This is a genomic window from Pseudomonas sp. FW507-12TSA (assembly GCF_058781435.1).
Genome location: NZ_JBYSWT010000024.1, coordinates 55,764 through 111,191 on the forward strand (window position 1 = coordinate 55,764; position 55,428 = coordinate 111,191).

General features: G+C 63.4%; 55 protein-coding genes and 1 pseudogene (2 of these 56 running past the window's edge). 26 read left to right on the forward strand and 30 right to left on the reverse strand.

Translation table 11 applies throughout. The features are described 5' to 3' along the window. Positions 1 to 553, forward strand: partial view of a patatin-like phospholipase family protein gene (locus AC3WK8_RS21555; RefSeq protein ID WP_085596820.1) — the 3' end only. The gene continues 620 nt to the left of window position 1, outside the view; 553 of the gene's 1,173 nt are visible here — the last part of the coding sequence; its start codon lies off the left edge, out of view; it ends in the stop codon at positions 551 to 553. Positions 554 to 572: 19 nt separating this feature from the next. On the opposite strand, the gene AC3WK8_RS21560 is transcribed toward AC3WK8_RS21555, so the two are convergent. The 8 genes from AC3WK8_RS21560 to puuE form a co-directional block, all read right to left on the reverse strand. Further along, positions 573 to 1,427 carry a pirin family protein gene (locus tag AC3WK8_RS21560; protein WP_103325812.1) on the reverse strand — a complete coding sequence of 285 codons (855 nt, stop codon included), beginning with the start codon at positions 1,425 to 1,427 and terminating at the stop codon, positions 573 to 575. Positions 1,428 to 1,575: 148 nt separating this feature from the next. Next, positions 1,576 to 2,361, reverse strand: coding sequence for an outer membrane protein OmpK (locus AC3WK8_RS21565; RefSeq protein ID WP_085596818.1), 786 nt, complete (start codon positions 2,359 to 2,361; stop codon positions 1,576 to 1,578). Further along, positions 2,358 to 2,849: a hypothetical protein gene (locus tag AC3WK8_RS21570; RefSeq protein WP_143494583.1), complete on the reverse strand. Its 492-nt coding sequence runs from the start codon at positions 2,847 to 2,849 to the stop codon at positions 2,358 to 2,360. Before AC3WK8_RS21570 ends, AC3WK8_RS21565 begins: the two co-directional genes overlap by 4 nt. Positions 2,850 to 2,975: 126 nt before the next feature. Beyond that, a complete protein-coding gene (locus tag AC3WK8_RS21575; protein WP_085596817.1) occupies positions 2,976 to 4,334 on the reverse strand; it encodes a nucleobase:cation symporter-2 family protein in 1,359 nt (452 codons plus the stop codon). Between the two features lie 172 nt (positions 4,335 to 4,506). Beyond that, positions 4,507 to 5,814 (reverse strand): urate hydroxylase PuuD, encoded by a 1,308-nt coding sequence (locus AC3WK8_RS21580; RefSeq protein ID WP_085596816.1) that lies wholly within the window; start codon positions 5,812 to 5,814, stop codon positions 4,507 to 4,509. A gap of 51 nt (positions 5,815 to 5,865) precedes the next feature. After that, positions 5,866 to 6,369, reverse strand: coding sequence for an ureidoglycolate lyase (locus tag AC3WK8_RS21585; RefSeq protein ID WP_022640170.1), 504 nt, complete (start codon positions 6,367 to 6,369; stop codon positions 5,866 to 5,868). 295 nt (positions 6,370 to 6,664) lie between these two features. Beyond that, positions 6,665 to 7,180, reverse strand: coding sequence for a 2-oxo-4-hydroxy-4-carboxy-5-ureidoimidazoline decarboxylase (uraD, locus tag AC3WK8_RS21590; protein WP_022640169.1), 516 nt, complete (start codon positions 7,178 to 7,180; stop codon positions 6,665 to 6,667). Continuing rightward, positions 7,177 to 8,103, reverse strand: a complete 927-nt coding sequence (gene puuE / locus AC3WK8_RS21595; protein ID WP_085596814.1) for an allantoinase PuuE — start codon at positions 8,101 to 8,103, stop codon at positions 7,177 to 7,179. The genes uraD and puuE overlap by 4 nt, the downstream gene beginning before the upstream one ends. Before the next feature lie 425 nt (positions 8,104 to 8,528). Between puuE and uraH the strand changes: the two genes are divergently transcribed. Further along, the gene (gene uraH, locus AC3WK8_RS21600; RefSeq protein WP_031320284.1) at positions 8,529 to 8,882 is read left to right on the forward strand and encodes a hydroxyisourate hydrolase; all 354 of its coding nucleotides are present in this window, start codon (positions 8,529 to 8,531) and stop codon (positions 8,880 to 8,882) included. Positions 8,883 to 9,045: 163 nt separating this feature from the next. Here uraH and AC3WK8_RS21605 read toward each other — a convergent pair whose 3' ends face one another. Both AC3WK8_RS21605 and AC3WK8_RS21610 read right to left on the reverse strand, forming a co-directional pair. Then, positions 9,046 to 10,395 (reverse strand): NCS2 family permease, encoded by a 1,350-nt coding sequence (locus AC3WK8_RS21605; RefSeq protein ID WP_022640166.1) that lies wholly within the window; start codon positions 10,393 to 10,395, stop codon positions 9,046 to 9,048. 283 nt (positions 10,396 to 10,678) lie between these two features. Continuing rightward, on the reverse strand, positions 10,679 to 11,122 hold the full coding sequence (locus tag AC3WK8_RS21610; RefSeq protein ID WP_103325813.1) for a MarR family winged helix-turn-helix transcriptional regulator: 444 nt from the start codon (positions 11,120 to 11,122) through the stop codon (positions 10,679 to 10,681). 210 nt (positions 11,123 to 11,332) lie between these two features. On the opposite strand from AC3WK8_RS21610, the pseudogene AC3WK8_RS21615 reads away from it, so the two are divergent. After that, positions 11,333 to 11,716 (forward strand): annotated as a pseudogene (locus tag AC3WK8_RS21615) (aminotransferase class I/II-fold pyridoxal phosphate-dependent enzyme); the annotation flags it as partial. Positions 11,717 to 11,725: 9 nt separating this feature from the next. Beyond that, complete coding sequence (locus tag AC3WK8_RS21620; RefSeq protein WP_103325814.1) at positions 11,726 to 12,328, forward strand: glutathione S-transferase family protein; 603 nt, start codon at positions 11,726 to 11,728, stop codon at positions 12,326 to 12,328. Positions 12,329 to 12,374: 46 nt separating this feature from the next. Here the strand turns inward: AC3WK8_RS21620 and AC3WK8_RS21625 are convergent, their stop codons facing one another. The 5 genes from AC3WK8_RS21625 to AC3WK8_RS21645 form a co-directional block, all read right to left on the reverse strand. After that, positions 12,375 to 12,746, reverse strand: a complete 372-nt coding sequence (locus tag AC3WK8_RS21625) for a glutathione S-transferase N-terminal domain-containing protein (RefSeq protein ID WP_085596812.1) — start codon at positions 12,744 to 12,746, stop codon at positions 12,375 to 12,377. Positions 12,747 to 12,848: 102 nt separating this feature from the next. Continuing rightward, positions 12,849 to 13,394, reverse strand: a complete 546-nt coding sequence (gene folE / locus AC3WK8_RS21630; protein WP_011062625.1) for a GTP cyclohydrolase I FolE — start codon at positions 13,392 to 13,394, stop codon at positions 12,849 to 12,851. 77 nt (positions 13,395 to 13,471) lie between these two features. Further along, complete coding sequence (locus AC3WK8_RS21635) at positions 13,472 to 14,029, reverse strand: Smr/MutS family protein (RefSeq protein WP_022640161.1); 558 nt, start codon at positions 14,027 to 14,029, stop codon at positions 13,472 to 13,474. Between the two features lie 76 nt (positions 14,030 to 14,105). After that, complete coding sequence (locus AC3WK8_RS21640; RefSeq protein ID WP_053133259.1) at positions 14,106 to 14,426, reverse strand: hypothetical protein; 321 nt, start codon at positions 14,424 to 14,426, stop codon at positions 14,106 to 14,108. Between the two features lie 130 nt (positions 14,427 to 14,556). Further along, a complete protein-coding gene (locus tag AC3WK8_RS21645; RefSeq protein ID WP_031320281.1) occupies positions 14,557 to 15,147 on the reverse strand; it encodes a cysteine hydrolase family protein in 591 nt (196 codons plus the stop codon). A 240-nt stretch (positions 15,148 to 15,387) separates the two neighbouring features. Between AC3WK8_RS21645 and prmB the strand changes: the two genes are divergently transcribed. Beyond that, a complete protein-coding gene (gene prmB, locus AC3WK8_RS21650; protein WP_103325815.1) occupies positions 15,388 to 16,296 on the forward strand; it encodes a 50S ribosomal protein L3 N(5)-glutamine methyltransferase in 909 nt (302 codons plus the stop codon). A 51-nt stretch (positions 16,297 to 16,347) separates the two neighbouring features. Here the strand turns inward: prmB and AC3WK8_RS21655 are convergent, their stop codons facing one another. Together AC3WK8_RS21655 and AC3WK8_RS21660 are read right to left on the reverse strand one after the other, a co-directional pair. Next, positions 16,348 to 17,139, reverse strand: a complete 792-nt coding sequence (locus AC3WK8_RS21655; RefSeq protein WP_103325816.1) for a hypothetical protein — start codon at positions 17,137 to 17,139, stop codon at positions 16,348 to 16,350. A 98-nt stretch (positions 17,140 to 17,237) separates the two neighbouring features. Continuing rightward, complete coding sequence (locus AC3WK8_RS21660; protein ID WP_085596809.1) at positions 17,238 to 18,191, reverse strand: alpha/beta hydrolase; 954 nt, start codon at positions 18,189 to 18,191, stop codon at positions 17,238 to 17,240. Between the two features lie 191 nt (positions 18,192 to 18,382). Between AC3WK8_RS21660 and aroC the strand changes: the two genes are divergently transcribed. From aroC to AC3WK8_RS21675, 3 genes are all read left to right on the forward strand, one after another. Next, positions 18,383 to 19,474 (forward strand): chorismate synthase, encoded by a 1,092-nt coding sequence (gene aroC, locus AC3WK8_RS21665; RefSeq protein ID WP_022640155.1) that lies wholly within the window; start codon positions 18,383 to 18,385, stop codon positions 19,472 to 19,474. Positions 19,475 to 19,502: 28 nt separating this feature from the next. Next, complete coding sequence (locus AC3WK8_RS21670; protein ID WP_177409119.1) at positions 19,503 to 20,657, forward strand: MFS transporter; 1,155 nt, start codon at positions 19,503 to 19,505, stop codon at positions 20,655 to 20,657. 112 nt (positions 20,658 to 20,769) lie between these two features. Beyond that, positions 20,770 to 21,309: an acireductone dioxygenase gene (locus AC3WK8_RS21675; protein ID WP_103325817.1), complete on the forward strand. Its 540-nt coding sequence runs from the start codon at positions 20,770 to 20,772 to the stop codon at positions 21,307 to 21,309. 69 nt (positions 21,310 to 21,378) lie between these two features. On the opposite strand, the gene AC3WK8_RS21680 is transcribed toward AC3WK8_RS21675, so the two are convergent. Continuing rightward, positions 21,379 to 21,657: a DUF3509 domain-containing protein gene (locus AC3WK8_RS21680; RefSeq protein WP_022640152.1), complete on the reverse strand. Its 279-nt coding sequence runs from the start codon at positions 21,655 to 21,657 to the stop codon at positions 21,379 to 21,381. Positions 21,658 to 21,749: 92 nt separating this feature from the next. Continuing rightward, a complete protein-coding gene (locus AC3WK8_RS21685) occupies positions 21,750 to 22,058 on the reverse strand; it encodes a hypothetical protein (protein ID WP_143494577.1) in 309 nt (102 codons plus the stop codon). A 275-nt stretch (positions 22,059 to 22,333) separates the two neighbouring features. Between AC3WK8_RS21685 and AC3WK8_RS21690 the strand changes: the two genes are divergently transcribed. The 5 genes from AC3WK8_RS21690 (at position 22,334) to AC3WK8_RS21710 (ending at position 28,111) form a co-directional block, all read left to right on the forward strand. Then, on the forward strand, positions 22,334 to 24,172 hold the full coding sequence (locus AC3WK8_RS21690) for a long-chain-acyl-CoA synthetase (RefSeq protein ID WP_103325818.1): 1,839 nt from the start codon (positions 22,334 to 22,336) through the stop codon (positions 24,170 to 24,172). A 97-nt stretch (positions 24,173 to 24,269) separates the two neighbouring features. Next, positions 24,270 to 24,788 carry an ankyrin repeat domain-containing protein gene (locus AC3WK8_RS21695; protein ID WP_022640150.1) on the forward strand — a complete coding sequence of 173 codons (519 nt, stop codon included), beginning with the start codon at positions 24,270 to 24,272 and terminating at the stop codon, positions 24,786 to 24,788. A 107-nt stretch (positions 24,789 to 24,895) separates the two neighbouring features. Next, positions 24,896 to 25,426, forward strand: a complete 531-nt coding sequence (locus AC3WK8_RS21700) for a hypothetical protein (RefSeq protein ID WP_022640149.1) — start codon at positions 24,896 to 24,898, stop codon at positions 25,424 to 25,426. Positions 25,427 to 25,511: 85 nt separating this feature from the next. Next, positions 25,512 to 25,703 carry a PLDc N-terminal domain-containing protein gene (locus AC3WK8_RS21705; protein WP_011062611.1) on the forward strand — a complete coding sequence of 64 codons (192 nt, stop codon included), beginning with the start codon at positions 25,512 to 25,514 and terminating at the stop codon, positions 25,701 to 25,703. Between the two features lie 314 nt (positions 25,704 to 26,017). Then, positions 26,018 to 28,111, forward strand: a complete 2,094-nt coding sequence (locus AC3WK8_RS21710) for an LTA synthase family protein (RefSeq protein ID WP_103325820.1) — start codon at positions 26,018 to 26,020, stop codon at positions 28,109 to 28,111. 118 nt (positions 28,112 to 28,229) lie between these two features. Here the strand turns inward: AC3WK8_RS21710 and AC3WK8_RS21715 are convergent, their stop codons facing one another. After that, a complete protein-coding gene (locus AC3WK8_RS21715) occupies positions 28,230 to 28,388 on the reverse strand; it encodes a DUF3309 family protein (RefSeq protein WP_172681654.1) in 159 nt (52 codons plus the stop codon). A gap of 253 nt (positions 28,389 to 28,641) precedes the next feature. Between AC3WK8_RS21715 and AC3WK8_RS21720 the strand changes: the two genes are divergently transcribed. Both AC3WK8_RS21720 and AC3WK8_RS21725 read left to right on the forward strand, forming a co-directional pair. Continuing rightward, on the forward strand, positions 28,642 to 29,457 hold the full coding sequence (locus tag AC3WK8_RS21720) for an SDR family oxidoreductase (protein WP_085596803.1): 816 nt from the start codon (positions 28,642 to 28,644) through the stop codon (positions 29,455 to 29,457). A gap of 64 nt (positions 29,458 to 29,521) precedes the next feature. Further along, positions 29,522 to 29,854 (forward strand): YnfA family protein, encoded by a 333-nt coding sequence (locus tag AC3WK8_RS21725; RefSeq protein ID WP_053133239.1) that lies wholly within the window; start codon positions 29,522 to 29,524, stop codon positions 29,852 to 29,854. A 32-nt stretch (positions 29,855 to 29,886) separates the two neighbouring features. Here AC3WK8_RS21725 and AC3WK8_RS21730 read toward each other — a convergent pair whose 3' ends face one another. The 4 genes from AC3WK8_RS21730 to AC3WK8_RS21745 form a co-directional block, all read right to left on the reverse strand. After that, positions 29,887 to 30,114: a YheU family protein gene (locus AC3WK8_RS21730; RefSeq protein ID WP_022640145.1), complete on the reverse strand. Its 228-nt coding sequence runs from the start codon at positions 30,112 to 30,114 to the stop codon at positions 29,887 to 29,889. A gap of 85 nt (positions 30,115 to 30,199) precedes the next feature. Further along, positions 30,200 to 31,384 (reverse strand): osmoprotectant NAGGN system M42 family peptidase, encoded by a 1,185-nt coding sequence (locus AC3WK8_RS21735; protein WP_022640144.1) that lies wholly within the window; start codon positions 31,382 to 31,384, stop codon positions 30,200 to 30,202. A gap of 81 nt (positions 31,385 to 31,465) precedes the next feature. Then, positions 31,466 to 33,211, reverse strand: a complete 1,746-nt coding sequence (gene ngg / locus AC3WK8_RS21740) for an N-acetylglutaminylglutamine synthetase (protein WP_085596802.1) — start codon at positions 33,209 to 33,211, stop codon at positions 31,466 to 31,468. 3 nt (positions 33,212 to 33,214) lie between these two features. Then, complete coding sequence (locus AC3WK8_RS21745) at positions 33,215 to 34,987, reverse strand: N-acetylglutaminylglutamine amidotransferase (RefSeq protein ID WP_103325821.1); 1,773 nt, start codon at positions 34,985 to 34,987, stop codon at positions 33,215 to 33,217. A 484-nt stretch (positions 34,988 to 35,471) separates the two neighbouring features. On the opposite strand from AC3WK8_RS21745, the gene AC3WK8_RS21750 reads away from it, so the two are divergent. Further along, positions 35,472 to 36,569 carry an acyltransferase family protein gene (locus tag AC3WK8_RS21750; RefSeq protein WP_103325822.1) on the forward strand — a complete coding sequence of 366 codons (1,098 nt, stop codon included), beginning with the start codon at positions 35,472 to 35,474 and terminating at the stop codon, positions 36,567 to 36,569. Positions 36,570 to 36,613: 44 nt separating this feature from the next. Here the strand turns inward: AC3WK8_RS21750 and mnmC are convergent, their stop codons facing one another. Continuing rightward, entirely contained in the window at positions 36,614 to 38,590 is a 1,977-nt protein-coding gene (gene mnmC / locus AC3WK8_RS21755) for a bifunctional tRNA (5-methylaminomethyl-2-thiouridine)(34)-methyltransferase MnmC2/FAD-dependent 5-carboxymethylaminomethyl-2-thiouridine(34) oxidoreductase MnmC1 (RefSeq protein WP_103325823.1), read from the reverse strand. A gap of 147 nt (positions 38,591 to 38,737) precedes the next feature. Between mnmC and pap the strand changes: the two genes are divergently transcribed. From pap to AC3WK8_RS21770, 3 genes are all read left to right on the forward strand, one after another. Beyond that, positions 38,738 to 40,252, forward strand: a complete 1,515-nt coding sequence (pap, locus tag AC3WK8_RS21760) for a polyphosphate:AMP phosphotransferase (protein ID WP_085596798.1) — start codon at positions 38,738 to 38,740, stop codon at positions 40,250 to 40,252. A 99-nt stretch (positions 40,253 to 40,351) separates the two neighbouring features. Beyond that, a complete protein-coding gene (locus AC3WK8_RS21765) occupies positions 40,352 to 41,536 on the forward strand; it encodes a thiolase family protein (RefSeq protein WP_085596797.1) in 1,185 nt (394 codons plus the stop codon). A gap of 155 nt (positions 41,537 to 41,691) precedes the next feature. Beyond that, complete coding sequence (locus AC3WK8_RS21770) at positions 41,692 to 42,651, forward strand: DMT family transporter (RefSeq protein WP_103325824.1); 960 nt, start codon at positions 41,692 to 41,694, stop codon at positions 42,649 to 42,651. A gap of 43 nt (positions 42,652 to 42,694) precedes the next feature. Here AC3WK8_RS21770 and AC3WK8_RS21775 read toward each other — a convergent pair whose 3' ends face one another. Further along, complete coding sequence (locus tag AC3WK8_RS21775; RefSeq protein ID WP_085596796.1) at positions 42,695 to 44,089, reverse strand: class II fumarate hydratase; 1,395 nt, start codon at positions 44,087 to 44,089, stop codon at positions 42,695 to 42,697. A gap of 182 nt (positions 44,090 to 44,271) precedes the next feature. Here AC3WK8_RS21775 and AC3WK8_RS21780 point away from each other — a divergent pair, with 182 nt between their 5' ends. From AC3WK8_RS21780 to AC3WK8_RS21810, 7 genes are all read left to right on the forward strand, one after another. Next, positions 44,272 to 44,787 (forward strand): DUF2059 domain-containing protein, encoded by a 516-nt coding sequence (locus AC3WK8_RS21780; protein WP_085596795.1) that lies wholly within the window; start codon positions 44,272 to 44,274, stop codon positions 44,785 to 44,787. A 12-nt stretch (positions 44,788 to 44,799) separates the two neighbouring features. Continuing rightward, positions 44,800 to 45,096 carry a BolA family protein gene (locus tag AC3WK8_RS21785; RefSeq protein ID WP_085596794.1) on the forward strand — a complete coding sequence of 99 codons (297 nt, stop codon included), beginning with the start codon at positions 44,800 to 44,802 and terminating at the stop codon, positions 45,094 to 45,096. Positions 45,097 to 45,279: 183 nt separating this feature from the next. Next, positions 45,280 to 46,221 (forward strand): oxygen-dependent tRNA uridine(34) hydroxylase TrhO, encoded by a 942-nt coding sequence (trhO, locus tag AC3WK8_RS21790; RefSeq protein WP_053133227.1) that lies wholly within the window; start codon positions 45,280 to 45,282, stop codon positions 46,219 to 46,221. 36 nt (positions 46,222 to 46,257) lie between these two features. Further along, positions 46,258 to 46,860, forward strand: a complete 603-nt coding sequence (locus AC3WK8_RS21795) for a DsbA family protein (RefSeq protein WP_178088044.1) — start codon at positions 46,258 to 46,260, stop codon at positions 46,858 to 46,860. Then, entirely contained in the window at positions 46,853 to 48,679 is a 1,827-nt protein-coding gene (locus tag AC3WK8_RS21800) for an ABC transporter ATP-binding protein (protein WP_103325826.1), read from the forward strand. The genes AC3WK8_RS21795 and AC3WK8_RS21800 overlap by 8 nt, the downstream gene beginning before the upstream one ends. Before the next feature lie 201 nt (positions 48,680 to 48,880). Then, positions 48,881 to 51,340, forward strand: a complete 2,460-nt coding sequence (locus AC3WK8_RS21805; RefSeq protein WP_085596792.1) for an EAL domain-containing protein — start codon at positions 48,881 to 48,883, stop codon at positions 51,338 to 51,340. Positions 51,341 to 51,417: 77 nt separating this feature from the next. Then, the gene (locus tag AC3WK8_RS21810; RefSeq protein WP_152898903.1) at positions 51,418 to 52,170 is read left to right on the forward strand and encodes an iron-containing redox enzyme family protein; all 753 of its coding nucleotides are present in this window, start codon (positions 51,418 to 51,420) and stop codon (positions 52,168 to 52,170) included. A 59-nt stretch (positions 52,171 to 52,229) separates the two neighbouring features. Here AC3WK8_RS21810 and AC3WK8_RS21815 read toward each other — a convergent pair whose 3' ends face one another. From AC3WK8_RS21815 to ubiG, 4 genes are all read right to left on the reverse strand, one after another. After that, positions 52,230 to 53,156 carry a GGDEF domain-containing protein gene (locus tag AC3WK8_RS21815; RefSeq protein ID WP_103325827.1) on the reverse strand — a complete coding sequence of 309 codons (927 nt, stop codon included), beginning with the start codon at positions 53,154 to 53,156 and terminating at the stop codon, positions 52,230 to 52,232. Between the two features lie 371 nt (positions 53,157 to 53,527). After that, on the reverse strand, positions 53,528 to 54,268 hold the full coding sequence (locus AC3WK8_RS21820; RefSeq protein ID WP_022640128.1) for a YciK family oxidoreductase: 741 nt from the start codon (positions 54,266 to 54,268) through the stop codon (positions 53,528 to 53,530). A gap of 56 nt (positions 54,269 to 54,324) precedes the next feature. Then, entirely contained in the window at positions 54,325 to 54,996 is a 672-nt protein-coding gene (gene mupP, locus AC3WK8_RS21825; RefSeq protein WP_053133216.1) for an N-acetylmuramic acid 6-phosphate phosphatase MupP, read from the reverse strand. Between the two features lie 3 nt (positions 54,997 to 54,999). Then, on the reverse strand, positions 55,000 to 55,428 hold the 3' portion of the coding sequence (gene ubiG, locus AC3WK8_RS21830) for a bifunctional 2-polyprenyl-6-hydroxyphenol methylase/3-demethylubiquinol 3-O-methyltransferase UbiG (RefSeq protein ID WP_103325828.1). It continues 270 nt past the right edge of the window; the window shows 429 of its 699 coding nt (coding positions 271–699); its start codon lies beyond the right edge, outside the window; it ends in the stop codon at positions 55,000 to 55,002.

Consider the following 55,428-nt stretch of genomic DNA (forward strand, 5'->3'; position numbering starts at 1 on the left):
CGGCGATGGTGCGGTGCGCCAGTCGGCGCCCATCAGCCCGGCCCTGCACCTGGGCGCCAGCCGGGTACTGGTGGTCGGGGTCAGCGGCAACCCTCGGAGCAACGACCCGCAGAGTCTCGTGGAGCGTACCTACACCGGCCAGGAGCCGACCCTGGCGCAGATCGGCGGCCACATGCTCAACAGCACCTTCATCGACAGCCTGGAAAGCGACATCGAACTGCTCGAGCGGCTCAATCACTTCACCCGACTGGTACCGGGCGGCGCCAGCGAAAGTGGCTTGGGCATCGCCCCGGTGGAGGTGCTGGTGATCGCCCCCAGCCAGCCGATCGACGAGATCGCCGCGCGTCACCGCCACGAATTGCCGGCGGCCTTGCGCCTGTTCCTGCGCGGGCCGGGGGCGACCCGTACCAGTGGTGCCGGGGTGCTGAGCTACCTGCTGTTCGAGGCAGCCTACTGCAGCGAGTTGATCGAGCTGGGCCGCAGCGACGCCCTGGCCAAGGCTGGGGAGCTGGTGCGTTTCCTCGGTTTGCGCAAGGCCCTGGCCCCGGCCTGAAACCCCTGGCCTGCGAGCCTCAGTCGGTCAGGCGGTCATCGCGAAAATCCCGCAGGGCCTGCTCGATCTCCTCCCGGCTATTCATCACGAAAGGGCCGTACTGCACCACCGGTTCTCCCAGGGGCTTGCCGGCGATCAGCAGCACCCGGGCGCCCGCCCGGCTGTCCAGGCGCAGCTCACCTTCGTCGGCCAGGCGTACCAGGCGGCTGCTGGCGATGCTCTGCGGGTGCCCCGGCAACTCGATCGAACCTTCATAGACGTACAGCAACACTCTGTGTCCCGCCGGCAGTCGTGGACTGACCGAGGCTCCGGCCGGCAGGTGCAGGTCGAAGTAATGCGGTTCGGTATGGGGGCGCTCCACTGCTCCGGCCTGCTGGCTGTGACCATCGTCGAAGCGTCCGGCGATCACCACCGCCTCGACCCCACCAGCCGTGGTCAGCCGCGGGATGTCCTGGGGCTGGATATCACGATAGGCGGCCGGATCGAGCTTGTGCCGGCCCGGCAGATTCAGCCACAACTGGAAGCCGCGCATCACGCCTTGTTCCTGTTCCGGCATCTCGCTGTGGATGATGCCCTTGGCAGCGGTCATCCACTGCACGCCGCCGCTTTGCAGCAGGCCGACGTTGCCCAGGTGGTCTTCATGGCGCATGCGGCCTTCGAGCATGTAGGTCACGGTCTCGAAGCCACGGTGCGGGTGGGGCGGGAAGCCGGCGATGTAGTCGTCGGGGTTTTGTGAACCGAATTCGTCGAGCATCAGGAACGGATCGAAGCGTTCGACGCCATGGCCACCGAAGACCCGGGTCAGTTTCACTCCGGCACCGTCGGATGCGGGCTGGCCGCTATGGACGCTGAGTACCTTGCGCAGTTGGGTCATGGAGCAACTCCTGGTCGATAAGTGGAATGAGCGGGATGTTATGCCTGTCTCATCGATCGATGGTTGCGAAATGTGCGCTGGTTTTATCGAATTGGTCGATATTTTGCGTGCTGCCTCCAGCCATCGGAGGCAGCACCCGGCATGCCGCTTAGAAGTGGTACTTGACCAGCAGGCTGGCGGTGTCCTGGTTGGTCTCGAAGGCGCGAGAGTCCTGGACGCCGTACTTGTTCTTCCAGTAGTCGTACTCGAAACCGACGTACAGCTGCTTGGCGCCCCAGTTCAATGCCTTGCCCAGGTCGTACTTGACCTGTGGATTGAAGTGCAGGTTGGCGTGGTAGGTGCCCTTGGAATTGCGGTCGTTGTCCACGACCCAGTCCATGTAGCCGTCGATCAGGATGTCCGAGCGGCCCACGGGAATGGTGTAGGACCACACCGGGGTGATCTGCCAGACGTTGTCGCCCGGGCGGCTGCCTTCGGTGTGGCGCTGGTAGAAGTTGAGCTGGAAGTAGTCGAAGCCGGGTACCGCCAGGTCGAAACCGGGACCTACCAGGTAGGACTCGTTGTCGCCTTCGCCGAATTCATAGGTGAAGGCCAGGAGCACATCCTTGATCGGGCCGAATTCCAGCTTCTGGTCGAAGATCTTGCCGAACGAAAGACGCGGGGTGAACTCGCCGTAGTAGGTGTTCGGGCCGACGTTGCCGTCTTTCTTGCCGTTATAGAAGATGCGGTCGAGGAAGAAGAAGTTGTCCCCGTACTTCCAGGCGTCGGCGTGCTCGAAGGTCACGGTCTGCTGGATCTGCGGGTTGATCTTGAAGTCCTTGCCGTACAGGTAGGTCAGGCTGTTGTTCTGCCATTGCAGCAGGTCCCCGGCCATGGCCTGGCTCCCGGCCAGCAGGCCGGCGGCCAGCATCAGGCGTGTGCTCACAGGTTTCATTCGGTTGCTCCCAAAGTAGGTGTTTCAATGTTTTTTTTGATCTGGCGCTCTGGTGTGGCGCCTTTTTTCTTTGCTTCGAACACTGTCCGATCGCTCAGCTCGGCCGCTTTTAACGGCTGCTGTGGCAAGGCCGAAAAAAGCGAAAGAACCATCGCCCGGCTGTAGCGATACAGTCGGCAGAGGGTTCTTGTGCTTTGATTCCTGCGCCTTGATACCTGCCTGGGCCGGGATAAGTTGGCTTTCAGGTCAGGTTTTTCGTCCGGGCTTTTTTTTACCTCGGAGTTGCGCGGCCGCGGAGAATACTGGCTCCCACGGCGGCGCTCAAGTACGGCACAGCGCTGTACTTGCAGCCACGCTGGGGCAGGCCGGGCGCCAGGTCTGGCCACCGGCTCGCAAGGATGGGGAATGGCAGGGCCATGACCGTTGGCGGCCTGGCTGCGTGGCGCCCGGGGAATGGGGGCCACTGGGTAACTGCGGGCAGTCTGCATGGTGGTGCTCCCTGGTTGTTCTTGTTATCAAGGCGCAGCGGTGCAGGCAGCGCTGGGCCCAGGGTGGGCCGTGGCTGCGGTATCGGTTCAGGGCATGCTCGGGCGCCAACCTGGCGCCCGGGTCGTTCAATGCTGGTGGACTTGCCGGTGGCTGTCGGTGACTCGTTCGGCACCGCCAAGGATGTTGAACAGCAGGTTCAGCAGCAGGGCGCTCAAGGTGGCCATGGCGATGCCGCTGTGGGTGATGGGGCTCATCCACAGCGGCAGGTGGGCGAAGAACTCCGGGCGTACCACCGGGATCAGGCCCATGCCGATGCTCACCGCCACCAGCAACTGGTTGCGCCGGTCGGCGATGTCGGCCTCCTGGAGGATCTTGATCCCGGTGGCCGCCACCATGCCGAACATGGCGATGGCCGCGCCACCCAGGACCGCCGGGGGAATCGATGCCACCAGGAAGGCCGCCTTGGGCAGCAGGCTGAGGACGATCAGCAAGCCGCCGGCGACCATGGTCACCGAACGGCAGCGAACCCCGGTCATCTGTACCAGGCCGATGTTCTGGGCGAACGAGGAATGGGTGAAGGTATTGAGGAAGCCGGCGAAGAACGAGGCCCCGGCGTCACACAACAGGCCACGGCGCAGCATGCGCGGCGTGACTTCCTGGCCGGTGATCTTGCCCAGGGCCAGGAACATGCCGGTGGACTCGACGAAGATGATCACCACCACCAGGCACATGGAGAGGATGGGGGCCAGGTTGAATTGCGGCATGCCGAAGTGCAGGGGCGTCACCACCTGTAGCCAGGGCGCCTGGGCCAGGCCGCTGAGGTCGACCATGCCGATCAAGCCGCAAAGCAGGTAGCCCAGGCCCATGCCGATCAGCACGGAAATGTTCACCCAGAACCCACGCATGAAGCGGTGGATCAGCAGGATGGTGCCCAGCACCAACCCGGCGACGATGAGGTAGATGGGGGAGCCGAATTGTGCCGAGGTCCCGCCGCCACCGGCCCAGTTCACCGCCACGGGGAACAGCGACAAGCCGATCGAGGTGATCACCGTGCCGGTGACCAGGGGTGGGAAGAAACGCACCACCTTGGACATGAAGGGCGCGATCAGCATGCCGAAGAACCCGGCGGCGATGGTGGCGCCGAAGATGCCCTGCAGGCCGATGCCGGGCATGCCGGCCATGGCCACCATGCTGCCCACGGCGGCGAAACTGGCGCCCATCATCACCGGCATGCGAATGCCCATGGGGCCGATGCCGAAGGACTGGACGATGGTGGCGATGCCGGCCACCAGCAGGTCGGCGTTGATCAGGAAGGCGATTTCTTCACGACTCAGGCCAGCGGCCTGTCCGATGATCAGCGGTACCGCGATCGCGCCGCCATACATCAGCAGGACGTGCTGCAAGCCGACCAGGATCAGTTGCAGGAAAGGCAAGCGCTGAATGGCTGGCGCATCGGGGACGCACTGTTCGGATGAATCGGACATGCAACACCTCGGATCTTTTTTATTCTTGTGATTTAGCCACCGCGCCATTGGCGTAGTGGTATGCAGCAACAGGCAAATCATGATCGGCCGATGGCGAGCCAGCCCGCCCCTACAGAAGCACCGATCCTGTAGACGCGAGCTGCTCGCCGCTGGGCCTGGCGCCAGGCGCTGATCAGTTGGTCTGGGCCCCCTGGGCGATCCAGGCGCCGATCAGTTCACGTTCCTGCTGGGTCATCTGGGTGATGTTGCCCAGGGGCATGATCTGGCTGGCGACGGCCTGGGCCTGGATGCGTGCCGCCTGCAAGCGGATCTGCTCGGGGGTATCGAACATCACCCCGGCTGGCGCGGCGCTGAACAACGGGCTGGTGGGCTTGGCCGAGTGACAGACTGCGCAACGTTCCTGGATCACGTTGTGGACCTTCTCGAAGCTCGGCCCGGTATTGGCGGCCTGGGCCGGAGCGCTGGCGGCCGGAGCTGGCGCCGAGGCTTGGGTGGCTGGCTTGGCACCCCCGCCCAGGGCGGTTTCCGGCAATGGCTGGTACTCGATCTTGGCGGGGGCCTTGGCCACTTCCGGGGTGCCGGGAGTGCCGGCCGGGCCGGTGACGTAGGCCAGGCAGATCATGCCCAGCGCCGCGACCGGCAGGGTCCAGGCGAACTTGTGGCTGTCATGGCGAGTGTTGAAGTAGTGGCGAACCAGCACCGCCGCCACCGCGATACCGGCCAGGATCAACCAGTTGTACTGGCTGCCGTAGGTGCTCGGGAAGTGGTTGCTGATCATGATGAACAGCACTGGCAGGGTGAAGTAGTTGTTGTGCCGCGAACGCAGCAAGCCCTTGGCCGGCAGTACCGGATCCGGCGTCTGGTTGGCCTCGATGGCCGCTACCAGCTGGCGCTGGGCCGGCATGATGATGCGGAACACGTTACCCACCATGATGGTGCCGATGATCGCCCCGGTATGCAGGTAGGCACCGCGACCGCTGAACACCTGGCTGAAGCCGAAGCAGGCGGCGATGATCAGCACGAACAGCACCAGGCCCAGCAGGGCCGGTTGCTTGCCCAGCGGCGAATCGCACAGGAAGTCGTAGATGAACCAGCCGGCGACCAGCGAACCGACGCCGATGGCGATGCCCTCGCCACCGCTCAGGGTGCTGCCGGGGGCCAGCAGGTACAGGGTCGGGTTCCAGTAGAACACCAGGCACAGCAGGGCGATCCCCGACATCCAGGTGAAATAGGCTTCCCATTTGAACCAGTGCAGGTTCTCCGGCATCGAGGGTGGTGCCAGCTTGTACTTCTCCAGGTGGTAGATACCGCCACCATGGATCGCCCAGAGATCGCCGGACAGGCCGTTCCTGGGGTTGACGCGATTGAGGTTGTTCTCCAGCCAGACGAAGTAGAACGATGCGCCGATCCAGGCCACACCGGTGATCATGTGTATCCAGCGCACGCTCAGGTTGAGCCATTCCAACAGATGTGCTTCCACAGTCTTTACCTCATGCCCGTCACCCTTGTTGTCGGGGGATCAGGCCTTCTCTTATTGGTGGGGGGCGAGGATCAAACGCTCATCCTCTTTGAAGAAATGCTCATCGCAGTTGTTGCCAGAACCACTGCGATCGACCACCAGGAAGTCATCCCGCTTTTCGATCGTCAGCACCGGGTGGTGCCAGACGCCGCGATGGTAGTTGATGCCCTGCCTGCCATTACTGACAAAGGCGCGGACGAGACCTGATACAGGTGCATCGCCAAGTGGCGCGACCACGATCAGAAAGGGGTTGCCGAGCAGCGGGATGAAAGCCTGGCTGCCCAGCGGATGACGTTCCAGCATGCGGATGGTGAGCGGCATCTCCAGCGCGTCGGCGCGGAAGATGCTGATGATCGCCCGGTCCTCCGGCTGGGCGGTCTCGACCGTCGCCAGGCGGTGGAAGCGCATGGTCGAACCGTTGTTGATCATGAAGTGGTCGCTGCCGTCGGTTTCGATCACGTCTCCGAAAGGGGCGAAGGCTTCTTTGCTCAGGGGCTCAATGGTCAATGTGCGCATGCTGTTCTTCTTGAATTCTCTATGGGTTGCTGTTGGCCATGTCCGGCGCTGCTCACCGAGCGGTTTCAGCCTGCATCCCTGGCGGATGCCCAGGGCTGTTCGCGGCTCGTGTCCGGGAATCGGTGCGGCTGGATGCGAAGGTGCGGGCCCCGAGGTTCGGCGAGGCTCCGGACAGCCGGGCATGCACCCTTGCGGGTGGCGGGCTGCGGGCAGGATATGGCGTGGTTGTTCATTGTTCTTGTCAGCCTTTATCGGTGGTTTTGCCGCGGCAGGCCGGGCCTGCCTCGACCACTGGCTACAGCGTCTGCAAGCGGAACAGGGCGATCTTGTTGATTTCCGCCAGGGCGCACTTGAACTCGGTGTCCACCGAGTTGTGGATGCGGGTTTCGAAGGCGGCGAGGATCTGGTGCCGGTTGCTGCCCTTCACCGCCATGATGAAGGGAAACTGGAACTTAGCCTTGTAGGCATCGTTCAGTTCGGTGAAGCGCTGGAACTCCTCGGCGGTGCACTGATGGATGCCGGCGCCGGCCTGCTCGTTGGTGCTGGCCGCGGTCAGTTCACCCTGGATCGCGGCCTTGCCGGCGAGGTCCGGGTGGGCGTTGATCAGCGCCAGTTGGCGGGCGTGGTCGGCGCTGAGGAGGATGTCGCTCATGCGCTGGTGCAGCCCCTCGATCTGGTCGATGGAGGCGTCCAGGCCCAGGTCATGGGCCTTTTCGGCCACCCATGGGGAATGCTCGTAGATGTCGGCGAAGGCCTCGATGAAGCCTGTGCGGTCCAGGGTCGAGGGCTTGAGGGTCTGGAATGCGGTCATTTCGCCGCTCCCTGGCAAGGGTGGACCTGCTGCCAGTGACGGGCGATATCCACCCGCCGGGTGAACCACACCTGTTCGTGGCCCTTGACGTACTCGATGAAGCGCTTGAGGGCGGCCAGGCGTGCCGGACGTCCAACCAGGCGACAGTGCAGGCCGATGGAGAGCATCTTCGGTGCCTCTGCACCCTCGGCATACAAGACGTCGAAGGCGTCCTTGAGGTAGTGGAAGAAGTCATCGCCCTTGTTGAAACCCTGCACCTGGGTGAAGCGCATATCGTTGGTGTCCAGGGTGTAGGGGATCACCAGGTGCGGCTTGCCGGTGGGGTTGTTGGGTTCCCAGTAGGGCAGGTCGTCGTCGTAGGTGTCGCTGTCGTAGAGGAAGCCGCCTTCCTCCATCACCAGGCGCCGGGTGTTCGGGCCGGTGCGCCCGGTGTACCAGCCCAGGGGGCGTTCGCCGGTGATCTCGGTGAGGATGCGGATCGCTTCGAGCATGTGCTCGCGTTCCTGGGCCTCATCCATGTACTGGTAGTCGATCCAGCGGTAGCCGTGGCTGCAGATCTCGTGGCCGGCCTCGACCATGGCGCGGATCACGTCCGGATGGCGCTGGGCGGCCATGGCCACGGCGAAGATGGTCAGCGGGATATCGAATTCCTTGAACAGCTTGAGGATCCGCCAGACGCCGGCACGGCTGCCATATTCGTACAGCGATTCCATGCTCATGTTGCGCTCGCCCTGCAGGGGCTGGGCGGCGACCATTTCCGAGAGGAAGGCTTCGGACTCCTTGTCGCCATGAAGGATGTTGCGCTCACCGCCTTCTTCGTAATTGAGCACGAAGGACAGGGCGACGCGGGCATTGCCTGGCCAGTGAGGGTGAGGAGGGTTGGAGCCGTAACCGATCAGGTCGCGAGGGTAGTCAGCGCTCACTGCAGTCTTCCTTATTGTTCGTGGTAACTGTGGCGTGGCGGGACCTGAAACCGGGAAGAGCCAGGTGAGCGTCACTGCGATGGCTTGATTGTATACAAGTTTATAATCGGTTTGTAAGCCCGTTTTTTTGCAAATTTACCCTTTTGTTGCTGCACAATCTCCCTGCAAGAAATCTGCCCAAGTGGTCAGCTTATGAATCGCAAGTCGCCAGGCGGCGTGCTTTTGGTCTTGATCGGCGGTCGACCGACAGTAGCTCTGGAGTGGACGATGAGTGCAATTATTATTGTGTACAATTTTAGATAAAAGTGTCTTAATCGTGGCCTCGCCATGCTCGTTGCCCAGCCGCCGATCATGGCCGCCCTTTCTTTCACTGACTCCGGGAGGCGCGAGGCCTGAAGCTCGATCGCAACAGGCACGCAGAATCAATGGGACGTTTGACTACACACGTTTTGGATGCCGCACACGGCTGCCCTGGCAGCGCCATCAAGATCGAGCTGTATCGGGTCGAAGGGGCGCAGTTGGAACCGGTCGCCACCGCCGTCACCAACAGCGACGGGCGCTGCGACGCACCGCTGCTGCAAGGCGATGAGTACCGCAGCGGCGTCTACCAGTTGCACTTCCACGCCGGCGATTACTACCGCGCCCGCGGTGTGCAGTTGCCGGAGCCGGCATTCCTCGATGTGGTGGTGCTGCGTTTCGGCATCAGCGCCGAGCAGGATCACTACCACGTGCCGCTGCTGATTTCGCCCTACAGCTATTCGACCTATCGAGGAAGCTAGGACTTTCCCCCAAGAATCCTGCGCAAATAGCTTTCTTTGGTCCTTGCCCGCCCCACACTGCGGGCTTTTTTTTGCCCGCGACCAGGGCGGGCCGGTGTGTTGCCGGGGCGCCCATGAAAAAGCCCCATCCGACTGGACGGGGCTTGGCGACAAGGGCCGAGAACTACAGGAACACGAACTTGGCGATGAAGATCGCACACAGCACGTACAGACTGATGGAGATTTCCTTGTGCCTGCCGGTACCGGCCTTGAGCACCACGTAGGTGATGAAACCCAGGGCGATCCCGTCGGCGACGGAAAAGGTCAGGGGCATCATGATCGCCGTGACGATCGCCGGAATGCTGTCAGTGGCTTCTTCCCAGTCGATATGGGCCATGCCGCCCATCATCAGCATCGCCACGTAAATCAGCGCGCCAGCGGTGGCGTAGGCGGGGATCATCCCGGCCAGCGGGGCGAAGAACATCGCCGCCACGAACAGCACGCCCACGGTGATGGCGGTCAGGCCGGTACGGCCACCGGCGGCCACGCCTGCGGCGCTTTCCACATAGCTGGTGACCGGTGGCACACCGACCACCGCGCCGAACACGCTGGAGGCGCTGTCGGCCTTGAGCGCCCGGGACAGGTTCTCGATCCGTCCGTCAGGGTTCACCAGGCCGGCGCGCTGGGCCACGCCCATCAGGGTGCCGGCGGTATCGAACATGTGCACGAACAGGAACGCCAGGACCACGCTGATCATGCTGACGTTGAACACCCCGGCGACATCCATGGCCATCCAGGTCGGCGCCAGGCTTGGCGGCGGGGAGAGGATGCCGTTGTAGTGCACCAGGCCCAGGCCCCAGCCGGCCAGGGTCACGGCGATGATGCTGATCAGGATCGCGCCGAACACCCGGCGATAGCTGAGCACGGCGATCATCAGGAAGCACACCGCAGCCAGCAGCGGCCCCGGCTCGCGCAGGGAGCCGAGCTTGATCAGGGTCGCCGGGCTGTCGACGATGATCCCGGAGGTCTTGAGGCCGATCAGGCCGAGGAACAGCCCGACCCCGGCGCCCATGGCGAAGCGCAGGCTGGCCGGAATGCTGTTGAGCAGCCATTCGCGGACCCGCGACAGGGTCAGGATCATGAACAGCACGCCGGAGACGAAGACCGCGCCGAGGGCGGTTTCCCACTGGTAACCCATGGTGCCGACCACGGTGTAGGTGAAGAAGGCGTTGAGCCCCATGCCCGGTGCCAGGCCCACTGGCCAGTTGGCGTACAGGCCCATCAACAGGCAGCCCAGGGCCGCGGAGATGCAGGTGGCGACGAAGGCGGCGCCGTGGTCGATACCGGCGTCGGCCATGATGTTCGGGTTGACGAAGATGATGTAGGCCATGGTGATGAAGGTCGTCATGCCGGCGATCAGCTCGGTCTTCACCGTGGTGCCATGCAACTTGAGTTTGAAGATGCGCTCCAGCCAGCCGCTGTTCGGCGATGACGAGAGGTTGAGCGGAGAGGCTTCGGATTTTCGGCTTTCCACAGCGAGTACTCCTCAAGAGTTTTATTGTTTTTTCCAGAACCGGGCACGCGAGGGTGGGCAGCGGCTCTTTGAGGCAGGTCAGGCGCGTGGGCTTAGTTGACCCTTGGGTCAAGAACTCACAGTTGGCGATTATGCTTTTGTATACAAAGAATGCAAATAATGTTTTTTGGCTTGTGTGCGAAGGCTCTGCCAGGCACGGCTATATCGAGCTTGCAGGCAATCGGGGCTCAAGACGGGGAGATGGCAGGAGGCGGGCGCCGGGAGCTGATGCCCGCCCAGGAAGTCAGGCGTCGGCCGGTTTGCCGGCCAGGGCCTGGTTGACCGCCAGCCAGCCATTGACCGCATCTTCACCCGCTTCGGTAAAGGCCCGTTGCAGCAACTTGACCTGCTCGCGGCGCAAGGATTGTTCGAAGCGCACGCCTTCGGCGGTCAGTTGCAGCAGGCGTTTGCGCTTATCGCAGGCTGGCGTGACGCTGTTCACCAGGTGCATTTCCAACAGTTGGCGCAGGGGAGTGTTCAAGGCTTGCTTGCTGACTCCCAGCAGGGCCAGCAACTCCTTCACGCTCAACTCGGGGTAGCGAGCGATGAAAAACACGATGCGTTGATGGACGCGGCTCAGGCCGCGACGTTGGAGCATTTCGTCGGCCTTGGCGGTGAAGGCCTGGTAGCCGAAGAAGAAGGCTTCCATGGCGATCTGCTGCGAGGATTGCTGTTTAAGGTCAAGCATATTGACGTATCTGCGAGAGTCGGCGTAATTTTCGGTCAAGCAGTTTGACGTATTTTTCCAGCCCTTCGCTAGCGGTGACTCCATGGCCTTCTCCGAACGTGTATCGCGTCTCAAAAGCTCCCTGATCCATGAAATCCTCGTCGCGGCCCAGCTCCGGAGGTGATGTCGTTCGCTGGAGGCCTGCCCGCCGAGGCGATGTTGCCCAAGGTGCAGTGGCAGGCCATGCAGTGGATCGGCAGCGACCGGTTCCAGCAGCATCTGCAAGACCTGCGCAGCTACTACCGCCAGCGTCGTGATGCTTTCGAGGCGGCCTTGCAGGCTCACTTCAGCGACTTGGCGCACTGGCAGGTGCCTGCGGGCGGATTGTTTTTCTGGCTGAGCTTGAAACAGCCCCTCGACACCCGCACTTTGCTGAAGGCGGCGTTGGAACGCGATGTCGCCTTCATGCCCGGTGAGCCGTTCTTTAGCGAACCGGACCACAACCACGGGCATCTTCGGTTGAATTTCAGCCACATCGATCCGGCGCGGCTGGACGAGGGCCTCAAGCGGCTGGCCACCGTGATACGTCAAGCACAGGCTGCACAGGCAGCCTAGGGGAGGGCCATGTACAAGGTTTATGGCGATTACCGTTCAGGCAACTGCTACAAGATCAAGCTGATGCTCAACCTGTTGGGGCTGCCTTATGAATGGCAGGCGGTGGATATCCTTGGCGGGGATACCCAGACCGAGGCATTCCTGGCGAAGAATCCCAACGGCAAGATCCCGGTCCTGGAACTCGAGGACGGCACTTGCCTGTGGGAGTCCAACGCGATCCTCAACTTCCTTGCCGATGGCAGTGAATTCCTGCCCAGCGAGCCGCGGCTACGGACCCAGGTCCTGCAATGGCAGTTCTTCGAACAGTACAGCCACGAGCCGTACATTGCCGTGGCGCGTTTCATAAAAGCCTACGAGGGCTTGCCCGAGGAGCGCCGAGAGGAATACCTGAAGCTGCACAAGCGTGGTTACAAGGCGCTGGATGTGATGGAGAAACAACTGAGTCGCACGCCGTACCTGGTGGGCGAGCATTACTCCATTGCCGACATCGCGCTGTATGCCTACACCCATGTGGCCCATGAGGGTGGTTTCGACCTGGCCGGCTATCCCGGGATCCAGGCCTGGATGCAGCGGGTGGCGAGTCATCCGCGATATGTGGCGATGTTCGATTGAGCGGCGGCCGGCGCCTGACGGGCGCCGGATCTTCGCGTCAGGTTGTTCAGGCTGCGGAAAAACGCTGGTTCAGGTAGTCGATGATCACCTTGGATTCGTACATCCAGGTGGTCTGCCCGTTCTCTTCGATGCGCAGGCACGGCACCTTGATCTTGCCGCCTTGTTCCAGCAGGGCCTGGCGGTCCTGTGGGTTGTTCTTGGCGTCGCGCAGTGCCACCGGCACGTTGAGGCGGTGCAGGGTGCGGCGGGTCTTCACGCAGAAGGGGCAGGCGTGGAACTGGTATAGCGCCAGGCCCTGGGCGGCCTGCTCGACCTGGGCCTGGGCGGCGGCGCTGCGCTGCTGCTTGCGCGGGCGGGTGATGAAGTCGATGAAAATGATGAGTTGGCCTAGGCCGACTCGCAGTGCTTTGACGATCACGGTGTTGCCTCTTGCCCATGGATGAAGGGGCGGCAGCTTAACCGATTTTTGCCAGGCGAAAAAAAACCGGCGATCGACGCCGGTTTTTTCATTTCCCGCCTGTCACTTGATCAGGCTGAGGAACTCGCTGCGGGTCGCGGCATTCTCGCGGAATTCACCGAGCATCACCGAAGTGATCATCGACGAGTTCTGCTTCTCCACGCCGCGCATCATCATGCACATGTGCTTGGCCTCGATCACCACGGCCACGCCCAGGGCACCGGTCACTTGCTGGACGGCGTCGGCGATCTGCCGGCTGAGGTTTTCCTGGATCTGCAGGCGCCGGGCATACATGTCGACGATGCGCGCGACCTTCGACAGCCCCAGGACCTTGCCGCTGGGAATGTAGGCCACGTGGGCCTTGCCGATGAAAGGCAGCAGGTGGTGTTCGCACAGCGAGTAGAGCTCGATGTCCTTGACCAGTACCATTTCGCTGTTGTCGGAGCTGAACAAGGCACCGTTGGTGACCTCTTCCAGGGTTTGTGCATAACCGCGGCAAAGGTACTGCATGGCTTTGGCGGCGCGCTTGGGCGTGTCGAGCAGGCCCTCGCGGGAGACGTCCTCGCCCAATTGGCCGAGGATCGCGGTGTAATTCTGTTCCAGGGACATGAAACTACCTGTGGGATTTTACGCAAAGGGCAAGGGTACGGTGGCCGGCACGGCGCTGCAAGCTCGATGCAGGCGCTTTATTCGTCGCGGCCTTCCATCATGGTGCGCTTGAGCATCACATACAGCGCGCCGGTGCCGCCATGCCTGGCCTGGCAGGAAGCGAAGCCCAGCACCTGCGGATGCTGGCGCAGCCAGGTGTTGACGTGGCTCTTGATCATCGGCCGCTTGCCGTCCAGGCGCACGGCCTTGCCGTGGGTAACCCGCACACAGCGAATTTCGAACCTGGTGGCTTCGGCGAGGAACGCCCAGAGGGTTTCCCGGGCTTTCTCCACGGTCATGCCGTGCAGGTCGAGGCTGCCTTCGAAGGGGATCTGGCCGATCTTCAGCTTGCGCATCTGGCTGTCCTGGACCCCATCGCGGGCCCACATCAGCTCGTCTTCCGGCCCCACGTCGATGACGAACTGGTCGGACAAGCCGTCCACCGTGGTGGTTTCGCTGCGTACGGTGGCAGCCTGGCGCAGCTTGGCGATCTGCGCCCGGTCGGTCTTGGGTTTGCCTGTTTCGGCACGGTCATGCTTGATCGGCTTGATGCCGCGCATTTCGTTCTTGAACAGGGAAAAGTCGTCGTCTTGCATGTCAGCCTCCGCGAAGGGCGGCTAGTTTACCCAAGTCGGTACGCCTTCAGGCGCGTAAATCGCGCCGTGGGCTGTCTCAGTCGTGTTTTTTCATCAGGTGCGGGGCCATGTTCAGCGCCAGCGGCTGTCGCATGCGCCGTCGGCAACGTCGCCACAGGCGCACGCCGGCATACAGCAGTACCAGGCCGATCAGCAGAACCACCGTCGAACCCAGCGGTTGGGCGTTGAGTTCGCCCAGCGCCGGCGCGCGTCCCAGCAGGCTGGCGATACCGGCCATGGCTAGCAGCACGCCGCAGGTCGCCAGCAATGCGGAGAATGCCGCTCCCAAGCGCAAGCGCCAGTTGCGCGGGCTCTTGGGCCGCAACCGGCGTGCGTCAAAACCATCGGATATCTTCATTCCGACCTTCCTCAGTGGGTATCGGCCCTTCGACCGGAAGTTGATCGGGTGGTTCCTGAGGCTCGGGTAATTGCTGCAAATGCGTGGCATTCATGGATGAGCGGCCCGCCAGCCGCTCACCGGAGGGCGGTCAGATCAGGCTTGCGGTCGAGGCCAGGGTGGCGAAGTTGTCGGCCATGATCGCCATTTCGGTCTGCTGGACGTGTGCAGCGCTGAGGATGCCGTCCTTGTAGGGCAGGTCGCGGGTGGCGCAGGCATCTTCCACCAGGGTGCAGCGAAAGCCCAGGTTCTTCGCCGCGCGGACGGTGGTGCTGACGCTGGAGTGGCTCATGAAACCGGCCACGATCAGGTCCAGGGAGCCCAGGTCCTGCAGGCGCTTTTCCAGTTCGGTGCCGTGGAAGGCGCTGGGCAGCAGCTTGCCGATGATGGTCTCGTCACCCTGGGGTTCGAGGCCGGGAATGAATTCGCCGCGTTCGCCCTGGGGGTCGAACAGGCCACCGACGGTGCCGAGGTGGCGGACATGCACGATGGGCCGGCCGGCTGCCCGGGCGGCGCTCAGCAGCTGGCGGATGTTGGCCACTGCCGCGTCCATGCCGGACAGGGCCAGGGGGCCGCTGAGGTACTCTTTCTGGGCGTCGATGATCACAAGGGTCGCGTGGCTCAAATTGGCCGCCGCATAACCACGACCGCTGAGTTGAAACATCGTCTTTGGAACGGACATTCTGGGGCTCCTGTGAGTGGGGCGTTTGCGACATTGTCCTCTGGCGGAGCGCTTCTGTGAATCGCTACTAACGTAAGGGGCGCCGTTGCTGGCCTGCAGCCATGTCAAGGGCTATCGTCGAACGCCCTTCGAGAGGAGCCAGGGCGCTCGCCGGTCGATTGCGCGGCAATGGTTTTCACGCTTAGTCGACAACGGCTTTGGCTGTTAGAATCGTCGGTCGTTTTGTCAGGAGTCTGTTCCGTGATCACTTCCCGTCTACGTACCTTGCGTGACCATATCCGCTGGGCTGTCAGCCGCTTTCATGGGGAGAATCTGTTCTTCGGCCATGGCACCGACAATGCCTGGGACGAGGCGCGCCAACTGGTACTGGGTGCCCTGCATCTGCCCTGGGAAATTGCCGATAGCTATCTGGACTGCGCGTTGGAAGACAACGAGCTGGTCCACTTGCAGCACTTGCTCAAGCGCCGCATCGAAGACCGGGTCCCCGTGGCCTACCTGCTGGGCGAGGCCTGGTTCTGCGGCCTGCCATTCATGGTCGACGAGCGTGTGCTGGTTCCCCGCTCGCCCATTGGCGAACTGATCGAGAAGCGCTTCGAGCCCTGGCTGGCCAACGAGCCGGCCCGCATCCTCGACCTGTGCACCGGCTCCGGCTGCATCGGCATCGCTTGTGCCTACGAGTTCCGTGATGCCCAGGTGGTGCTCGCGGACCTGTCCTTCGAGGCCCTGGAAGTGGCCAACCAGAACATCGAGCGCCACGGCGTCGAAGAGCGGGTCTTCACCGTGCAGGGCGATGGTTTCGATGGCCTGCCAGGCCAGCGCTTCGACCTGATCGTGTCCAACCCGCCCTATGTCGACGCCGAGGATTTCGCCGACATGCCCGAGGAATACCAGCACGAGCCCGAGCTGGGCCTGGCTTGTGGCGAAGATGGCCTGAACCTGGTGCGGCGCATGCTGGCCGAAGCGGCCGGGCACTTGACCGAAAAGGGCCTGCTGATCGTCGAGGTGGGCAACAGCCAGGTGCACGTCGAGGCGTTGTATCCGGAGGTGGATTTCGCCTGGCTGGACTTCGAGAACGGTGGCCATGGCGTGTTCATGCTCACCGCCGAACAATGCCGTCAGCACCAGGCGCTCTTCGCTTCTCGTCTCTGAAGGGGGCCGCCGGCCCGCGCAATGCGGGCCCTGGCGGCAAGGGGATGCGGCTCAGCGGTGAGTCGCGATCCAGATCAGCAACCCGGCCTGGAATACGGCGAAGGCCACCAGGCAGGTGATGGTGAAGCGCAAGCCGGCATCTTCACGCTTGTACTTGGTGACTTTCTCATCCTGCTTGCGCAGCTTGCCTTCCAGTTCCTCCAGGTTCTGTTCGGCCTGCTGGAGCATCTGCGCGGCTTCCAGTATCTCCACGAACTGCAGTTTCTCGGTGTTCCACTGGCTCAGCAGCTCACCGACCTGGACGTCCTTGACGCTGCCCTTGAGGTGCTGGGCATCGGCGTAGGCCACGTCGAAACCCTGCATGCGCAGCACATGGTCGCGGCGCAGGCGGGTGTCTTCATTCAGGGCGTCCTTGTTCGCCAGGTCGAAGCCGTCGACCCGGTAGTGCGGCCATTTCTTCTGTGCCCACTGTGCAGCCTGGGCCAGCAGGAAGCGGCCAATCCCACGATTCAAGGGTTCGATCTGCAGGCCGCCCTCGGGCTCGAAGCAAACCCGGCGAGTGTCGTGCTCGACCCACACATCCAGGTGGTTCTGTTCCTTGCGCACCCGTTGCCCGGGCAGGCTGACGTTCAGGCGCAGCAGGCTGTATTGCTTGTTGCTGCGCTCGGCGTAGCCGAACTCGATGAAACGCAGGGGACGTGAGCCGGTGGCGCGATCGGTTTGCAGGGGAGCCAGGCGCAGCATCTTGCGGTGCTCGACCTGGACGTCAGCCCAGGGGCGCGCTGCCGGCTCCGGGGCGACGGTTTCCTGCTCGGCGGAAGATGAATTCTGGGTATCAGTCATAACGGCAAGTCCTGTCCAATCGCTGTGCGCCGACAGCAATCGAACGGCCGGCAAAGGCTTATCGGCCGTTTTTTCCAGGACTGGAGGGTTAAAACAGGCTAACGGGTGTGAAGTCCGTCAATAAAGTCGGTGATGGCACTGCCCAGCTGTGCCGCCAGGGGCAGTTGCGGGTCCTTGTAGGAGGCCAGCTGGCGCTGCAGGTCGTTGGGCACGATGCGCATCACATGGTTCATGCCCTCGATCAGCGCCAGCCGGGCATCGGGTTTGGCGGCCTTGAGCACCTTGGCATCATCGACGCTGACCTGGATGTCGTTGCTGCCCTGGACGATCAGCGCCGGCATCTTCAGGCGGGCGAACGCAGCGGCCGGATCATCGCGGAACAGCGTGATCAGGTAAGGCTGCACGCTGGGACGGAAGATCACCTGCAAGGCCGCGGGCACATCGCTGTCGACCTTGCCGGCCTTGAGACTGTCCAGCAGTTCGTTGGCCCGCACCATCAAGCCCGGGGGCAGGCGGTAGCTCAATTGCTGGCGCAGGACCTGGTCTACCGGCCGGGCGGTGCCGGCGATGGAGATCACCCCGGCGGCATCCACTTGCGGCGCGGCGAGGCTGGCGATCAGCGCCCCCTCGCTGTGGCCCAGTACCACCAATTGGCCCAGGCGCGGGTCGGCCTTGAGCTTGTTACCCCAGGCGACGGCGTCGGCCACGTAGGCCTCCAGGGTCAGGTTGCGTTCGTCCGGGGTGGCGGCGAGGCTGGCGGCCACCCCGCGCTTGTCATAGCGCACGCTGGCGATGTTGTGCCGGGCCAGCACCCAGGCCAGGCGCTTGAGGTTGTCATTGCGCCCGCCGTCGGGGTTGTTGCCGTCGCGATCGGTAGGGCCGGAGCCGGAGATGATCAGCACGACCGGCACGGGCTGCGCGGATTTGGGCAGCAGCAGCGTGCCGTACAGCTCGCCATGGCCGGTATCCAGGCTGATGGGACGTTGCAGGACGGTGGCCTGGGCCAGGCCGGTGAACAGGAACAGACTCAGCAGAAGAACTCGCAGCATCATCACGCCATCATGGAAAAGGTGCCCGTTGGACTCGGGCAAGGGTCGAAGGTTCGAGGATGAACTACTTGGGTAGCCTGCGTATACTGCCGTGCTGCCGGGAGCTGTTGCCGTGGGTCGATGGAGGATCGACAAACCGTAACGGGACCTGGTCCAGATTGAGTCATTCCCGCTGATTTCACGGAGCGCCCCGCATGTCCGGCAATACCTACGGCAAGCTGTTCACTGTCACCACCGCCGGCGAAAGCCATGGCCCGGCGTTGGTCGCCATTGTCGACGGCTGCCCGCCGGGCCTCGAGCTGTCCCTGCAAGACCTGCAGCGCGACCTGGACCGGCGCAAGCCCGGCACCAGCCGCCACACCACCCAGCGCCAGGAGCCCGACGAGGTCGAGATCCTCTCCGGAGTCTTCGAGGGCAAGACCACCGGCTGCTCCATCGGCCTGCTGATCCGTAACACCGACCAGAAGTCCAAGGACTACTCGGCGATCAAGGATCTGTTCCGCCCGGCCCACGCCGACTACACCTACCACCACAAGTACGGCATTCGCGACTACCGTGGCGGTGGCCGCAGCTCGGCGCGGGAAACCGCCATGCGCGTGGCGGCCGGTGCCATCGCCAAGAAATACCTCGCCAGCCAGGGCATCGTGGTGCGGGGCTACATGAGCCAGCTGGGCCCGATCGAAATCCCGTTCAAGACCTGGGACTGCGTAGAGGACAACGCCTTCTTCAGCCCCGACCCGGACAAGGTGCCGGAGCTGGAGGCCTACATGGACCAACTGCGCCGTGACCAGGACTCCGTGGGCGCGAAGATCACGGTGGTCGCCGAAGGCGTGATGCCAGGGTTGGGCGAACCGATCTTCGATCGCCTGGATGCCGAACTGGCCCATGCGCTGATGAGCATCAACGCCGTCAAGGGCGTGGAAATCGGCGCCGGTTTCGCCTCGGTGTCCCAGCGTGGCACGGAACACCGGGACGAGCTGACACCGGAAGGTTTCCTCAGCAACAACGCCGGCGGCATCCTCGGCGGCATCTCCTCGGGCCAGCCGATCATTGCCCACCTGGCCCTCAAGCCGACCTCCAGCATCACCACTGCGGGGCGCTCCATCGATGTCGACGGCAACCCGGTGGACGTGATCACCAAGGGGCGCCACGACCCATGCGTGGGCATCCGCGCCACGCCGATCGCCGAGGCGATGATGGCCATCGTGCTGATGGACCATCTGCTGCGTCATCGCGGCCAGAACGCCGACGTGCGCGTCGGCACTCCGGTCCTGGGCCAGCGTTGATGCCGGCGCTGCCGGTCGCCACGGTCGAATGACCGTGGCGACATTGCCGTACTGGCGGCTTTCCAGCTTCTACCTGTTCTATTTCGCGCTACTGGGTTCGACCGCGCCGTTCCTGGCGCTGTACTTCGACCACCTGGGGTTTTCCAGCGCGCGGATCGGCGAGCTGGTGGCCATCCCCATGCTCATGCGGTGCGTGGCGCCGAACCTCTGGGGCTGGCTCGGCGACTACACCGGCCGGCGCCTGGCCATCGTGCGTTTCGGCGCGATCTGCACCCTGGGCTGTTTTTCCCTGATCTTCATCGACCAGAGCTACGCCTGGCTGGCGATGGTCATGGCCCTGCATGCCTTCTTCTGGCACGCGGTGCTGCCGCAGTTCGAGGTCATCACCCTGGCCCACTTGCAGGGGCAGGCCTCGCGCTATAGCCAGATCCGCCTCTGGGGGTCCATCGGCTTCATTCTCACGGTGGTGGCCCTGGGGCGCTTGTTCGAATGGCTGAGCCTGGATATCTACCCGGTCACCCTGGTGGTGATCATGGCGGGGATCGTCCTCAGCAGCCTGTGGGTGCCCAATGCCCAGCCGCCGGCCCAGGGCCAGCGGCTGGCGGGGGAGGGATTTCTCCGGCAGGTGCGGGCCCCCGGGGTGCTGGCCTTCTACTTGTGCGTGGCGCTCATGCAACTGAGCCACGGTCCTTACTACACCTTCCTGACCTTGCACCTGGAGCGCCTGGGCTACAGCCGTGGGCTGATTGGCATGCTCTGGGCCCTTGGGGTGGTGGCCGAGGTGCTGATGTTCCTGGCCATGAGCCGGATCCTGGCGCGGTTCTCCGTACGCCGGGTGTTGCTGGCCAGCTTCCTGCTGGCGGCCCTGCGCTGGTTGCTGCTGGGCAGCCTGGCGGAGTTCCTCTGGGTGCTGCTGTTGGCCCAGGTGCTGCACGCCGCGACCTTCGGCAGCTTCCACGCGGCCTCCATTCATTTCGTCCAGCGCAGCTTCGGGGCGCGCCAGCAAGGCCAGGGCCAGGCGTTGTACGCAGCCCTGGCGGGCACCGGTGGCGCTCTCGGAGCGCTCTACGCCGGCTACAGCTGGAACGCCCTGGGCGCGACATTGACCTTTAGTATTGCCAGCGTCGCAGCCCTGGCCGCAGCCGTTATCATTGCCACCCGCATGCAAGAGCAGAGGCCCTGAGCCTGTTTCTCGCACTGTTGCCTGTCGTGGCCAGCGACCCTGCCAAAGCTCCTTCGACGAAGGCGCCGGCGTTGTGTCCGAACGGCCCCACCAAACTCCAGGAGTCACCACTATGAGCAGCCTGTCCGTCTATCACGTCTCCAGCCCGGACCTGCCGAACAAGGTCCTGACCCATTTCGAGGATATCGCCGCCACCCTGGCCGAGCAGGGCATCGCCATCGAGCGCTGGCCGCACGCTACCCGGATCGAACCCGGCGCCAGCCAGGAGCAGGTCCTGGCCGCTTGCCAGGCCCAGCTCGACCCGCTGATGAGCCAGCGCGGCCATGCCTCGCTGGAAGTGCTCAGCCGCAAGGGCAGCTATGCGGACATCGACGGCAGCTTGCCCGAGGAGCAGCGCTTGGATGACGACGCAGCGTTGCTGTTGCTGGCCGGGCGCGGGCTGCTCTACCTGCACATCGACGACTACGTGTATGGCCTGGTATGCGAGCGGCATGAGCTGGTCTCGCTGCCGGCAGGCACCGCCCACTGGTTCGACATGGGCGAGCAGCCGGACCTGGTGGCCATTCGCTTGTTCGGTGGCAAGACCGCGATTCAAGCCGCCAAGATCACCGGTGACGCGATCGCCAGTGTTTTCCCACGCCTGGACGACTGACCTGGCAAACGCACTCGGGCCGGCGCCACGCAAGGTGGGGCCGGCCCGAGCAGCTGGATGGGCAGCGACTTACAGGGAGTGGTAAGTCGGCAGGGCGAAGCGGTTCTGGCTCTGCAGCAGGGAAATCTGTGGCAGCTCGCTGGCCTGCTCGGCCAGGTCGCGGCGGATGGCACTGATGACCCACGACAACTGGTCTGCGGCGTGCAATTGGGCGTAGGAAATCGAACGCTTGAACTCCTTGCCCTCGCTATTGCGCAGGGTGAGCAGGATGCCGCCATCGGGGCGCGCCAGGGTGGTCACTTCGAAGTTGGAGAACAGGGAGGAAAACTTTTCTTGGATCAGGCTCATGTCTATCAGCTCCGTTAGTTCTTGAAGGGCAAGCATGGAGTGATAGGTGCAGCGATTGTGCCAGTATTGGATTTTATAAAAATCCTTATATATCAATAGCTTATAAAATAATCTGAAAAAAGAATTCGTGCAAATTGCATGAATCGCCATCGTGCATCCTGCATTTTGCAGGTTGTGGCGGGGCAGGGCGCATGGTGGCCTTGATCATTGTGACCATCGGGCCGGCAAGAAAATTCAATGCCGATCCAAGGCCATGAAGTGCCATCAAAGGGCGGCGCTGGAGATACAAAACTTTGCAAAAACCCCGTGTACAGCTTCGCGAGGGCTGACGTATTTTCCAGCTCGTCAGCCCTTGCTGCGCTGGTCTTGCGCCAGCGCTGGACAGGGGCTTGCAGCGACATGGAATGTGTTGCGGCGCGGCCCTGGTGACCTCGCCAGAAGGATAATAAGAATATAGGACGCCCTTCATGAACGATCTGCGCATACCCTCGGCGGCGCTGCCTGCCGCACTCTCCCCGACTCATCCGTCGTTCCTTTCCAGCAGCTGCGGCCTGCGTCGCCTGCCGGTGCTCCGATCCCGAGTCGCCAATCCCGGTTGAGCCCCGCACGTCATCCGTTGCCAGCGCCCGGCCGGCCAGGTCCGGGCACAGACCTTTGTCGTCGAGCCGGAGCCACCATGAACAAGCAAAAGAGCGACATGATCACCTGGGGCATGATGCTGCGTAAGGTGCCGTCCATTGCCCGGGCGCTGCCTCGGGTGGTGCGCGGCATCAGGGCCGGGAACATCGAGAAGGCGGACCAGCCCTGCGGCCTGGGCTGGAGCTTCGAACAAGCGACCAGGCGCAATCCCCAGGGGCCGGCATTGCTGTATGGCAATCGGGTCCTGAGTTACAGCCAGGTCAACCAGTGGGCCAACCGCATCGCGGCCTACCTGCAGGAGCAGGGCATCGGCAAGGGCGATGTGCTGGCGGTCTTCATCGAAAACCGTCCGGAACTGCTGGTCACCGTACTGGCGGTGGCCAAGCTCGGCGGGATCTGCGCCATGGTCAACACCGCACAGACCCAGGGGGTGCTGGTGCATAGCCTGAACCTGGTCAAGCCGGTGGCGATCATGGTCGGCGCCGAGTTGCTGGCGGCCTATTCGGCGGTGCGCGACCAGGTCGGAATCGAGCCGCGGCGCACCTGGTACGTCGCCGACCAGGACACCCTGGCCGATCCCGGAGCCACCCCCGAAGGGCTGGTCAACCTGATGGCCGAGAGTGCCGGCTATCCGGGGGACAACCTGGCCCAGACCCAGCGCATCTTCCTCGATGACCCTTGCTTCTACATCTATACCTCCGGTACCACCGGCTTGCCCAAGGCAGGCATCTTCAAGCACGGGCGCTGGATGCGCACCAGTGCCGGCTTCGGCACCATCGCCCTGGATATGCAGCCTGAGGATGTGCTGTATTGCACCTTGCCGCTGTATCACGCGACCGGCTTGTGCGTGTGCTGGGGCTCGGCCATCACCGGGGCCTCGGGGTTCGCCATACGCCGCAAGTTCAGCGCGAGCCAGTTCTGGGACGATGCCCGGCGCTTCCAGGCGACCACCATAGGTTATGTCGGTGAGTTGTGCCGCTACCTGATCGACCAGCCGGGTTCGCCACGCGACAGCGACCACCAGGTGTTCAAGATGATCGGCAACGGCCTGCGCCCGGGGGTCTGGAGTGAATTCAAGCAGCGCTTCGGCGTCGGCCATATCTGCGAGCTATACGCCGCCAGCGACGGCAACATCGGCTTCAGCAACATTCTCAACTTCGACAACACCGTTGGGTTTTCCCTGATTCCCTGGGCCTTGGTGGAGTACGCCCATGACACCGGTGCGCCGCTGCGCAACAGCCAGGGGTTCATGCAGAAGGTGGCCAAGGGCGGCCAGGGCCTGCTGCTGGCGAAGATCGACGACAAGGCACCGCTGGATGGCTATACCGATCCGGAGAAGAACCTCAAGGTGATCCTCAGGGACGTGTTCGAGAAGGGCGACAGCTACTTCAATACCGGCGACCTGCTGCGTGATATCGGTTTTGGTCATGTGCAGTTCGTCGATCGCCTGGGCGATACCTTCCGCTGGAAGGGCGAGAACGTCTCCACCACCGAGGTCGAGAACATCCTGCTGGGGCACCCGCAGGTCGCCGAGGTGGTGGCCTACGGCGTGGAGATCCAAAACACCAATGGCCGTGCGGGGATGGTGGCGATCACCCCGGCGGAGTCCCTGGCGACCCTGGATTTCAGCGCGCTGTTGCAGTTCGCCCGGCAGCAACTGCCGGGCTATGCGGTGCCGCTGTTCCTGCGGATCAAGGTGAAGATGGATACCACCGGTACTTTCAAATACCAGAAGAGCCGCCTGAAAGAGCAGGCCTTCGATCTCGAACGCACCGGTGACGATCCGATCTATGCCTGGCTGCCGGGTTCGGACACCTATGTGCGCTTGACCCCGCAGATCTTCGCCGACATCCAAGGAGGGCGCCTGCGCTATTGATTGTGTCTATGGCGGTCCTTGGGAAAAAGAGGGTGACAGGCTGCGGCCGGCTTGGGGAAACTAGCGACTTTCCGATTTGCCGAACCTGGAGTTACCGATGACCGACAAAAGCCGCCAGATGACTGAAGACGAGGCCGCCCAGTTTGTCGAGCAGGTGTTCAACGTCGCCCGCCAGGGCGATGCCCAGATGCTCGACCGGCTGGCCGGTGGTGGCCTGCCGGTCAACCTGCGCAACCACAAGGGCGATACCCTGCTGATGCTGGCCGCGTATTACGGGCATGTGGAGGCGGTACAGGTGCTGCTCAAGCACAAGGCCGACCCCGAGATCCGCAACGACAACGGCCAGAGCCCGATCGCCGGGGCCGCCTTCAAGGGCGATCTGGCGGTGGTCAAGGCGCTGGTGGAGGGGGGGGCCCAGGTCGAGGGCGCCTCTTTCGACGGCCGTACTGCGCTGATGATGGCGGCGATGTTCAATCGCACCGAGATCGTCACCTACCTGATCAGCCAAGGCGCCGATCCCAAGGTTCGCGATGCCAATGGCGTCAGTGCCCTGGAGGCTGCCCGGACCATGGGCGCGGCGGATACCACCGCGCAACTGGAACAGCTCCTGGCCTGAGGCGCGAGAGCGGCGAGGGCTTGGGCCCTCGTCGTTCAGCAGGACCGACCGCGGACTTTAGGCTATCCTTCGCGCCCTCGAAATTTCCTTGCCTCCAGGATGCGCCCATGAAGACCGCCCTTATCGAACTCATCACCAGAATCAGCTCCGGCTGCATGGGCGACGCCGAGATCCAGCGGATCGCCGATGAAGCGAGCCAGGCCTATGCCGATCCCGAGGCGTTCCTGACGGCCAACCCCGACATCAACTATGACGACAGCTTCCCCATCTCCCTGGGCGAATGGGTGGTGGTCGGCAGCCTGCCGGACACCGTGTTGTTCCAGGCCGATACCTACGTCGACCTGTTCAGCCAGATCGTCGCGTCCTTCGGCAAGGACGTGTCGTTCAATATCAAGCCCAAGCAACTGGCCAAGACCGAAGCTTTGACCGCCCTGAACCGGATCCAGATCCAGATGGGCAGCATGAACCCGGAGAACGGCGGCTACGTGCTGGTGAACTTCAGCCAGTTGCTGGACGACGAACTGCAGATGGTCCTGGTCTACGGCCACGATGTGCCGCGAGTGCTGGAGCTGTGTGCCGAGGTGGGTATCGCCGCAGCCCCGGCCCTGGAGGCCCTGAAGGTCGCGGTGCACGTCTGATTCGTCAATGTCGTGAGATCTCACGGAACCCTGATGGTGGCCGGCTATCCTAGAAGGAAGCACACCATCATTAGGGAGCGACACCATGGGTTCCACCTTCAATGGCCTGGTCGGCCTGATCATCCTGGCCCTGGATATCTGGGCCATCATCAACGTCCTCAAGAGCGGCGCCGAGACGGGCATGAAGATTCTCTGGGTACTGCTGATCATCCTGCTGCCAGTGCTGGGGCTGATCATCTGGGCCATCGCCGGGCCCCGGGGGAATGTGCGCCTCTGACCGCCAACGGATCGAGCGTCAGCAAGAGAGGGCCGCGAGGCCCTTTTTTGTGTGACTAAACATGCCTTGAACGAAATTTTCACAAACGCTCGAAGACAATTCGCCAGCGTTTTTTTTCGCTGTCACTCCCTGCAATTCATTGCGCCAGAGCCGTTGGTAGGGTGGCGAATACGCCTGCCACTAAGCAATGGCAATGCCTCCAGTGATCGTGCAACATCTGCGCACCGCGTATTCCCCGTCGCCCCGGCGGCAACAAGAGGGCAGAACGCCGCTTCATCCTTGCAACTTAAACTTCCAATGGGTCCTAAAACGACATGGCAAACTCGGATGCCCTGAGCCAGCAGCGATCCCCGAATCGCTTGCTGCAACCGACCGTCAAATCCCATCTGGCCTACACGCTCCTCTGTGCGCTGGTCATGATGGTGATGTTCACCCTGCTGCGCGTTGCGCTGCTGGTCTACAACCGCGAGATGATCCTCGATACGCCGGCCTCGACCTTCCTCGAGGCATTTGCCAATGGCCTGCGTTTCGACCTGCGACTGGTGGCCTACATCAGTGCGCCGCTGGTGCTGGCGCTGTTCAGTGCCCGGGCCATGGCTGCCCGTGGGCTGCTGCGCTTCTGGCTGACGCTGACCTCCAGCATCGCGCTGTTCCTCGGCCTGATGGAGATGGACTTCTATCGCGAGTTCCACCAACGCCTCAATGGCCTGGTGTTCCAGTACGTCAAGGAAGACCCGAAGACCGTGATGAGCATGCTCTGGTACGGCTTCCCGGTGGTGCGCTATCTCTTGGCCTGGGTCGTGGGCACCTGGATCCTGAGCCTGGCATTCAAGGGGGCCGATCGTGCCACCCGGCCCCGTGGGCCATTCACCGGCGGCAGCGTCGGGGCACGCCAGATCGCGCCCTGGTACGCGCGCCTGGCGGTGTTCGTGGTCTGCCTGGTGATTTGCGTGGTGGCCATTCGTGGCACCCTGCGCCAGGGACCGCCGATGCGCTGGGGTGACGTTTACACCACCGATTCCAACTTCGCCAACCAGCTGGGCCTCAACGGTACCCTGTCGCTGATCGAGGCGGCCAAGAGCCGGATGGGCGAGGATCGCAGCAATATCTGGAAGGCCACCTTGCCCCAGCCCGAGGCGCAGCAAGTGGTGCGCGACCTGCTGCTGATGCCGGACGACAAGCTGGTGGATGGCGATATCGCCGCGGTACGCCGTGACTACATGCCCCCGGCCGACAAGACCCTGCCGATCAAGAACGTGGTCGTGATCCTCATGGAGAGCATGGCCGGTCACTCGGTGGGCGCCCTGGGCGGCCCGGGTAACATCACTCCGTACCTGGACAAGCTGTCCCAGGAAGGCCTGTTGTTCGACCGCTTCTTCTCCAATGGCACCCATACCCACCAGGGCATGTTCGCCACCATGGCCTGCTTCCCCAACCTGCCGGGCTTCGAATACCTGATGCAGACCCCGGAAGGCAGCCACAAGCTGTCCGGCCTGCCGCAAGTATTGAGTGCGCGCAAGTATGACGATGTCTACGTCTACAACGGCGACTTCGCCTGGGACAACCAGTCGGGCTTCTTCAGCAACCAGGGCATGACCAACTTCGTCGGTCGCAACGACTTCGTCGATCCGGTGTTCTCCGATCCGACCTGGGGCGTGTCCGACCAAGATATGTTCGACCGTGGCCTGCAGGAGCTGAAGGCGCGGGAAAACGGCAAGCCGTTCTATGCCTTGCTGCAGACCCTGTCCAACCACACCCCGTACGCCTTGCCGACGCCACTGCCGGTGGAGAAAGTGACCGATCGTGGCAGCCTCAATGAACACCTGACGGCCATGCGCTACGCCGACTGGGCCCTGGGCCAGTTCTTCGAGAAGGCGCGCAAGGAGCCGTACTTCAAGCAAACCCTGTTCGTGATCGTGGGCGACCATGGTTTCGGCAACGAGCGCCAGATCACCGAAATGGACCTGGGTCGCTTCAACGTGCCGATGCTGATGATCGCCCCGGGTATCCAGGAGAAGTTCGGCCAGCGCAACCACACCGTGGGTACCCAGGTCGATATCGTGCCGACCATCATGGGGCGTCTGGGTGGCCAGGTGCGCCACCAGTGCTGGGGACGTGACCTGCTCAACCTGCCGGAAGGCGATACCGGCTTCGGCGTGATCAAGCCTTCGGGCAGCGAGCAGACCACGGCCATCGTGACGGCCGGACAGATCCTGGTGCTGCCGCGGGAGAAGGAAATGGCGCCGCGGATGTACCAGTACGAGCTGGGCGCCAATCCTCACGCGGAAATCGTCCCGGATGCCCCGCGGACCGACGAGTTGAAGCACAAGCTCGAAGCTTTCCTGCAAACCGCGACCAAGAGCCTGCTGGATAACACCGCAGGCGTGGTCAACGGCAAGCCGGACTGATCGCCATGGCACCCGGCCGGCTCGCCTTCGAGCGCCGGCCGGGTTGGCCAGGTCACCATGCACCCCTCTTGCAGGGGTGTTTTTTTGCCCGGCCCGAAGCTGCCGGAGCGCTTGTGCCCTAGATCCTGCCGAGCAACAGCAACACCAGCAACACGACCAGCACCACGCCAATCACCCCCGAAGGGCCGTAGCCCCAGCTTCTGGAGTGGGGGAAGACCGGCAGGCCGCCAATCAGCAGCAGGATCAGGATGATGATCAGGATGGTGCCCATAGCGATGTCCTTTTAGGAAGTATTTGTCGAACGGCGAATGTTGCGTACCTGTCTTGCTCGCAACATGGGCCGCTTACTGTTTCGGACTCGTTGCCGGTGCACAAGATTCAAAGTTTTTCGCCGGCCAGCGCCGTCGCTCCCAAGGGCCGAACCGAGGCACGGGTTTGCCCGCGCCATTCAGCACCCTGATGGTGCATGGGGCGTGCCGGGGCCTTCGCTACACTGCGCTCATCTTTCCAGGACCTACAAGGCAACTGTTATGCACAATCGCATGATGATCACCGGCGCCGGCTCCGGCCTGGGGCGCGAAATCGCTTTGCGCTGGGCGCGCGAGGGCTGGCGGCTGGCCTTGTCCGATGTCAACGAGGCAGGTTTGCAAGAGACCCTGAAGCTGGTTCGCCAAGCCGGTGGCGATGGTTTCGTGCAGCGCTGCGATGTGCGCGACTACAGCCAACTGACCGCGTTCGCCCAGGCCTGCGAGCTCAAGTTCGGTGGCATCGATATCATCGTCAACAACGCCGGCGTGGCTTCCGGCGGCTTCTTCAGCGAGCTGTCCCTGGAGGACTGGGACTGGCAGATCGCGATCAACCTGATGGGCGTGGTCAAGGGCTGCAAGGCCTTCCTGCCGCTGCTGGAGCAGAGCAAGGGCAAGATCATCAACATCGCCTCCATGGCCGCGCTGATGCAGGGGCCGGCGATGAGCAACTACAACGTGGCCAAGGCTGGCGTGGTGGCGCTTTCGGAAAGCCTGCTGGTCGAGCTGGCGCAGCAGGAGATCGCCGTGCACGTGGTCTGCCCGTCGTTCTTCCAGACCAACCTGCTGGACTCCTTCCGTGGCCCGACCCCGGCCATGAAGGCCCAGGTGGGCAAGCTGCTGGAGAGCTCGCCAATCAGCGCGGTCGAGATCGCCGACTACATCCACCAGCAGGTGCAGGCCGGCCAGTTCATGATCCTGCCCCATGAGCAGGGGCGCCTGGCCTGGACCCTGAAGCAGCACAATCCCCAGGCGCTGTACGCCGAAATGACCCAGATGGCCGAGAAGATGCGCGCCAAGGTCAAGCAAGGCGCCAACTGAACTTGCCCGTCGGCCTGGGCCTGGTTAGGGTTGCCGGCATCTGGCAATCCTGACGAGACCTTGCATGCTCAACTACCTGTGGTTCTTTTTCGCCGCGCTGTTCGAAATCTTCGGCTGCTATGCCTTCTGGATGTGGTTGCGCCAGGGCAAGAGCGCCCTGTGGGTCATCCCCGCGCTGGTCAGCCTGACCCTGTTCGCCCTGTTGTTGACCAAGGTCGAGGCGGTTTACGCCGGGCGCGCCTATGCCGCCTATGGAGGCATCTACATCGTCGCGTCGATTGGCTGGCTGGCGGTGGTGGAGCGGGTCCGTCCCCTGGGGTCGGATTGGCTGGGGCTGGCGCTGTGCGTGATTGGCGCCAGCGTGATCCTGTTCGGGCCGCGCTTGAGCGCCTCTTGAAAAAATGCCCGGGGCAGGCCCGGGCGTCGTGTTCAGTCGAACAACTCCTTGGGTACATCGTGCTTGAGCATCAGTTGGCACTGCTCGCTGTCGGGGTCGAAGACGATCACCGCCTGACCCTTGCCCAGGGCTTGGCGGACCCGCAGGACCCGGGTTTCCAGCGGGGTTTCATCGCCGTTGTCGGTGCCCTCGCGGGTGACGAAGTCTTCGATCAGGCGGGTCAGGGTGTCGACTTCAAGGCGGTCGTGGGGAATCAGCATGGGGGCCTCCGGCAAACAATCCCGGATGCTACTGCGCCAGGCCGGTACCCGCCAACCACGATCTGCACGAACCTGCCCGTCATGTTCAGGAGCGATTGCCCACCAGGCTGTCCACCGAAGGCACCCGGGTCTCGCTTTCCATCTGCGCATCATGCTCGAGCTGGTGGCTGAAGCGGTCCAGGGAGCCTTGGGCCGGTAGGGCGTCGCTGGCGAATACCGGTGGGCTGAGGATGTAGGCGCTCAGCAGCCGGGCCAGTGCGGCCAGGCTGTCGATATGGGTCCGTTCGTAGCCATGGGTGGCGTCGCAACCGAAGGCCAGCAGCGCGGTACGGATATCGTGGCCGGCGGTGACCGCCGAATGGGCATCGCTGAAGTAGTAGCGAAACAGGTCGCGCCGTACCGGCAACTCATGCTCCCCGGCCAGGCGCAGCAGGTGCCGGGACAGATGGTAGTCGTAGGGCCCGGCGGAGTCCTGCATGGCCACGCTGACCGCGTGCTCGCTGGAGTGCTGGCCCGGAGCGACCGGGGCGATGTCGATGCCGACAAACTCACTGACGTCCCAGGGCAGGGCTGCGGCGGCGCCGCTACCGGTTTCCTCGGTGATGGTGAACAGCGGGTGGCAGTCGATCGACAAGGGTTCGCCGCTGTCGACGATGGCCTTGAGGGCGGCCAGCAGGGCCGCGACCCCGGCCTTGTCATCCAGGTGCCGGGCGCTGATATGGCCGCTTTCGGTGAACTCCGGCAGGGGGTCGAATGCGACGAAATCCCCCACGCCGATGCCCAGTGATTCGCAGTCGGCACGGGTGGTGCAATAGGCGTCCAGGCGCAGCTCGATGTGGTCCCAACTGATGGGCAACTCGTCCACCGCGGTGTTGAAGGCATGCCCGGAGGCCATCAACGGCAGCACGCTGCCGCGCAGCACGCCGTTGTCGGTGAACAGGCTGACCCGGCTGCCCTCGGCGAAGCGGCTGGACCAGCAGCCCACCGGCGCCAGGGTCAGGCGGCCGTTGTCCTTCACCGCGCGGACGCTGGCGCCGATGGTGTCCAGGTGTGCCGAGACGGCCCGGTCGGGGCTGTTCTTCTGGCCCTTGAGGGTGGCGCGGATAGTGCCGCGCCGGGTCAGTTCGAAGGGAATGCCCAATTCTTCCAGGCGCTCGGCGACATAGCGCACGATGGTGTCGGTGAAACCGGTGGGGCTGGGAATGGCGAGCATTTCCAGGAGGACCTTCTGCAGGTAGGCGAGGTCCGGTTCGGCGATCTTGCGGGTCATGGAAACTCCTGATGAAAAAACGCCCAGCGATGGCTTCGTCCAAGACCTGCGGCATTCACTGGCGCCGCAGGCCCCAGGGGCTCAGGGGGTTGGTTGACTGAGGGGGAACAGCAGGTCGACAAAACGCTCGGCCGTCGGTTGCGGTTCGTGGTTGGCCAGCCCGGCACGCTCGTTGGCTTCGATGAACACGTATTCGGGCTGGTCCGCCGCCGGCACCAGCAGGTCCAGGCCGACCACCGGGATATCCAGGGCCCGGGCCGCGCGCACCGCGGCATCGGCCAGCTGCGGATGGAGGATGTCGGTGACGTCTTCCAGGGTGCCGCCGGTGTGCAGGTTGGCGGTACGCCGCACGCATAGCAGCTCGCCGGGCTCCAGCACGCTGTTGTAGTCGTAGCCGGCGGCATGCAGGGTGCGCTGGGTCTCGTGGTCCAGGGGGATGCGACTCTCGCCACCGGTGGCCGCTTGGCGCCGGCGGCTGCGGGCTTCGATCAACGCACCGATGGAGTGCTGACCATCGCCGATGATTTGTGCAGGGCGGCGGATGGCCGCGGCCACCACTTCGAAACCGATCACCAGGATGCGCAGGTCCAGGCCCTCGTGGAAGCTTTCCAGCAGGACCCGACTGTCGAACTTGCGAGCCTGGTCGATGGCCTGCTGCACCTCCTCGATACTGCGCAGGTCCACCGCTACCCCCTGGCCCTGCTCGCCGTCCAGGGGCTTGACCACCACCCGTCGATGCTCGTCGAGGAACTCCAGGTTGTCGTCGGCGTTACCCGCCAGGCGCTGGGCCGGCAGGTTCAGCCCGGCGCCCTTGAGCACCTTGTGGGTCAGGCTCTTGTCCTGGCACAGGCTCATGCTGATGGCGCTGGTCAGGTCGCTCAGGGATTCCCGGCAGCGCACCCGGCGCCCGCCGTGGCTGAGGGTGAACAGGCCGGCCGTGGCGTCGTCGACCTGGACGTCGATACCCCGGCGATGGGCTTCCTCGACGATGATCCGGGCATAGGGATTGAACTGCGCCTGGGGGCCGGGGCCAAGGAACAACGGCTGGTTGATGCCGTTCTTGCGCTTGATGGCGAAGGTCGAGAGGGTGCGAAAGCCCAGCTTGGCGTAGAGGTTCTTGGCCTGGCGGTTGTCGTGCAGCACCGACAGGTCGAGGTGGCTCAGGCCACGGCTCATGAAGTGTTCGATCAGGTGGCGCACCAACACCTCGCCAACGCCCGGTCGGCTGCAGTCCGGGTCCACGGCCAGGCACCACAGGCTGCTGCCGTGTTCCGGGTCCTGGTAGGCCTTGTAATGGTCCAGGCCCATGACGCTGCCGATCAGCGCGCCGCTGTCCTCGTCCTCGGCCAGCCAGTAGACCGGCCCGCCCTGGTGGCGTGGGGTCAGCAGCTCTGGATCGATGGGCAGCATGCCCCGGGCCAGGTACAGCTGGTTGATGGCTTGCCAGTCGGCGGCGCTTTGCGCACGCCGGATACGAAAGCCACGGAATACCCGGGTGGCCTGGCGGTAGTCGCTGAACCACAGGCGCAGGGTGTCGGAGGGGTCGAGGAACAGTTGCGCCGGCTCCAGCCCCAGCACCTGCTGGGGCGCGGCTACATACAGCGCGATGTCCCGCTCGCCGGGACGCTCGTTGAGCAGTTCCTCGGCCAGCCGGGCGGCGTCGGGGAAGGTATGGCCGATCAGCAGGCGGCCCCAACCGCAGTGCACGGCAACCGGGTCGTTGCCTGGCTCGCTGCCGTCTTCGGCAAAACGCGCCTGCAAGCGTTCGTAGGAGGGGGCCTGGCCCCGCAGAAGGCGTTGGCTGTAGGCCGTAGCATGGGCTTTCATCGGTCAGATTCCTTGTTCACTGAGCCACAGGTTCAACGCCGCCAGTTGCCACAGCTTGGAGCCGCGCAACGGCGTCAGCTGGCCCTGGGGATCGGTCAGCAGGCGGTCGAGCATCGTCGGATTGAACAGGCCGCGGTCCTGGCTCGGGTCCAGCAGCAGTTCGCGGACCCAATCCAGGGTCTTGCCCTCCAGGTGCTTGAGCCCCGGTACCGGGAAGTAGCCTTTCTTGCGATCGATGACCTCGCTGGGAATCACCAGCCGAGCGGCCTCCTTGAGTATCTGCTTGCCTCCATCGGGCAGCTTGAAGCGCGCGGGGACCCGGGCCGAGAGTTCCACCAGGCGGTAGTCGAGGAATGGCGTGCGGGCCTCCAGGCCCCAGGCCATGGTCATGTTGTCCACGCGCTTGACCGGGTCGTCCACCAGCATCACCGTGCTGTCCAGGCGCAGGGCCTTGTCCACGGCGGCCTCGGCCCCGGGCCGGGCAAAATGCTCGCGGACGAAATCACCGGCGGCATCGTTGGCCGTCAGCCACTGCGGTTGCACGGTGGCGGCATAGTCGTCGTAGCTGCGGTCGAAGAAGGCCGCGCGATAGGCGCCATAGGGATCATCGGCGCCGTCCACCTGCGGATACCAGTGGTAGCCGGCGAACAACTCGTCGGCCCCCTGGCCGCTCTGCACCACCTTGCAGTGCTTGGCCACTTCCCGGGACAGCAAATAGAAGGCGATGCAGTCGTGGCTGACCATCGGCTCGCTCATGGCGCGAAACGCAGCGGGCAACTGCTCGATGATCTCGTGCTCGGCGATGCGCAGTTGGTGATGGCGGGTGCCGTAGTGCCGGGCGATCAGGTCGGAATACTGGAACTCGTCGCCCCGTTCGCCGCCGGCATCCTGGAAACCGATGGAGAAGGTCGACAACTCGTCCACCCCGACTTCACGCAGCAGCCCCACCAGCAGACTCGAGTCGACGCCGCCAGACAGCAGCACGCCGACGTCCACCGCTGCACGTTGGCGGATGGCTACCGCTTCACGGGTGCTGTCCAGCACCCGGTCGCGCCAATCTTCCAGGGTCAACCGGGTTTCATCGGCGGCCGGGCCGTAGGCCAGGGTCCACCAGGTCTGCTGCTCGCTGCGGCCATCGGCCTCGATGCGCATCCAGGTAGCTGGCGGCAGTTTCTCGATGCCCGCCAGCAACGTCCTGGGGGCCGGGACCACGGCATGGAAGTTCAGGTAGTGGTTGAGGGCGACCGGATCGAGCAGCGGATCGATGTCGCCGCCCTTGAGCAGTGCCGGCAGGGTCGAGGCGAAACGCAGGCGCTGGCCGGTGCGCGACAGGTACAGGGGCTTGACCCCCAGGCGATCGCGGGCCAGGAACAGGCGCTTGCTGTCGCGCTCCCAGATGGCGAAGGCGAACATGCCGTTGAGCTTGGGCAGCAGCTCGGCGCCCCAGGCGTGGTAGCCCTTGAGCAGCACTTCGGTATCGCCCCCGGAATGAAAGGCATAACCCTTGGCTTCCAGTTCGGCGCGCAGCTCGGGGTAGTTGTAGATCGCGCCGTTGAAGGCCAGGGACAGGCCCAGCTGGTTGTCGACCATGGGCTGCGCCGAGCCGTCCGACAGGTCCATGATCTTCAGGCGCCGATGGCCCAGGGCGATCGGTCCCTGGCTGTGGAAGCCCCAGGCGTCGGGGCCGCGGGGGGCGAGGTGGTGGGTGATGCGTTCAACTGCCGCAAGGTCGGCAGGTTGGTGATCGAAACGTAGTTCTCCAGCTAATCCGCACATAAGTCCTTACCGGTTTTTTCCGTTGGGGAAGAGTCAATCCGTCGCCGCCAAAATGACGGCTACCAGGAAACTGACCTGTGCATAACTCGGGAGTTTTAGATCGATGGGTTATAATCAGCGGCTTCTGCTCAACCCCAGGGAAAAATCACTGGTGGTGGCATGATCAAGCAACTGATGAGATTCGGTTTTCGGTCAAGCAACGCATTAGTCGGGGTTGGGCGAGTTGTTCTGAGACGAGTCTCGGTTACGATTCTGGCCTGGGCGGAATGTGTTCATAGTCAGGCTAGTGCCGCTATTTATGACCATGCTGAATGCAGAGTTAAGCAGCACCTACGAGCGTGATCAGCCAGTTGGGACCAGGACCGGCACGTTCGCGAGAATGTTCAACCTATCGGTGACCTATGGCCCTGGAGTTTCATCAGTCGGGGTAGCTTGTGTCGAATCGATGATAAAGCAGCTATTTGTTAACTGAATTGGTGAATGAATGAGTTCAAAAGTTGGAATCAAACATATTCCGGCGCTAGATGGTGTGCGTGGGGTGGCTATCCTTCTCGTTATGTTTTTTCATTTGAAGATCCCAGGTTTTTCGCTCGGTTGGTCTGGGGTCCCTCTTTTTTTTGTGCTGTCTGGCTTTCTGATTACGAGGATCTTGATCAATAGTCGTGATGTAAGCCTTTTAGAGTACTTGCGTGTGTTCTATCTTAAGCGCACATTGCGAATATTTCCTTTGTTCTATGCTTATATTTTCATTAACTTTATCTTTCTGTTAGTACTTAGTCGTCCAACTGAAGGGTATGCGTGGTACCTGGTGTATTTACAGAATTATCAAATTGGCAGACAACTTTTTGAAGCAGGTAATATTCCGGGAGTGGTGGCTCATACATGGTCGCTTGCCGTGGAAGAGCAGTTTTACCTGATATGGCCATTTGTCATTTATTTTGTCGGACGTAGGAGCCTTGCCTGGCTCTGTGCTCTTTTGATCGTGGTTGCACCCATTTCCAGGTATTTGATCGTTGCCATGTTCGACAATGTATACATGGCAAACGTAACACTGCTCAGTTGCCTGGACATGATGGCCTACGGTGCGCTCATCGCCTTTTTCAACATCGGTCATTTTGGTGCGCGAATCGTGTATTCTCTTTTTGTCGTCGGCTGTGCCCTGTTGATGTATTCCATAAGTAAACTAGGGCTCGAAGCCTTCTGGAATCCACAGGACTGGGTGCGTTGCGCACCATACATGTTTACCGCACTTGCTTTTGTTTTCGGGCTACCGGTTTGGCTTCTCGCCAATGGCAAGGGAAAGTTGCTTGCCAAGCTCATGGAGTTTCGGGTTTTTGCGTTTACCGGGAAAATCAGCTACGGCTTGTACGTCTGGCACTTTGTCTTGTTCATTGTCATGGAGAAGGCAGCGTTGAAGTATCCCGGCATCCTATCCTATCCGGTCATGGTGCTATGCTCGTTGATACTGGCTTACATTGTTTCAATAGCCTCTTATTACCTGTTTGAAGTTCATTTTCTACGGCTTAAAGACAAATTTTCTCAACCAGCAACAGTGTCCAGCTTGCCCGATGCGGCCCGCTAGTTCCGCAAGGGGAGCCGCTGGCGGCAGCGGCCCCGCGGATTGGCTCAGGCCTTGCCGCGAATCAGCCGGCGCAGGGCGAAGCGGTTCGGATGGCAGGCCTCGGCCACGCTCCTGGGCAGTGGCAGGGGTTCGTCTTCCAGCCAAGCGGCCAGCAGTTCCCCGGATAACGGTGCGGTGATCAAGCCGCGCGAGCCATGGCCGCTATTGATGTACAAGCCTTCGAGCCAGGGGCAGGGCAGGTCCGGTACTTGGCGGGCGTCCTTGCCCAGGGCGGCATAGGTGCATGCGAAGGCAGCGCGGTCCGCCAGCGGGCCGACGATGGGCAGGTAGTCCGGGCTGGTGCAGCGAAAGGCCGCACGGCCTTGCAGCTCTTCCAGCGGCAGGTGCTCGGCGTCCAGGCGTTGCAGCAGATCGTTGGAGATCTCCCGCAGCATCTCCAGGTTGCCCGCATGCTCGGCGGTGGTCGGGGCCAGGTCCTGGTTGTGGAAGTCGAAGCTGGCGCCCAGGGTGTGTTCCCCCAGCCGGGGCGGGGCGACATAGCCTTCGGCGCAGACCACCGTGGCCAGGGCCTGGCTGCGTGCCGTTTGCGGCAGGCGGGTGATCTGCCCACGGATGCGCTTGAGGGGCAACTCGGCGCTGGCGGGAAACTGCTTGATCTCGGCCGCGCCGGCGAGGATTACCACGGCGGCGCTGGCCAGTAGCTGCTCGCCGTCCCAAGCCTGCCATTGCTGGTCGACCCGGCGCAGTTCCAGCACCTGCCGATGGGCCAGGACCTGGATACCTGCATGCGCGGCTTGCCATTGGCACAGCGCCGGCGGATGGACCCAGCCTCCTTCGGGGAAGAACAATCCGCCGTATTCCAGGCCAATGCCGGCCCGGGCCTGGGCTTGCTCGCGGTCCAGGATGTGCAGCAAGTCTTGGGCAAAGGCCGCGGCCAGTTGCGCCTGGCGTTCGGCTTCCTTGGCGTTGAACGCCAGTTGCAGGACGCCGCAGCCGTCCCAGTCCAGGCCTCGTTGCAGGTGTTCGAGCTGGCGGCGGGTGTAGCCGAAGCCGCTGAGGATCATCTGCGACAACGCCGTGCCGTGGGCCGACAACTTGAGGTAGAGCACGCCCTGGGGATTGCCCGAGGCTTCCTGGGCCAGTTGCCCATGGCGTTCGAGCAGTCGTACCTGCCAGCCACGGGCAGCCAGGCTGGCGGCACTGGAGCAGCCAGCCAGGCCGCCGCCGATCACCAGGGCGCTCTTGTCTTGTCGTGGTGGGCGGGCGAACCAGGGCTTGGCTGCGGCCGGAGCGGGAGTTCCTTCGGGCCAGCCGAGGAACTCGCCGCGCAGCACTTCCCATTTGCGGCCGATGCCCGGGGTGCGCTTCATCTTGAAGCCCGCCGCGTTCAACAGGCGCCGCACCCAGCCGGTGCTGGTGAAGGTGCTGATGCTTGCGCCCGGTGCAGCCAGGCGGGCCAGTTCGGCGAACAGCTCGGCGGTCCACATCTCGGGGTTCTTCGCCGGGGCGAAACCGTCGAGGAACCAGGCGTCCACCTGGGCGTCCAGTTGCGGCAGTTGCTCCAGGGCATCGCCGATCAACAGGGTCAGGATGACCCGGCCCTGGTCCAGGACCAGGCGCTGGAAACCACCGTGGATCGCCTGGTACTGCACCAAGAGCGGCTGCGCCAGGTCGGCCAGCTCCGGCCACAGGCCCAGGGCCCGTTGCAGGTCGGCGTGGTTCAGGGGGTACTTTTCGACGCTGACGAAATGCAGGCGCGCGCCGGCGGGCGCTTGTTGCCGGAACAGTTGCCAGGCGCAGAGGAAGTTTAGCCCGGTGCCGAAGCCGGTCTCGCCGATGACGAAGCGCTGGCCGGCGGCCAGGGCGGCGAAGCGTTCCCCCAGGCGGTTCTGTTCGATGAAGACGTGGCGGGTTTCATCCAGTCCCGAGTCGCTGGAGAAATACACATCGTCGAAGACCCGCGAGCGCGGGCGTCCTTGGTCGTCCCAGTCGAGCTGGGCGTAGGGCAGTTCTGCTGTCATGTTCGGCTCATGTGGCGCAAGGCGGCCATTCTAGCCGATCACCGGGTCGGCGCTTGATCCATGGCAAGCCGTTGGCGCTTCTGGATTTGTTTTCCCTGGCCGAGGTCCATCCGCTAGTCTTGGAAAATTCTTGGAAGGGAGCCACCCATGTTCGAATCCGCTGAAATCGGTCACGCCATCGACAAGGAAACCTACGACGCCGAAGTGCCGGCCCTGCGTGAAGCCTTGCTCGAGGCGCAGTTCGAGTTGCGTCAGAAGGCCGGATTCCCGGTGATCGTGCTGATCAATGGCGTGGAAGGGGCGGGCAAGGGCGAGACGGTCAAGCTGCTCAACGAATGGATGGACCCGCGCCTGATCGAGGTGCGCACCTTCGACCAGCAGACCGACGAGGAGCTGTCGCGGCCACCGGCCTGGCGCTATTGGCGCATGCTCCCGGCCAAGGGGCGCATGGGGGTGTTTTTCGGCAACTGGTACAGCCAGATGCTCCAGGGGCGGGTGCATGGGCAGATCAAGGACCCGCGCCTGGACCAGGCGATCAATGCTGCCGAGCGCCTGGAGAAGATGCTTTGCGATGAGGGCGCGCTGATCTTCAAGTTCTGGTTCCACCTGTCCAAGAAGCAGATGAAGGCCCGGCTCAAGGCCCTGCAGGACGATCCGCTGCACAGCTGGCGCATCAGCCCGCTGGACTGGCAGCAATCGGAGACCTACGACAAGTTCGTCAAGTACGGCGAGCGAGTGTTGCGCCGCACCAGCCGCGACTACGCGCCCTGGCATGTGATCGAAGGCGTGGACCCGCATTACCGCAGCCTTACCGTGGGCCGAATCCTGCTCGAGGGCTTGCAGAGCGCCCTGGCTCGCAAGCCGCTCAAGCCGGCCCAGGTCAACGCCGCGCCGTTGCCGCCGGCGGTGGACCAGCTGAGCCTGCTGGACAGCCTGGACATGACCCAGCACCTGGACAAGGACGACTACGAGGAGCAACTGATCACCGAGCAGGCGCGCCTGGCCGGCCTGTTGCGTGACAAGCGCATGCGCAAGCACGCCCTGGTGGCGGTGTTCGAGGGCAACGATGCGGCGGGCAAGGGCGGCGCCATCCGCCGGGTGGCGGCGGCGCTGGACCCACGCCAATACAGCATCGTGCCGATCGCCGCGCCGTCCGAAGACGAGCGCGCGCAGCCCTACCTCTGGCGTTTCTGGCGGCAGATCCCGGCCCGGGGCAAGTTCACCATCTTCGACCGTTCCTGGTACGGCCGGGTGCTGGTGGAGCGGGTCGAGGGCTTCTGTAGCCCGGCCGACTGGCTGCGGGCCTACAGCGAGATCAACGACTTCGAGGAGCAGTTGGCCGATGCCCGGGTGATCGTGGTGAAGTTCTGGCTGGCCATCGACAAGGACACCCAGCTGGAGCGTTTCCAGGAGCGCGAAGAGATCCCCTTCAAACGCTTCAAGATCACCGAGGACGACTGGCGCAACCGCGACAAGTGGGACGACTACCGTACTGCGGTGGGCGACATGGTCGACCGTACCAGTACCGAAGTGGCGCCCTGGACCCTGGTGGAGGCCAACGACAAGCGCTGGGCCCGGGTCAAGGTCCTGCGCACCATCAACCGGACCCTGGAAGAGGCGTTCGAGCGCAGCGACCGGCACGACAAGAAACACAAGAAGTAGGCCGATGGCCACGCATACGGCCAATGAATGATCGTCGCGGCCGGTTGGCCGCGGATCTATGCTCGACGCTCTTGAGCTGGCAACAACAAGGAGAGCGTCATGCGTGAAGTGGTGATAGTCGACAGCGTGCGGACTGGCCTGGCCAAGTCCTTTCGCGGCAAGTTCAACCAGACCCGTCCGGACGACATGGCCGCCCATTGTGTCAATGCGCTGCTGGCGCGCACTGGCATCGACCCGGCCAGCGTCGAGGATTGCATCGTCGGCGCCGGCTCCAACGAAGGGGCCCAGGGCTACAACATCGGGCGCAACGTCGCCGTGCTTTCGGCCCTGGGCACCGGCACCGCGGGCATGACCCTCAACCGTTTCTGCTCTTCGGGGTTGCAGGCGATCGCCATCGCCGCCAACCAGATCGCCTCCGGCTGCAGCGACATCATCGTCGCCGGCGGGGTGGAGTCCATCAGCCTGACCATGAAGAGCGTCAATACCGACAACCTGATCAACCCGTTGCTCAAGGAACAGGTGCCGGGCATCTATTTCCCCATGGGCCAGACCGCCGAGGTGGTGGCCCGGCGCTACAAGGTCAGTCGCGAGAGCCAGGACCTTTACGCCCTGCAGAGCCAGCAGCGCACTGCCCAGGCCCAGGCCGCCGGCCTGTTCGACGACGAGATCGTGCCGATGGCGGTCAAGTACAGGGTCGAGGACAAGAACACCGGGCAGGTGCAGATCCTCGATGGCGTGGTGGATCGCGACGACTGCAACCGCCCGGACACTACCCTGGAGAACCTGGCGGCGCTCAAGCCGGTGTTCGCCGAGGATGGTTCGGTGACCGCTGGCAACTCCTCGCAGCTCTCCGATGGGGCTTCGATGACCCTGGTGATGAGCCTGGAGCGGGCACTGGCCCTGGGACTCAAGCCCAAGGCGTTTTTCCGTGGCTTCACCGTGGCCGGCTGCGAGCCGGACGAAATGGGCATCGGCCCGGTGTTCTCGGTGCCCAAGCTGCTCAAGGCCAAGGGCCTGAGCATCGCCGACATCGACCTGTGGGAACTCAACGAGGCCTTCGCGTCCCAGTGCTTGTATGCCCGCGAGCGCCTGGAAATCGACAACGCCCGCTACAACGTCAATGGCGGCTCGATCGCCATCGGCCACCCCTATGGCATGACCGGCTCGCGCCAGGTCGGACACCTGGTGCGCGAGCTGCAGCGGCGCAACTTGCGCTACGGCATCGTCACCATGTGCGTGGGCGGCGGCATGGGCGCCACCGGGCTGTTCGAGGCCGTGCGCTAGGCCTGTTGCCGCTATACCAGCCGGCTCCGATGGGGCCGGCTTGCGTGTTTGCGACCTGGACTGTCCTGTTTGCGCGCGGTCGTTCACGGCCGCTGTGTCGCCCCGGGCTGCGGCCCTAGAATGTGCCCGTCGCTGGCAGGTTTTGTGGGGGTGGCATGCATGTTTCATCCGGTCGTTGGGCCTATGGCCTGTTCCTCGCATTGGTGACCGCGGTGCTCTGGGGCATCCTGCCCATCAAGCTCAAGCAAGTGCTGCAAGCGATGGATCCGGTCACCGTGACCTGGTTCCGCCTGCTGGTGTCCGGCGGGTGCCTGCTGGTCTACCTGGCGGCGGTGCGACGCCTGCCCGACTGGCGTCGGCTCGGGCCGCGGGGCGCCTGGCTGGTGCCGCTTGCGGTGGGTGGCCTGGTGGGCAACTACGTGCTGTACCTGATGGGCCTGAACCTGTTGAGCCCGGGCACCGCGCAACTGGTGGTGCAGATGGGGCCGATCCTGTTGCTGGTCGCCAGTGTGCTGGTGTTCAAGGAGCGCTTCAGCCTGGGGCAGGGCCTGGGCCTGCTGGTGTTGCTGGTGGGGTTCGGGTTGTTCTTCAACCAGCGCCTGGCCGAGTTGCTGACGTCCCTGGGCGACTACACCGCTGGCGTGCTCACCGTGCTGGCGGCATCGGCGGTCTGGACCTTCTATGCCCTGGGCCAGAAGCAGTTGTTGAGTGTGTGGAATTCATTGCAGGTGATGATGGTGATCTACCTGTCCTGCGCCTTGCTGCTCATGCCCTGGGTTCATCCGTTGGAGGTTCTGGCGCTGACGCCATTGCAAGGTTGGCTGTTGCTGGCCTGCTGCCTCAATACCCTGGTGGCCTATGGCGCGTTTGCCGAAGCCCTGGCCCATTGGGAGGCATCGCGGGTCAGCGCGACCCTGGCCATCACCCCACTGGTGACCTTCGCCGCCGTGGCCTGGGCGGCCTGGATGTGGCCGGAGTACGTGCACGCGGAACAGATCAACGGCCTGGGTTATGGCGGTGCGTTGCTGGTGGTGCTGGGTTCGGCGCTGACGGCCCTGGGGCCGTCGCTGATCGAGGGGTTGCGGGCACGGCGTCGGCGCGGTGGCGCCAGGTGACGATCACGGGCGGCGGCATGAAACCCGCCGCCCGCTCTGGATGTCAGCCCTGTTTTCCGGCTTCCAGCATGTTTTCCGGGCGGACCCAGGCGTCGAACTGCGCATCGTCCAGGTAACCCAGTGCCAGAGCCGCTTCGCGCAGGGTCAGGTTCTCGGCGTAGGCCTTCTTGGCGATCTCGGCGGCCTTGTCGTAGCCGATATGCGGGTTGAGCGCTGTCACCAGCATCAGGCCGCGCTCCAGGTGGGCGGCCATTTGCACCGGATCGGGCTCCAGGCCCGTGATGCAGTGCTGGTGGAAGTTGCTGCAGCCATCGGCCAGCAGGCGGATCGATTGCAGCAGGTTGTGGATGATCACTGGCTTGAACACGTTCAACTGCAAATGGCCCTGGCTGGCGGCGAAACCGATGGCGGTATCGTTGCCCATGACCTGGCAGGCCAGCATCGACAAGGCTTCGCACTGGGTCGGGTTGACCTTGCCGGGCATGATCGAACTGCCCGGCTCGTTGGCCGGCAGCTTGACCTCCGCCAGGCCGGCCCTCGGCCCCGAGCCCAGCAGGCGCAGGTCGTTGGCGATCTTCATCAGGCACACCGCGAGGGTCTTCAGGGCGCCGGACAGGGCGGTCAGTGGTTCATGGCCGGCCAGGGCGGCGAATTTGTTGGGCGCGGTGACGAACGGCAGGCCGGAGAGGGCGGCGAGCTCGGCGGCGATGGCTTCGCCGAAACCGTGGGGCGAGTTCAGCCCGGTACCCACGGCGGTGCCGCCCTGGGCCAGTTCGCAGACCGCCGGCAGGGCACTGCGGATCGCTCGCTCGGCGTAGCTCAGCTGGGCGATGAAGGCCGAGAGTTCCTGGCCGAAGGTGATCGGCGTGGCATCCATCATGTGGGTGCGTCCGGTCTTCACCAGCTTCATGTGCCGCGCCGACAGCTCGGCCAGGCCACCGGAGAGTTCGGCGATGGCCGGCAGCAGCTGGAATTGCACGGCCTGGGCGGTGGCGATGTGCATGGCGGTGGGAAAGCAGTCGTTGGAGCTCTGGGAACGGTTGACGTGATCGTTGGGGTGCACCGGCGCCTTGCCGCCGCGGGGGTTGCCCGCCAGCTCGTTGGCCCGTCCGGCCAGCACTTCGTTGACGTTCATGTTGCTCTGGGTGCCGCTGCCGGTTTGCCACACCACCAGTGGGAACTGGTCGTCGTGCTCGCCGGCCAACACTTCGTCGGCGGCCTGTTCGATCAGCCGGGTAATATCCGCGGGCAGGTCGCCGTTGCGGTTGTTGACCCGGGCCGCGGCTTTCTTGATCAGCGCCAGGGCGTGCAGGACCGACAGCGGCATGCGTTCGGTACCGATGGCGAAGTTGACCAGCGAGCGTTGGGTCTGAGCGCCCCAGTAGGCTTCCTGCGGGACTTCAACCTGGCCCAGGCTGTCAGTTTCGATTCGATTCATCGTGGCGATCCTCCTAGTCTGACTGGCCAGTTTAGGCCCTGATCCGAGGCTCGGGTTCCCTTGGAGGGATTTATCCCGGCTATTGGCCCGGGCAAAACCGGGTGGGGTTGAGGGACGCGGAGCAATAGGCGCAGAATGGGCGCCCTTGGGGTTCTACCTCGCCTGCTAGAAAAGGAAACTCGATGACCCGTCTTCGTGCCCTCTGTTCCGCGGTTGTTCTGGTCTGTGCCAGCGGCCAGGTTCTTGCCGATACCGCCAGCCACAACGCCAGTGCCGAGGCTTTCCTGACCCTGGCCCATGCGGACAAGCTCGGTACCCCGGTCTACATGCAAGTGCAGCAGATGTTCGCCCAGCGTTTCGAGCAGACCAAGGCTCCGGAATCCAAGCGTGCGCTGCTCGAAACCTACCAGGCCAAGGCCAACGCCGCCCTGGACCAGGCCATCGGCTGGAACAAGCTGAAACCGGACATGGTCAAGCTCTACACCAGCAACTTCAGTGAGTCGGAGCTCAAGGACCTGGTGGCTTTCTACCAGTCGCCACTGGGCAAGAAGGTCCTGGAGAAGATGCCCCAGCTGACCCAGCAATCGGCGCAGATGACCCAGGGCAAGCTGGAAAGCGCAGTGCCGGTGGTGAACAAGCTGCTGGCCGACATGACCGCCGAGCTCGAGCCAAAGGCCGCTCCGGCGAAGAAGAAGTAAGCGGAGCCCGCGATGATCATGCAACAACGGATCGAAACGGCGCTGGCGGGCTTGCAGCCTGCGCACCTGCAAGTGCTGGACGAAAGCCACATGCATAGCCGTGGCCAGGAAACCCACTTCAAGGCGGTGTTGGTCAGCGAGCAGTTCGCCGGCCTCAACAGCGTCAAGCGCCACCAGAAGGTCTACGCCACCCTGGGTGAGCTGATGGGCCAGTTCCATGCCCTGGCGCTGCATACCTACACGCCCCAGGAGTGGGAAACGATCGGCGCGGCCCCGGCCTCGCCGACCTGCGCCGGGGGCCATCCCTAGGCGTCGCGGCTTAGGCCGGCGGCGAGCCCTGGCTGCAGATTCCCGGCTCGGCTGCTTGCTTGCGGCTCGAGACTTGGAGCTTGCCGCCGGCTTCCTGTTACAATCCGCAACGCGCCGCTTAGCCGGCGCGTTTTTTTTGCATCCGGTTCACCCTTTACGAGGGTAGCCACCTGGAGATTACCCATGACTCAACCCATAGTCGTGGCGGCACTGTACAAGTTCGTCACCCTCGAAGATTACGTCAGCCTGCGCGAGCCCCTGCTGCAGGCCATGCTCGATAACGGCATCAAGGGCACCCTGCTGATTGCCGAGGAAGGCATCAATGGCACGGTTTCCGGCAGCCGTGAAGGCATCGACGGCCTGCTGGCCTGGCTCAAGAACGACCCGCGCATGCACGACATCGATCACAAGGAGTCGTACTGCGACGAGCAGCCGTTCTACCGCACCAAGGTCAAGCTGAAGAAGGAAATCGTCACCCTGGGCGTGCCGGGCGTGGACCCGAACAAGCAAGTCGGGACCTACGTCGAGCCCCAGGACTGGAACGCCCTGATCAGCGACCCGGAGGTCCTGCTGATCGACACTCGCAACGACTACGAGGTGTCCATCGGTACCTTCGAAGGCGCCATCGATCCGAAGACCACCACCTTCCGCGAGTTCCCGGACTACATCCGGGCCAACTTCGACCCCAGCAAGCACAAGAAAGTGGCGATGTTCTGCACCGGCGGCATTCGCTGCGAGAAGGCTTCGAGCTACATGCTCAGCGAAGGTTTCGGCGAGGTGTTCCACCTCAAGGGCGGGATCCTCAAGTACCTCGAGGAAGTGCCGCAGCAAGAGAGCAAGTGGCAGGGCGACTGCTTCGTGTTCGACAACCGGGTCACCGTGCGCCACGACCTGAGCGAAGGCGACTACGATCAATGTCATGCCTGCCGGACTCCGGTGAGCGTCGAGGATCGTACCTCCGAGCACTACGTGCCGGGCATCAGTTGCCCCCATTGCTGGGATACGCTGAGCGAGAAGACTCGCCGCAGCGCCATCGACCGGCAGAAACAGATCGAGTTGGCCAAGGCTCGCAACCAGCCGCATCCGATCGGCTACAACTACAAGCAAACATCCTCCGAGGCCTGAGCCATGTCCGCCCGCCTGCTCTATGTGATGGACCCGATGTGTTCATGGTGCTGGGGCTTCGCTCCGGTGGCCGAGGCCCTGGTGGAGCAGGCACAAGCTGCCGGCGTCGAGCTGCACCTGGTGGTGGGCGGCCTGCGCACTGGCAGCGGCGCGGCCCTGGAGCCCACGACCCGGCGCTACATCCTCGAACACTGGCAGGCGGTGCACCAGGCCACCGGCCAGGCGTTCAAGTTCGAGGGGGCGTTGCCCGACGGCTTCGTCTATGACACCGAACCGGCTTGCCGGGCCATCGTCACTGCGCGTGGCCTGGCGCCGGATTGCGCCTGGAAGCTGTTGGGTTTGATCCAGCGGGCGTTCTATGTCGAGGGCCGGGATGTGACCCTGGCCAGCGTGTTGGTGGAACTGGCCGAGCGGGCCGGAGTGCCCCGCATCGAATTCGCCGAGGCTTTCGACCGTACCGAGCAACATGCGGCTACGGCGGCGGACTTCACCTGGGTCCAGGACCTGGGCATCGCCGGGTTCCCCACCATGCTGGCCGAGCGCAACGGCCAACTGGCGTTGCTGACCAACGGCTACCAGCCACTTGGCGAACTCTCGCCGTTGCTGGGGCGCTGGCTGGAGCGCGCTGCCAGTGCCTGAGCCGGTCGATCCAGGCGCCAGCGGCAAAACCGTCGATCGTCTGAGCTGGGCGGAAATCCGTCGCCTGGCCCTGCAGCACAAGAAATCCCTGTGGATCGCCAATGGCGTCGCCGTCCTGGCGACCCTGTGCAGTGTGCCGATCCCCTTGCTGTTGCCGTTGCTGGTGGACGAAGTGCTGCTGGGGCATGGCGATGCCGCGTTGCAGGTGATGCGGCTGTTGCTGCCGGCTTCCTGGCATAGCGCCGCTGGCTATATCGGCCTGATGCTGCTGGCGACCCTGATCCTGCGTTGCGCGGCCCTGGTGTTCAACGTGGTCCAGGCCCGATTGTTCGCCGGCCTGGCCAAGGACATCGTCTATCGCATCCGCATCCGCCTGATCGAGCGACTCAAGCGCATCTCCCTGGGTGAGTATGAAAGCCTGGGTGGCGGCACGGTCAGCAGCCACCTGGTGACCGACCTGGACACCGTAGACAAGTTCGTCGGCGAGACCCTGAGTCGTTTCCTGGTGGCCATGCTGACCCTGGTGGGCACCGCCGGGATCCTGATGTGGATGCACTGGAAGCTGGCATTGCTGATCCTGCTGTTCAACCCGTTGGTGATTTTCGCCACGGTGCAACTGGGCAAGCGGGTCAAGCACCTGAAGAAGCTGGAGAACGACAGCACCTCGCGCTTCACCCAGGCCCTGACCGAGACGCTGGAAGCTATCCAGGAAGTCCGTGCCGGCAATCGCCAGGGCTACTTCCTCGGGCGCTTGGGGCGGCGTGCCGAAGAGGTGCGGGATTATGCGGTGGCCTCGCAGTGGAAAAGCGACGCTTCGGGGCGGGCCAGCGGGCTGTTGTTCCAGTTCGGCATCGATATCTTCCGCGCCGTGGCGATGCTCACCGTGCTGTTTTCCGACCTGTCCATAGGCCAGATGCTCGCGGTGTTCAGCTACCTGTGGTTCATGATCGGGCCGGTGGAGCAATTGCTGAACCTGCAGTACGCCTATTACGCCGCGGGCGGGGCGCTGACCCGGATCAACGAGCTGCTGGCGCGCGCCGACGAGCCGCAATATGCCGGTGGCGTGGACCCGTTCCAGGGGCGCGAGACCATGGGCATCGAGGTGCGCGGGCTGAGCTTCGGTTATGGCGACGAGCGCGTGCTGGACAACATGAACCTGTCCATCGCCCCGGGGGAGAAGGTGGCGATCGTCGGCGCCAGCGGCGGCGGCAAGAGTACCCTGGTGCAACTGTTGCTTGGCCTGTACACGCCGCAGGCCGGCAGTATCCGCTTCGGTGGCTCGACCCAGGAGGAGATCGGCCTGGCGACCGTGCGCGAGAACGTGGCCGTGGTGCTGCAGCATCCAGCGCTGTTCAACGACACTGTACGGGCCAACCTGACCATGGGCCGTGAGCGCAGCGACAATGCCTGCTGGCAGGCACTGGAAATCGCCCAGCTGGATGTCACGGTGAGGAGCCTGCCCCAGGGGCTGGACACCGTGGTCGGACGTTCCGGGGTACGACTGTCAGGGGGGCAGCGCCAGCGCCTGGCGATTGCGCGGATGGTCCTGGCCGAACCCAAGGTGGTGATCCTCGATGAGGCCACCTCCGCCCTGGATGCGGCCACCGAATACAACCTGCACCAGGCGCTGACGCGCTTTTTGCAGGGCCGGACTACGCTGATCATTGCCCATCGCCTGTCGGCGGTGAAGCAGGCGGACCGGGTATTGGTGTTCGATGGCGGACAGATCGCCGAAGATGGCGACCATCAGCAGCTGATTGCCGATGGCGGCCTCTATGCCAAGCTTTATGGGCATTTGCAGCAAGTTCGAGCGCCTTGAGTTTTATCCGGCTTTCTGTGCTTAGTGCTTGAATTTCCAGATGTATTGATCGCTTCAGCAGGCTTGGCTCGGGACCTTTTGCAAAGGGCCCGAGCCAACGGCCGTTCGCCCGGTCTCGAAACGGGGGAAATTAGCCTAATCTGTGCTGTCTGAGGCGGGACTACTGGGTGTTCATTTGGCAGTGCTGAAGCAAGGACCCTCATGAAGCAAAAGCGGACTTTCGCAACGCCACGGTTGTTGGGCATTGTCTGGCCTTTCATTGCAGTGGTGGTATTCCAGGCACTCCTGGGTGGCCTCAGCCTGTATGTGCTATCGGCGGTGCGTGGCTACGTCGCCGGCGAAAGCCTGTGGTCCAAGGGCCAGAAAGACGCTATCTACTACCTCAGCCTGTATGCCGACAGCCGCGACGAAGGCACCTTCCTCAAATACCAGAACGCGATCGCCGTGCCCCAGGGCGGGCATGAGCTGCGGGTGGCGCTCGACAGCCAGCCGCCAGACCTGGAAGCAGCGCGCCTGGGGATCCTCAAGGGCGGCAACCACCCGGACGACGTGGCCAGCCTGATCTGGCTGTACCTCAACTTCCGGCACTTCAGCTATCTTGAAAAAGCCATCGACCGCTGGACCGTGGGCGACCGCTACCTGTTGCAACTGGACCAGGTGGCGCGGGAAATGCACCAGCACATCAGTAGCAACAATGCCAGCGAGGCCGATGTCCAGCGCTGGAAGAGCGAAATCTTCGCTATCAACGACGGGGTCACCCCCGCGGCCAAGGCGTTCAGCGATGCCCTTGGAGAGGGCTCGCGGGTGATCTTGCGGTTGCTGCTGGTGACCAACCTGGCCACGGCGTTGTTCCTGATCGGCCTGGCTTTGCTGCGCACCCACAAGCTGCTGGCCCAGCGCCATGCCTTCGCCACCGCCCTGCAGTTGGAGAAAGAGCGGGCGCAGATCACCTTGCAGTCCATCGGCGATGGGGTAATCACCACGGATGTCGAGGGTGCCATCGCCTACATGAACCCGGCGGCGGAGGAACTGACTCGCTGGAAGGCTGCGCAGGCCGTGGGTTTGCCCCTGGCGGCACTGTTCAATCTGCTGGATGAAAACGCCCAGGCCGATGGTTTCACGCTGATCGAGCATATTCTCAGCGGCCAGCTCAGTGGTGGCAGCGAGCATTCCAAGCTGATCCAGCGCCTGGACGGCAGCACGGTGTCGGTGACGCTGGTGGGGGCACCGATCCGCAATGCCGGGAAGGTCAGCGGTGCGGTGCTGGTGCTGCACGACATGACCCAGGAGCGGCAGTACATCGCCAACCTGTCCTGGCAGGCCACCCACGATGCCCTGACTGGCCTGGCCAACCGCCGCGAGTTCGAATTCCGCCTGGAACAGGCCCTGTATGGCCTGGCCCGGCAACCGGCGCGGCATGCGCTGATGTTCCTGGACCTGGACCAGTTCAAGCTGGTCAACGACACCTGCGGCCATGCCGCCGGCGACGAATTGCTGCGGCATATCTGCGCCTTGTTGCAGTCGGGCCTGCGCGAGGGCGATACCCTGGCCCGGCTGGGTGGGGACGAGTTCGGCATCCTTCTGGAGAATTGCTCGCCGGAGGCTGCGGAGAAAATCGCCGAAGGCTTGCGCCAGACCGTGCAGAACCTGCATTTCGTCTGGAAGGGCCGGCCGTTCGTGACCACCGTGAGCATCGGCCTGGTACATATCGCCCAGACCCCGACCACCCTGGAGGCCTCCCTGCGCGCGGCGGACATGGCCTGCTACATGGCCAAGGAAAAGGGCCGCAACCGAGTGCAGGTCTACCATGCCGATGACTCGGAGCTGTCCCTGCGTTTTGGCGAGATGGCCTGGGTCCAGCGCCTGCACATGGCGCTGGAGGAAAACCGCTTCTGCCTGTACTCCCAGGAAATCACCGCGCTGGGCCACATGGAGGGAGAGGGTGGCCATCTGGAGATCCTCCTGCGGCTGCACGATGAGGCCGGGCGCATGATCCTGCCGGACAGTTTCATCCCGGCAGCCGAGCGCTATGGCCTGATGACGTCCCTGGATCGCTGGGTAGTACAGAACGTATTCAAGATCGTTGCCCAGTGCATCGAAGAGGGCCGGGAAGGGCCGATGGCCATGTGCGCGATCAATTTGTCGGGGATCACCATCGGCGACGACGAGTTCCTCGACTTCCTGCGTGAGCAGTTCGCCATCTACCGGGTACCGCCGGAGCTGATCTGTTTTGAAATTACCGAAACCAGCGCCATCGCCAATCTGGGCAGCGCGATTCGTTTTATAAACGAACTCAAGGGCTTAGGTTGTCATTTTTCCCTGGACGACTTTTGTGCGGGAATGTCGTCGTTCGCTTATCTCAAACATTTGCCTGTAGACTTCCTGAAGATCGATGGAAGTTTCGTAAAGGATATGCTGGACGACCCGATTAACCGCGCCATGGTCGAGGTGATCAACCATATCGGGCATGTCATGGGTAAGCGCACGATTGCCGAATTCGTCGAAACGCCGCAGATCGAACAGGCCCTGCTCGAGATCGGCGTGGATTATGCTCAAGGCTACAACATCGAGCGTCCGCAATTGTTCACCTGTGACAGCCTGCAGTGTCGACCCGTGCGGCCACGGCCCGTATTGCTCAAGGCGCCCGGCACGTTCCGCTGAAACCTTCTTTGGATCCGTACATCACAATCAAAAGGAGCCCGACAGTGATCGACACATTCAGCCGAACCGGCCCGCTCATGGAAGCTGCCAGTTACCCCGCCTGGACCCAGCAATTGATCCAGGACTGCAGCGAGAGCAAGCGCCGCGTCGTAGAGCATGAGCTGTACCAGCGCATGCGAGACAACAAGCTCAGCCCGAAAGTCATGCGCCAATACCTGATCGGTGGGTGGCCGGTGGTCGAGCAGTTCGCCCTGTACATGGCGCAGAACCTGACCAAGACCCGCTTTGCCCGCCATCCCGGGGAAGACATGGCGCGCCGCTGGTTGATGCGCAACATTCGCGTCGAGCTCAACCATGCCGACTACTGGGTGCACTGGAGTCGGGCCCACGGGGTGACCCTTGAAGACCTGCAGGCCCAGCAGGTGCCACCGGAGCTGCACGCCCTGAGCCACTGGTGCTGGCATACCAGCTCGGCGGATTCGCTGATCGTGGCGATCGCCGCCACCAACTACGCCATCGAAGGGGCGACCGGCGAGTGGTCGGCCCTGGTCTGCTCCAACGGCATCTATGCGGCGTCCTTTCCCGAGGAAGATCGCAAGCGCGCCATGAAGTGGCTGAAGATGCACGCGCAGTATGACGATGCCCACCCTTGGGAAGCGCTGGAGATCATCGTCACCCTGGCTGGGTTGAACCCGAGCAAGGCGCTGCAGGCCGAACTGCGTCAGGCGATCTGCAAGAGCTATGACTATATGTACCTGTTCCTGGAACGCTGCATGCAGCTGGAAAAGAGCACGGTGACTCGCGAGCGCCTGGCGCTGGCCGAGGGCTGAGTCAGCAGTTGGCAGGACAGATCGCCACAAGCGGCTGGCGCTTGTGGCGATATTGACGCCTAGCCCGCCATGGCCAGGCGATTGCGACCCTCGCGCTTGGCGACGTAAAGCGCGCTATCGGCGCGGCGCAGCAGGCTTTCAGCGGATTCCCCGGGCAGCAGCGTGGCGCAGCCCAGGCTGACGGTCAGTTCGATCAGCTTGCCATCGGCCCGATGTTCCTGGGCCTGGGCAGCATTACGCAGGCGTTCCCCGACCATCGCCGCAGCCTCGCGACCGGTGTTGGAAAGCAGGATCAGGAATTCTTCCCCGCCGAAACGAAACACCATGTCCACATTGCGCAATTGTCCCTTGATGGAGGCGGCAACGCTTTTGAGCACTTCATCGCCAGTGCTGTGGCCATGGCTATCGTTGATGCGCTTGAAGTGGTCGATATCAAGCATCAGCAGCGATAGCGGCAGCAGGTGGCGCCGAGCCATCTCGATTTCTCGCGATAGGGTCTGGTCCATGGCGATGCGATTGCCGGTGTCGGTCAGCGGGTCGCGCAGGGCGCTGCGTGTGGCGGCGCGGTATAGCAAGGCGTTGCGCATCGGGTAGAGCAGGGTGGAGAGCAAGGATTCCAGGTGGCCTTGTTCGCTATCGCTGAAGCGCTGGTTGCGACGAAAGACCAGTTCGCCCATGGGCTCGCCTTCATGGCTGAGGCAGTAGCTGATGGAGTGATGGCCGCGCTGGCCGAACTCCAGGCGCAGGTCGCTGGGGGTGTAAGCGAAGTGCAGGGCATCGAGGGGGACCAGGCGCTGCACTTCGCGAAAGAACAGACCCAGGATGCGTTGTGGTTCCAGGCTGGTCTGCAGTTGCAGGCCCAGTTGCTGGCGCAACTGCGTGAGGCTCACAGGCTGCTTGAGCAGTGGCGACTGTTGGGTAAAGCCCAGGCGTTGCAATTTGGCGCTGTCAAAGTCAATTGCGTTGTTCTGGGTGGGAATCTTCATCTGAGCTTGCGCCCCCTGAGCACTGTGTAAAGTCTTACTGGCCTGGGTGAGAGCGGCTCGGAGCTGCGCGTCGTACTGTTCCTTCAGTCCCGTAGGACAATCGCGCACATTTTATGCCGCTTCATCTTGGGCTTCCACGCCCCGATAAAAAGCCATGTTCCACGGTGCCAAAGGCACGGTGTGTTGAGTGTTCTTAGAGCGAAACTCGTGCCATTCGGTTCAGATTGAGAAAAGTCCATTCAATTCAATGGCTTGGAATCATGCGAAAAATTGCCGTCATCCGGGGCGACGGTTGTTTGGCTTGAAGTCCGTATCGGATGGGGCTTGTCGAGGAGTCGCGACGGTATTCCGTCGCGACGAACGGCGGGGCGTTACTGCGCGTCGAATGCCTGGCCGTTGATGCCGGCGCTGTCCGGGCCCATGAGATAGAGGTAGACCGGCATGATTTCTTCGGGCTGGGGGTTCTTGCTGGGGTTTTCACCCGGGTAGGCCAGGGCGCGCATGCTGGTGCGGGTGGCGCCGGGGTTGATGCTGTTGGCGCGTACCGGGGCGACGGTGTCCAGTTCGTCGGCGAGGGTTTGCATCAGGCCTTCGGTGGCGAACTTGGATACCCCGTAGGCGCCCCAGTAGGCGCGGCCCTTGCGGCCGACACTGCTGGAGGTGAAGACCACCGAAGCGTCCTGGGACAGCTTGAGCAGCGGCAGCAGGGTGCTGGTCAGCATGAAGGTGGCGTTGACGTTGACCTGCATGACCCGCATGAAGTTCTCCCCCGACAGCTGTTCCAGCGGTGTGCGCGGGCCAATGATCGAGGCGTTGTGCAGCAGGCCGTCGAGGCGACCGAATTCGGCTTCGATCATGGCCGCCAACTCGTCGTACTGGTGCGGCAACGCGGTTTCCAGGTTGAACGGGATCACTACGGGCTGCGGGTGTCCGGCGGCCTCGATGGCGTCGTAGACCTCGGTCAGGTTGGCCTCGGTCTTGCCCAGCAGGAGCACGGTGGCGCCGTGGGCGGCGTAGGTCTTGGCGGCGGCGGCGCCGATGCCGCGACCGGCGCCGGTGACCAGGATGATCCGGTCCTTGAGCAGTTCGGGGCGGGCGGAGTAATCAAACATAAAAAGCCTCAGCGGAAATGGGAACCTGCCCGGGAGTCAGTCGGGCAGGGCGCTGCTCAGCAGCTGCACAATGCGTTATCCAGGACCTGGCGCAGTTCCAGCGGGTGGCTGACCACCACATCTGCGCCCCAGTGCCGGGGATTGTCGTCCGGGTGGATGTAGCCGTAGGTCACGGCTGCGGTCTTGGTGCCGGCATCGCGGCCGGATTCGATATCGCGCAGGTCGTCGCCGATGAACAGCACGGTGGACGGGTCCAGGTCGAGCATCTTGCAGGCCAGGATCAGTGGTTCGGGATCCGGCTTGCTGTTCTTCACGTGATCGGGGCAGATCAGCAGGGCCGAGCGCTCGGCCAGTCCCAGTTGCTCCATGATCGGCGCAGCGAAGCGCACGGGCTTGTTGGTCACCACGCCCCAGGGCAGGTTCGCTCGCTCGATGTCGGCCAGCAGCTGTTCCATGCCGTCGAACAACCGGCTATGCACTGCGCAATGCTCGAGGTAGCGCTCGAGGAACTCCTGGCGCAACTCTTCGAATCCCGGGGATTCGGGGTCCATGGAAAAGGTCACGGCCACCATGGCCCGGGCACCGCCCGAGACTTCGTCACGGATGTGCTGGTCGGGGATGGGCGGCAGGCCGCGATCACGGCGCATGCCCTGGCAGACCGCGATGAAGTCCGGCGCGGTATCGAGCAAGGTGCCATCCATATCGAAAAGAACGGCTCTGATGGCCATGTTTCACTCCTCTCGCAGGGTCTGGATCATGTAGTTGACGTCCACGTCGGCTGCCAGCTTGTAGTGCTTGGTCAGCGGGTTATAGGTCAGGCCGATGATGTCCTTGACGGTCAGGCCGGCGGCGCGGCTCCAGGCGCCGAGTTCCGATGGGCGGATGAATTTCTTGAAGTCATGGGTGCCGCGTGGCAGCAGCTTCATGATGTATTCCGCGCCGACGATGGCGAACAGGTAGGCCTTGGGGTTGCGGTTGATGGTGGAGAAGAACACCTGGCCACCAGGCTTGACCATGCGCAAGCAGGCGCGGATCACCGACGAAGGATCGGGGACGTGCTCGAGCATCTCCAGGCAGGTGACCACGTCGAACTGCTCGGGCATTTCCTCGGCCAGGGCCTCGGCGGTGATCTGCCGGTATTCGACGTTCACCCCGGATTC

Coding starts and splice junctions, on each gene's coding strand:
- AC3WK8_RS21670 (WP_177409119.1), top strand. CDS start 19,503: ATGACCGTGGCGACATTGCCGTACTGGCGGCTTTCCAGCTTCTACCTG.
- AC3WK8_RS21775 (WP_085596796.1), bottom strand. CDS start 44,089: ATGAATCGAATCGAAACTGACAGCCTGGGCCAGGTTGAAGTCCCGCAG.
- AC3WK8_RS21795 (WP_178088044.1), top strand. CDS start 46,258: ATGTGTTCATGGTGCTGGGGCTTCGCTCCGGTGGCCGAGGCCCTGGTG.
- AC3WK8_RS21645 (WP_031320281.1), bottom strand. CDS start 15,147: ATGTCCGTTCCAAAGACGATGTTTCAACTCAGCGGTCGTGGTTATGCG.
- AC3WK8_RS21710 (WP_103325820.1), top strand. CDS start 26,018: ATGGCAAACTCGGATGCCCTGAGCCAGCAGCGATCCCCGAATCGCTTG.
- AC3WK8_RS21815 (WP_103325827.1), bottom strand. CDS start 53,156: ATGAAGATTCCCACCCAGAACAACGCAATTGACTTTGACAGCGCCAAA.
- AC3WK8_RS21805 (WP_085596792.1), top strand. CDS start 48,881: ATGAAGCAAAAGCGGACTTTCGCAACGCCACGGTTGTTGGGCATTGTC.
- AC3WK8_RS21655 (WP_103325816.1), bottom strand. CDS start 17,139: ATGACTGATACCCAGAATTCATCTTCCGCCGAGCAGGAAACCGTCGCC.
- AC3WK8_RS21705 (WP_011062611.1), top strand. CDS start 25,512: ATGGGTTCCACCTTCAATGGCCTGGTCGGCCTGATCATCCTGGCCCTG.
- pap (WP_085596798.1), top strand. CDS start 38,738: ATGTTCGAATCCGCTGAAATCGGTCACGCCATCGACAAGGAAACCTAC.
- AC3WK8_RS21700 (WP_022640149.1), top strand. CDS start 24,896: ATGAAGACCGCCCTTATCGAACTCATCACCAGAATCAGCTCCGGCTGC.
- AC3WK8_RS21680 (WP_022640152.1), bottom strand. CDS start 21,657: ATGAGCCTGATCCAAGAAAAGTTTTCCTCCCTGTTCTCCAACTTCGAA.
- uraD (WP_022640169.1), bottom strand. CDS start 7,180: ATGACCGCATTCCAGACCCTCAAGCCCTCGACCCTGGACCGCACAGGC.
- uraH (WP_031320284.1), top strand. CDS start 8,529: ATGGGACGTTTGACTACACACGTTTTGGATGCCGCACACGGCTGCCCT.
- mupP (WP_053133216.1), bottom strand. CDS start 54,996: ATGGCCATCAGAGCCGTTCTTTTCGATATGGATGGCACCTTGCTCGAT.
- folE (WP_011062625.1), bottom strand. CDS start 13,394: ATGTCCCTGGAACAGAATTACACCGCGATCCTCGGCCAATTGGGCGAG.
- AC3WK8_RS21720 (WP_085596803.1), top strand. CDS start 28,642: ATGCACAATCGCATGATGATCACCGGCGCCGGCTCCGGCCTGGGGCGC.
- aroC (WP_022640155.1), top strand. CDS start 18,383: ATGTCCGGCAATACCTACGGCAAGCTGTTCACTGTCACCACCGCCGGC.
- AC3WK8_RS21675 (WP_103325817.1), top strand. CDS start 20,770: ATGAGCAGCCTGTCCGTCTATCACGTCTCCAGCCCGGACCTGCCGAAC.
- AC3WK8_RS21660 (WP_085596809.1), bottom strand. CDS start 18,191: ATGATGCTGCGAGTTCTTCTGCTGAGTCTGTTCCTGTTCACCGGCCTG.
- AC3WK8_RS21730 (WP_022640145.1), bottom strand. CDS start 30,114: ATGCTGATTCCCCACGACCGCCTTGAAGTCGACACCCTGACCCGCCTG.
- AC3WK8_RS21695 (WP_022640150.1), top strand. CDS start 24,270: ATGACCGACAAAAGCCGCCAGATGACTGAAGACGAGGCCGCCCAGTTT.
- AC3WK8_RS21780 (WP_085596795.1), top strand. CDS start 44,272: ATGACCCGTCTTCGTGCCCTCTGTTCCGCGGTTGTTCTGGTCTGTGCC.
- AC3WK8_RS21570 (WP_143494583.1), bottom strand. CDS start 2,849: ATGCAGACTGCCCGCAGTTACCCAGTGGCCCCCATTCCCCGGGCGCCA.
- mnmC (WP_103325823.1), bottom strand. CDS start 38,590: ATGACAGCAGAACTGCCCTACGCCCAGCTCGACTGGGACGACCAAGGA.
- AC3WK8_RS21640 (WP_053133259.1), bottom strand. CDS start 14,426: ATGAAGATATCCGATGGTTTTGACGCACGCCGGTTGCGGCCCAAGAGC.
- AC3WK8_RS21735 (WP_022640144.1), bottom strand. CDS start 31,384: ATGACCCGCAAGATCGCCGAACCGGACCTCGCCTACCTGCAGAAGGTC.
- AC3WK8_RS21620 (WP_103325814.1), top strand. CDS start 11,726: ATGTACAAGGTTTATGGCGATTACCGTTCAGGCAACTGCTACAAGATC.
- AC3WK8_RS21770 (WP_103325824.1), top strand. CDS start 41,692: ATGCATGTTTCATCCGGTCGTTGGGCCTATGGCCTGTTCCTCGCATTG.
- AC3WK8_RS21585 (WP_022640170.1), bottom strand. CDS start 6,369: ATGCGCACATTGACCATTGAGCCCCTGAGCAAAGAAGCCTTCGCCCCT.
- AC3WK8_RS21685 (WP_143494577.1), bottom strand. CDS start 22,058: ATGTCGCTGCAAGCCCCTGTCCAGCGCTGGCGCAAGACCAGCGCAGCA.
- AC3WK8_RS21560 (WP_103325812.1), bottom strand. CDS start 1,427: ATGACCCAACTGCGCAAGGTACTCAGCGTCCATAGCGGCCAGCCCGCA.
- AC3WK8_RS21785 (WP_085596794.1), top strand. CDS start 44,800: ATGATCATGCAACAACGGATCGAAACGGCGCTGGCGGGCTTGCAGCCT.
- AC3WK8_RS21750 (WP_103325822.1), top strand. CDS start 35,472: ATGAGTTCAAAAGTTGGAATCAAACATATTCCGGCGCTAGATGGTGTG.
- AC3WK8_RS21565 (WP_085596818.1), bottom strand. CDS start 2,361: ATGAAACCTGTGAGCACACGCCTGATGCTGGCCGCCGGCCTGCTGGCC.
- AC3WK8_RS21820 (WP_022640128.1), bottom strand. CDS start 54,268: ATGTTTGATTACTCCGCCCGCCCCGAACTGCTCAAGGACCGGATCATC.
- AC3WK8_RS21690 (WP_103325818.1), top strand. CDS start 22,334: ATGAACAAGCAAAAGAGCGACATGATCACCTGGGGCATGATGCTGCGT.
- ngg (WP_085596802.1), bottom strand. CDS start 33,211: ATGAAAGCCCATGCTACGGCCTACAGCCAACGCCTTCTGCGGGGCCAG.
- AC3WK8_RS21745 (WP_103325821.1), bottom strand. CDS start 34,987: ATGTGCGGATTAGCTGGAGAACTACGTTTCGATCACCAACCTGCCGAC.
- trhO (WP_053133227.1), top strand. CDS start 45,280: ATGACTCAACCCATAGTCGTGGCGGCACTGTACAAGTTCGTCACCCTC.
- AC3WK8_RS21765 (WP_085596797.1), top strand. CDS start 40,352: ATGCGTGAAGTGGTGATAGTCGACAGCGTGCGGACTGGCCTGGCCAAG.
- AC3WK8_RS21810 (WP_152898903.1), top strand. CDS start 51,418: ATGGAAGCTGCCAGTTACCCCGCCTGGACCCAGCAATTGATCCAGGAC.
- AC3WK8_RS21725 (WP_053133239.1), top strand. CDS start 29,522: ATGCTCAACTACCTGTGGTTCTTTTTCGCCGCGCTGTTCGAAATCTTC.
- AC3WK8_RS21635 (WP_022640161.1), bottom strand. CDS start 14,029: ATGCAAGACGACGACTTTTCCCTGTTCAAGAACGAAATGCGCGGCATC.
- AC3WK8_RS21575 (WP_085596817.1), bottom strand. CDS start 4,334: ATGTCCGATTCATCCGAACAGTGCGTCCCCGATGCGCCAGCCATTCAG.
- AC3WK8_RS21610 (WP_103325813.1), bottom strand. CDS start 11,122: ATGCTTGACCTTAAACAGCAATCCTCGCAGCAGATCGCCATGGAAGCC.